This is a genomic window from Agrobacterium sp. 719_389, assembly GCF_900188475.1.
GTDB lineage: Bacteria > Pseudomonadota > Alphaproteobacteria > Rhizobiales > Rhizobiaceae > Agrobacterium > Agrobacterium radiobacter.
In genome coordinates, this window is the sequence record NZ_FYEM01000012.1 from 112374 (window position 1) to 169291 (window position 56918).

General features: G+C 60.0%; 51 protein-coding genes and 1 other RNA gene (1 of these 52 only partly in view). 16 read left to right on the forward strand and 36 right to left on the reverse strand.

All coding sequences use genetic code 11. The features are described 5' to 3' along the window. Positions 1-97: 97 nt before the first annotated feature. Entirely contained in the window at positions 98-1402 is a 1305-nt protein-coding gene (locus CFB10_RS20685) for an MFS transporter (RefSeq protein ID WP_020009298.1), read from the forward strand. A gap of 72 nt (positions 1403-1474) precedes the next feature. On the opposite strand, the gene CFB10_RS20690 is transcribed toward CFB10_RS20685, so the two are convergent. The 15 genes from CFB10_RS20690 to CFB10_RS20760 all read right to left on the reverse strand — a co-directional run bounded on the left by CFB10_RS20690 (position 1475) and on the right by CFB10_RS20760 (position 18875). Continuing rightward, positions 1475-2278, reverse strand: a complete 804-nt coding sequence (locus CFB10_RS20690) for a GGDEF domain-containing protein (protein WP_020009297.1) — start codon at positions 2276-2278, stop codon at positions 1475-1477. A 151-nt stretch (positions 2279-2429) separates the two neighbouring features. After that, positions 2430-3395: a UDP-N-acetylmuramate dehydrogenase gene (gene murB / locus CFB10_RS20695; RefSeq protein WP_026363421.1), complete on the reverse strand. Its 966-nt coding sequence runs from the start codon at positions 3393-3395 to the stop codon at positions 2430-2432. Continuing rightward, positions 3392-4807 (reverse strand): UDP-N-acetylmuramate--L-alanine ligase, encoded by a 1416-nt coding sequence (gene murC, locus CFB10_RS20700; RefSeq protein ID WP_020009295.1) that lies wholly within the window; start codon positions 4805-4807, stop codon positions 3392-3394. Before murC ends, murB begins: the two co-directional genes overlap by 4 nt. Beyond that, the gene (gene murG / locus CFB10_RS20705) at positions 4804-5940 is read right to left on the reverse strand and encodes an undecaprenyldiphospho-muramoylpentapeptide beta-N-acetylglucosaminyltransferase (protein WP_020009294.1); all 1137 of its coding nucleotides are present in this window, start codon (positions 5938-5940) and stop codon (positions 4804-4806) included. The genes murC and murG overlap by 4 nt, the downstream gene beginning before the upstream one ends. A 6-nt stretch (positions 5941-5946) precedes the next feature. Further along, positions 5947-7101, reverse strand: a complete 1155-nt coding sequence (gene ftsW, locus CFB10_RS20710) for a putative lipid II flippase FtsW (RefSeq protein WP_004430748.1) — start codon at positions 7099-7101, stop codon at positions 5947-5949. 5 nt (positions 7102-7106) lie between these two features. Beyond that, positions 7107-8516, reverse strand: a complete 1410-nt coding sequence (gene murD, locus CFB10_RS20715) for a UDP-N-acetylmuramoyl-L-alanine--D-glutamate ligase (protein ID WP_020009293.1) — start codon at positions 8514-8516, stop codon at positions 7107-7109. 3 nt (positions 8517-8519) lie between these two features. Continuing rightward, positions 8520-9620, reverse strand: a complete 1101-nt coding sequence (mraY, locus tag CFB10_RS20720; protein ID WP_004430746.1) for a phospho-N-acetylmuramoyl-pentapeptide-transferase — start codon at positions 9618-9620, stop codon at positions 8520-8522. A gap of 23 nt (positions 9621-9643) precedes the next feature. After that, on the reverse strand, positions 9644-11077 hold the full coding sequence (locus CFB10_RS20725) for a UDP-N-acetylmuramoylalanyl-D-glutamyl-2,6-diaminopimelate--D-alanyl-D-alanine ligase (protein WP_026363420.1): 1434 nt from the start codon (positions 11075-11077) through the stop codon (positions 9644-9646). Beyond that, positions 11074-12543: a UDP-N-acetylmuramoyl-L-alanyl-D-glutamate--2,6-diaminopimelate ligase gene (locus tag CFB10_RS20730; protein WP_020009291.1), complete on the reverse strand. Its 1470-nt coding sequence runs from the start codon at positions 12541-12543 to the stop codon at positions 11074-11076. Before CFB10_RS20730 ends, CFB10_RS20725 begins: the two co-directional genes overlap by 4 nt. Positions 12544-12600: 57 nt before the next feature. Next, entirely contained in the window at positions 12601-14343 is a 1743-nt protein-coding gene (locus CFB10_RS20735) for a penicillin-binding protein 2 (RefSeq protein ID WP_020009290.1), read from the reverse strand. Continuing rightward, positions 14343-14903, reverse strand: coding sequence for a hypothetical protein (locus CFB10_RS20740; protein ID WP_004430738.1), 561 nt, complete (start codon positions 14901-14903; stop codon positions 14343-14345). Before CFB10_RS20740 ends, CFB10_RS20735 begins: the two co-directional genes overlap by 1 nt. 1 nt (position 14904) lies before the next feature. Next, a complete protein-coding gene (rsmH, locus tag CFB10_RS20745) occupies positions 14905-15930 on the reverse strand; it encodes a 16S rRNA (cytosine(1402)-N(4))-methyltransferase RsmH (protein ID WP_020009289.1) in 1026 nt (341 codons plus the stop codon). Positions 15931-15944: 14 nt separating this feature from the next. Beyond that, positions 15945-16385 (reverse strand): division/cell wall cluster transcriptional repressor MraZ, encoded by a 441-nt coding sequence (mraZ, locus tag CFB10_RS20750; RefSeq protein WP_004430734.1) that lies wholly within the window; start codon positions 16383-16385, stop codon positions 15945-15947. Between the two features lie 622 nt (positions 16386-17007). Further along, positions 17008-18009 carry an NADP-dependent oxidoreductase gene (locus CFB10_RS20755; RefSeq protein ID WP_020009288.1) on the reverse strand — a complete coding sequence of 334 codons (1002 nt, stop codon included), beginning with the start codon at positions 18007-18009 and terminating at the stop codon, positions 17008-17010. A gap of 50 nt (positions 18010-18059) precedes the next feature. Continuing rightward, positions 18060-18875, reverse strand: a complete 816-nt coding sequence (locus CFB10_RS20760) for an oxidoreductase (RefSeq protein ID WP_020009287.1) — start codon at positions 18873-18875, stop codon at positions 18060-18062. An 89-nt stretch (positions 18876-18964) separates the two neighbouring features. Between CFB10_RS20760 and CFB10_RS20765 the strand changes: the two genes are divergently transcribed. Beyond that, on the forward strand, positions 18965-19396 hold the full coding sequence (locus CFB10_RS20765) for a helix-turn-helix domain-containing protein (RefSeq protein ID WP_020009286.1): 432 nt from the start codon (positions 18965-18967) through the stop codon (positions 19394-19396). A 58-nt stretch (positions 19397-19454) separates the two neighbouring features. Here the strand turns inward: CFB10_RS20765 and rnpB are convergent. The 6 genes from rnpB to CFB10_RS20795 form a co-directional block, all read right to left on the reverse strand. Further along, an RNA gene (gene rnpB / locus CFB10_RS20770) (RNase P RNA component class A) lies at positions 19455-19856 on the reverse strand. A 56-nt stretch (positions 19857-19912) separates the two neighbouring features. Beyond that, positions 19913-21103 carry an FAD-dependent oxidoreductase gene (locus CFB10_RS20775; protein ID WP_020009285.1) on the reverse strand — a complete coding sequence of 397 codons (1191 nt, stop codon included), beginning with the start codon at positions 21101-21103 and terminating at the stop codon, positions 19913-19915. 59 nt (positions 21104-21162) lie between these two features. Further along, positions 21163-22350 (reverse strand): FAD-dependent oxidoreductase, encoded by a 1188-nt coding sequence (locus tag CFB10_RS20780; protein WP_020009284.1) that lies wholly within the window; start codon positions 22348-22350, stop codon positions 21163-21165. 92 nt (positions 22351-22442) lie between these two features. Beyond that, positions 22443-22982 (reverse strand): lytic transglycosylase domain-containing protein, encoded by a 540-nt coding sequence (locus CFB10_RS20785; protein WP_020009283.1) that lies wholly within the window; start codon positions 22980-22982, stop codon positions 22443-22445. Positions 22983-23229: 247 nt separating this feature from the next. Next, entirely contained in the window at positions 23230-24009 is a 780-nt protein-coding gene (locus CFB10_RS20790) for an N-acetylmuramoyl-L-alanine amidase (RefSeq protein ID WP_020009282.1), read from the reverse strand. After that, positions 24006-24746 carry a DnaJ family molecular chaperone gene (locus CFB10_RS20795; protein WP_004430712.1) on the reverse strand — a complete coding sequence of 247 codons (741 nt, stop codon included), beginning with the start codon at positions 24744-24746 and terminating at the stop codon, positions 24006-24008. The genes CFB10_RS20790 and CFB10_RS20795 overlap by 4 nt, the downstream gene beginning before the upstream one ends. A 319-nt stretch (positions 24747-25065) precedes the next feature. On the opposite strand from CFB10_RS20795, the gene CFB10_RS20800 reads away from it, so the two are divergent. The 7 genes from CFB10_RS20800 (at position 25066) to CFB10_RS20830 (ending at position 32743) form a co-directional block, all read left to right on the forward strand. Next, a complete protein-coding gene (locus CFB10_RS20800; RefSeq protein ID WP_004430709.1) occupies positions 25066-26277 on the forward strand; it encodes a pyrophosphate--fructose-6-phosphate 1-phosphotransferase in 1212 nt (403 codons plus the stop codon). 52 nt (positions 26278-26329) lie between these two features. Next, on the forward strand, positions 26330-26965 hold the full coding sequence (locus CFB10_RS20805) for a LysE family translocator (RefSeq protein WP_004430707.1): 636 nt from the start codon (positions 26330-26332) through the stop codon (positions 26963-26965). A 125-nt stretch (positions 26966-27090) separates the two neighbouring features. Beyond that, positions 27091-28164 (forward strand): lytic transglycosylase domain-containing protein, encoded by a 1074-nt coding sequence (locus CFB10_RS20810; protein WP_020009278.1) that lies wholly within the window; start codon positions 27091-27093, stop codon positions 28162-28164. Positions 28165-28413: 249 nt separating this feature from the next. Then, positions 28414-29664, forward strand: a complete 1251-nt coding sequence (locus CFB10_RS20815; protein ID WP_020009277.1) for a DUF3419 family protein — start codon at positions 28414-28416, stop codon at positions 29662-29664. Next, positions 29661-30380 (forward strand): class I SAM-dependent methyltransferase, encoded by a 720-nt coding sequence (locus CFB10_RS20820; protein WP_020009276.1) that lies wholly within the window; start codon positions 29661-29663, stop codon positions 30378-30380. The genes CFB10_RS20815 and CFB10_RS20820 overlap by 4 nt, the downstream gene beginning before the upstream one ends. Positions 30381-30614: 234 nt before the next feature. Beyond that, on the forward strand, positions 30615-31394 hold the full coding sequence (locus tag CFB10_RS20825; protein WP_026363419.1) for a GH25 family lysozyme: 780 nt from the start codon (positions 30615-30617) through the stop codon (positions 31392-31394). A 122-nt stretch (positions 31395-31516) separates the two neighbouring features. Further along, positions 31517-32743: a lytic murein transglycosylase gene (locus CFB10_RS20830; RefSeq protein ID WP_020009274.1), complete on the forward strand. Its 1227-nt coding sequence runs from the start codon at positions 31517-31519 to the stop codon at positions 32741-32743. Positions 32744-33208: 465 nt separating this feature from the next. On the opposite strand, the gene metF is transcribed toward CFB10_RS20830, so the two are convergent. The 3 genes from metF to ettA form a co-directional block, all read right to left on the reverse strand. Beyond that, positions 33209-34114, reverse strand: a complete 906-nt coding sequence (gene metF / locus CFB10_RS20835) for a methylenetetrahydrofolate reductase [NAD(P)H] (protein ID WP_020009273.1) — start codon at positions 34112-34114, stop codon at positions 33209-33211. A 1-nt stretch (position 34115) separates the two neighbouring features. Next, positions 34116-35129: a metalloregulator ArsR/SmtB family transcription factor gene (locus tag CFB10_RS20840; protein WP_020009272.1), complete on the reverse strand. Its 1014-nt coding sequence runs from the start codon at positions 35127-35129 to the stop codon at positions 34116-34118. 160 nt (positions 35130-35289) lie between these two features. Beyond that, complete coding sequence (gene ettA / locus CFB10_RS20845) at positions 35290-36939, reverse strand: energy-dependent translational throttle protein EttA (protein ID WP_020009271.1); 1650 nt, start codon at positions 36937-36939, stop codon at positions 35290-35292. Between the two features lie 147 nt (positions 36940-37086). Between ettA and CFB10_RS20850 the strand changes: the two genes are divergently transcribed. From CFB10_RS20850 to CFB10_RS20865, 4 genes are all read left to right on the forward strand, one after another. Then, the gene (locus CFB10_RS20850) at positions 37087-38037 is read left to right on the forward strand and encodes an alpha/beta fold hydrolase (RefSeq protein WP_020009270.1); all 951 of its coding nucleotides are present in this window, start codon (positions 37087-37089) and stop codon (positions 38035-38037) included. A 100-nt stretch (positions 38038-38137) separates the two neighbouring features. Continuing rightward, complete coding sequence (locus CFB10_RS20855) at positions 38138-39340, forward strand: CaiB/BaiF CoA-transferase family protein (RefSeq protein ID WP_004430689.1); 1203 nt, start codon at positions 38138-38140, stop codon at positions 39338-39340. After that, complete coding sequence (locus CFB10_RS20860; RefSeq protein WP_026363418.1) at positions 39337-41004, forward strand: thiamine pyrophosphate-binding protein; 1668 nt, start codon at positions 39337-39339, stop codon at positions 41002-41004. The genes CFB10_RS20855 and CFB10_RS20860 overlap by 4 nt, the downstream gene beginning before the upstream one ends. Before the next feature lie 67 nt (positions 41005-41071). Continuing rightward, positions 41072-41824: a HugZ family protein gene (locus CFB10_RS20865; RefSeq protein WP_020009268.1), complete on the forward strand. Its 753-nt coding sequence runs from the start codon at positions 41072-41074 to the stop codon at positions 41822-41824. Positions 41825-42047: 223 nt separating this feature from the next. On the opposite strand, the gene CFB10_RS20870 is transcribed toward CFB10_RS20865, so the two are convergent. The 3 genes from CFB10_RS20870 to CFB10_RS20880 all read right to left on the reverse strand — a co-directional run bounded on the left by CFB10_RS20870 (position 42048) and on the right by CFB10_RS20880 (position 43724). Further along, positions 42048-42389: a RidA family protein gene (locus tag CFB10_RS20870; RefSeq protein WP_003494829.1), complete on the reverse strand. Its 342-nt coding sequence runs from the start codon at positions 42387-42389 to the stop codon at positions 42048-42050. 46 nt (positions 42390-42435) lie between these two features. Next, positions 42436-42774 carry a TIGR01244 family sulfur transferase gene (locus tag CFB10_RS20875; RefSeq protein WP_020009267.1) on the reverse strand — a complete coding sequence of 113 codons (339 nt, stop codon included), beginning with the start codon at positions 42772-42774 and terminating at the stop codon, positions 42436-42438. Positions 42775-42890: 116 nt separating this feature from the next. Beyond that, positions 42891-43724: an aldose 1-epimerase family protein gene (locus CFB10_RS20880; protein ID WP_020009266.1), complete on the reverse strand. Its 834-nt coding sequence runs from the start codon at positions 43722-43724 to the stop codon at positions 42891-42893. A 155-nt stretch (positions 43725-43879) separates the two neighbouring features. Here CFB10_RS20880 and CFB10_RS20885 point away from each other — a divergent pair, with 155 nt between their 5' ends. Further along, positions 43880-45271: a L,D-transpeptidase family protein gene (locus CFB10_RS20885; RefSeq protein WP_020009265.1), complete on the forward strand. Its 1392-nt coding sequence runs from the start codon at positions 43880-43882 to the stop codon at positions 45269-45271. 66 nt (positions 45272-45337) lie between these two features. Here the strand turns inward: CFB10_RS20885 and CFB10_RS20890 are convergent, their stop codons facing one another. The 3 genes from CFB10_RS20890 to CFB10_RS20900 are packed head-to-tail and all read right to left on the reverse strand — an operon-like array spanning position 45338 to position 47829. Beyond that, positions 45338-46543, reverse strand: a complete 1206-nt coding sequence (locus tag CFB10_RS20890; RefSeq protein ID WP_026363417.1) for an MFS transporter — start codon at positions 46541-46543, stop codon at positions 45338-45340. 46 nt (positions 46544-46589) lie between these two features. After that, the gene (locus CFB10_RS20895; protein WP_020009263.1) at positions 46590-47237 is read right to left on the reverse strand and encodes a TetR/AcrR family transcriptional regulator; all 648 of its coding nucleotides are present in this window, start codon (positions 47235-47237) and stop codon (positions 46590-46592) included. A gap of 37 nt (positions 47238-47274) precedes the next feature. Beyond that, complete coding sequence (locus CFB10_RS20900; protein WP_020009262.1) at positions 47275-47829, reverse strand: Crp/Fnr family transcriptional regulator; 555 nt, start codon at positions 47827-47829, stop codon at positions 47275-47277. Positions 47830-47886: 57 nt separating this feature from the next. On the opposite strand from CFB10_RS20900, the gene CFB10_RS20905 reads away from it, so the two are divergent. Next, positions 47887-48405: a Spy/CpxP family protein refolding chaperone gene (locus CFB10_RS20905; RefSeq protein ID WP_020009261.1), complete on the forward strand. Its 519-nt coding sequence runs from the start codon at positions 47887-47889 to the stop codon at positions 48403-48405. Positions 48406-48477: 72 nt separating this feature from the next. On the opposite strand, the gene CFB10_RS20910 is transcribed toward CFB10_RS20905, so the two are convergent. From CFB10_RS20910 to CFB10_RS20935, 6 genes are all read right to left on the reverse strand, one after another. After that, on the reverse strand, positions 48478-49194 hold the full coding sequence (locus CFB10_RS20910) for a ParA family protein (protein ID WP_020009260.1): 717 nt from the start codon (positions 49192-49194) through the stop codon (positions 48478-48480). Between the two features lie 286 nt (positions 49195-49480). Then, positions 49481-50626, reverse strand: coding sequence for an iron-containing alcohol dehydrogenase (locus CFB10_RS20915; protein ID WP_020009259.1), 1146 nt, complete (start codon positions 50624-50626; stop codon positions 49481-49483). Next, positions 50623-52011 carry an aldehyde dehydrogenase family protein gene (locus tag CFB10_RS20920; RefSeq protein ID WP_020009258.1) on the reverse strand — a complete coding sequence of 463 codons (1389 nt, stop codon included), beginning with the start codon at positions 52009-52011 and terminating at the stop codon, positions 50623-50625. The genes CFB10_RS20915 and CFB10_RS20920 overlap by 4 nt, the downstream gene beginning before the upstream one ends. An 18-nt stretch (positions 52012-52029) precedes the next feature. Further along, entirely contained in the window at positions 52030-53397 is a 1368-nt protein-coding gene (locus CFB10_RS20925; RefSeq protein WP_004430664.1) for a glutamine synthetase family protein, read from the reverse strand. 66 nt (positions 53398-53463) lie between these two features. Then, positions 53464-54978 (reverse strand): amino acid permease, encoded by a 1515-nt coding sequence (locus tag CFB10_RS20930; RefSeq protein ID WP_004430663.1) that lies wholly within the window; start codon positions 54976-54978, stop codon positions 53464-53466. 212 nt (positions 54979-55190) lie between these two features. Then, complete coding sequence (locus CFB10_RS20935; RefSeq protein WP_020009256.1) at positions 55191-55964, reverse strand: N-formylglutamate amidohydrolase; 774 nt, start codon at positions 55962-55964, stop codon at positions 55191-55193. A gap of 176 nt (positions 55965-56140) precedes the next feature. Between CFB10_RS20935 and CFB10_RS20940 the strand changes: the two genes are divergently transcribed. Continuing rightward, a protein-coding gene (locus tag CFB10_RS20940; protein WP_026363416.1) for a MurR/RpiR family transcriptional regulator crosses the window boundary here: on the forward strand, positions 56141-56918 show its 5' portion. The gene runs 101 nt beyond the window's last position; the window shows 778 of its 879 coding nt (coding positions 1-778); its start codon is at positions 56141-56143; its stop codon lies off the right edge, out of view.

Genomic DNA, 56918 nt, shown 5'->3' on the forward strand with positions numbered 1-56918 from the left:
TTTCTTTTTTAGCATTCCATAGGAACAAAAATTGCGTTAACGCAGACATCGCCTCCCAAGGCATGACATTGCAATCATCCAAAATGGAACCAATACCATGACCGACGCGATATCTCCGGTATCGCCGACCGCTGACAATTCGAACGTTGTAAAGACAAATTCGCCTGCACGAGTTCTCACTGCCAGCCTGGTCGGCACGACCATCGAGTTTTTCGATTTTTACGTTTACGCCACGGCCGCAGTGCTCGTGTTCCCCGCCTTGTTCTTTCCGAACAATGACCCGATGACGGCGCTTCTGGCGTCCTTCGCCACCTTCTCCATCGCCTTTTTTGCCCGTCCGCTGGGTGCTGTGGTCTTCGGTCACTATGGTGACCGCGTCGGCCGCAAGACGACACTTGTCGCCGCGCTGCTGACCATGGGTGTATCGACCGTCGTGATCGGCCTCCTGCCCTCCTATGAGACCGCCGGCGTCCTTGCACCGCTGTTGCTGGCGCTGTGCCGCTTCGGCCAGGGCTTTGGCCTTGGCGGCGAATGGGGCGGCGCCGTCCTGCTCGCCACGGAAAACGCGCCTCCCGGCAAGCGCAGCTGGTACGGCATGTTCCCGCAGCTCGGCGCGCCTGTCGGCCTGTTCCTCTCCTCCGGCGTGTTCTGGATCCTGCTGCACTTCATGTCGCAGGAAGCGTTGCTCAGCTGGGGCTGGCGCATTCCCTTCGTCGCTTCGATCATTCTGATCGCGGTCGGCATGTGGGTTCGCCTGTCGATCACCGAGACGCCCGACTTCCAGAAGGCGATCGAAAAGGAAGAACGTGTGGCCGTGCCAGTGGCGGAACTGTTCCGCAACCACAAGCGCAGCCTCGTGCTCGGCACCTTCGTGGCGCTGGCCACCTTTGTGCTCTTCTACATCGGCACCGCCTATCTGCTGTCCTATAACGTCAAGGTCCTGAAAATCCCGTTCCTTGACGCGCTGGAAGTGCAGATTCTCGGCTCCATCGTTTTCGGCATCTTCATCCCGATCGCCGGCAAGCTCGCCGAAAAATTCGGCCGTCGTGAAATTCTGATCATTACGACGGTGCTGATCGGCCTGTTCTCCTTCCTGCTGCCCGGCCTGATGACCGGTAGCGAAGGCTCCATCTTCGTCTTCGCGGCCCTTGCCATGATGCTGATGGGCATGACCTACGGCCTGATCGGCACGGCGCTCGCAGCCCCCTTCCCGACCCGGGTGCGTTACACCGGCTCGTCGATCACCTTCAACATGGCCGGCATCTTCGGCGCATCGCTGGCGCCTTACATCGCCACATGGCTGCAGGTGAATTACGGCATGGGTTATGTCGGCTATTACCTGTGCGTATCCGCCCTCATCACGCTGGCCTGCATTCTGCTTTCCCGCAAGGACGAAGTCTGAGCCAAGCGCAGCCCAACAGGAAAAGCCGCGAAACCGGGTTTCGCGGCTTTTTCCATTCTACGATAGCAAATCCTATGCGACGGTCTGGCGGCTGACCTTCTGGCCGGCAAAACAGATGCGATTGCGCCCCGATCGTTTCGCGTCGTAAAGCGCCATATCGGCATTGTGCATGACTTTCTCGAAAATCTCCCAATTCGCCCGGAAAGCCACACCCATCGAGACGGCGGTCCTGATCCGCATGTCCTGGAAATCCACCGGCGTCGCCGCGATCCTCGCACGCGCCTTTTCGCAGAGCTCCAGAAAATCCTGCGGAGCCAGCTCCTGCACAACGACGAATTCTTCTCCACCCAGACGCGCGATATAGGCGGTTTCATCGAAACAATCGCGGATCATGGCGGCTACACTGGAAATAACCATATCGCCAGCCAGATGGCCGTATCTGTCATTCACCGATTTGAAGCGGTCGATATCAACGAAGGCGACGCAATATTGCGTATCGAGACGGGCGCAGTTGGCGTAAAGCCCCAGCCTGTTGTTGAGGCCGGTGAGCGCGTCGGTGTGGCTGAGATGCAGAAACCGCTCATGCGACTGGGCAAGCAGCTTCACTTCGCGCGCATTGATCCAGCCGATGATCAGAGCCAGGGTAAACGCGATCGTTGCCGACAGGGTCGTGCCGAGCATCAGCCCATTCGCAAGGTCGGTCACCAGCCCTAACAGCGAAAGAATGAAGAGCCCAGCCGTATCGATCACGACGGCGATAATGGTGACCAGAACCGCCACACGCAGCGCAAAATCGAGCGGTTCCAGCCGCTGGCGGCCTTCAGGCGTCGCAACTGAAAAACTTATGCTTTGGATCAGTTTATGCCAGAGACCCAACTTAACCCCCAACGGGTTTGGATGTCGCGTGAATTAAAATTGCCTAAAATACCAAAAAGCTGGATAATGAACCCAGCTATTCTTGTCACTTGATAATAAAACATAAGTATTGACCGGGCGTTACCATAAACACCCGGCCGAAAAGGAAGCATCAGCTCCCTAGAAACGGTTCCACCTCACGGCCCGGCATGAAAAGCCCTAGCCGCTTGATTTCCCACTCCAGCCGGATGCCCGACTTCTCGAACACGCGCTTGCGGATGGTCTCACCCAGATATTCCAGATCGTAACCGGTCGCATGGCCGGTATTGATCATGAAATTGCAATGCAGTGATGACATCTGCGCGCCGCCGATAACCAGACCGCGGCCGCCCGCCTCATCGATGAGTTCCCATGCGGAATGACCTTCGGGATTCTTGAAGGTCGAACCACCGGTCTGCTCGCGGATCGGCTGCACGGTTTCGCGGTGATGGCGAACGGCATCCATATCCGCGCGAATTTTCGCCTTGTCTTCCGGATAACCCTCGAACAACGCGCCGGTGAAGATCAGGCCCTTGTCGGCGCCGGAATGGCGGTAGCTGTAGCCCATATCGGCATTGGAAAGCACATGCTGGTTGCCCTGGCGGTCCACCGCATAGACTTCCACAACGCGCTCACGCGTCTCACCGCCGTTTGCGCCCGCATTCATGCGTAGCGCACCGCCTATGGAGCCGGGAATGCCGTAATAAAAATGGAAGCCGCCAATGCCGTTATCCATAGCCATGGCCGCAATATGCTTGTCCGGGCAGATCGCACCGGCCTTGATGCGGTTTTCGCCGGCAAGCTCTACCTGGCCGAAACCCTTGGCCGACAGACGGACGACAACGCCCGGAATGCCGCCATCGCGCACCAGAAGGTTCGAGCCGACGCCGACCACCGTCAGCGGCACGTCTTCCGGCAGAATTTTCAGGAAGGCGACCAGATCATCGGTATCGTGCGGCTGGAACATGACTTCCGCAAGTCCGCCTGCCCTGAACCACGTCACGCGGTCCATGGGCGCATCCGGTGTCAGACGTCCCCTCAGTTCGTTTACCCCGTCGCCGAGCCTCCCCAGCAATTTAACCCCATCGACCTGTCTCATTCAGACTTTCCTGATATGCTCTTCAATTCCGAAGGCAGCGCCGCTGCCCATTGCGTGATATTTCCAGCCCCCAAGAGAACCACGAAATCACCCGGATTCGCAATGGCTGCAACCTGCGACGCAAGGTCTTCCCGCTTTTCGAGAAAACGGGCATCGCGGTGGCCGGCGGCCTTGATGGCCGAAACCAGCGCTTCGGAGCTTGCGCCTTCAATGGGATCTTCGCCCGCAGCATAAACCGGGGCAAGAAGAATCGTATCCGCATCGTTGAAACAATGCGCGAAATCGTCAAACAGGCTGGAAAGGCGGCTGTAGCGGTGTGGCTGGTGCACGGCGATGATGCGGCCCTTGCAGGCCTCCCGCGCCGCCGCCAGCACAGCCTTGATCTCGACCGGATGGTGGCCGTAATCATCGAAGACCTGTACGCCGTTGGCTTCGCCCGTCAGCGTGAAACGCCGCTTGACGCCGCCGAAGGAGGCAAGGCCCTTCTTGATGTCGGCTTCGGAAATGCCAAGACGATTGGCAACCGCGATTGCAGCCGTCGCATTCGACACATTGTGGCGGCCGGGCATCGGCAGGACGAGGTCCTTGAAGGAGAATATCTTGCCGGTACGGCGGCGACGGATTTCCACGTCGAAGACTGAGCGTGTGCCATCGATGCGCACATTCGAAAAACGCACATCGGCCTGCGGGTTTTCACCGTAGGTGATGACCTTGCGGTCCTCGATCCGGCCGACCAGCGCCTGTACTTCCGGATGGTCGAGGCACATGACGCCAAAACCGTAGAACGGCACGTTCTCGACGAACTGGCGGAAAGCGGCGCGCACGGCATCGAAATTGCCGTAGTGATCCAGATGCTCGGGATCGATATTGGTGATGACGGCCACATCGGCCGGCAGTTTCAGGAAGGTGCCGTCGGATTCGTCGGCCTCCACCACCATCCACTCGCCCTCACCCATGCGGGCATTGGTGCCATAGGCATTGATGATGCCGCCATTGATGACAGTCGGGTCGAGATTGCCGGCTTCCAGCAGGGTCGCGACCATGGAGGTCGTCGTGGTCTTGCCGTGGGTGCCGCCGATGGCGATCGCATTGCGGAAGCGCATCAGCTCGGCCAGCATTTCGGCACGGCGAACGATTGGCAGGTGTTTTTCCCGCGCGGCGATGAGTTCCGGATTGCTCTTCTTGATGGCGGTGGAAACCACCACGACCTCGGCGTCACCGATATTGTCCGCCGTATGGCCGACAAAAACCTCGATACCCTTGTCGCGCAGGCGCTGCACATTGGCGCTGTCGGCCTGATCGGAGCCCTGAACGCGGTGGCCGAGATTGTGAAGCACCTCGGCAATGCCGCTCATGCCGATCCCGCCTATGCCGATAAAATGGACAAGGCCTATGGCTTTCGGCATCTTCATGCCCCAACTCCTTCATTCTTCTTCTTGAATTCCTGTACGGACTGGCCGGAGGCAATGGCCTCCACCAGATCGGCCAGCACATCCGCCGCATGCGGTTTACCCGTCGCCTTGGCCGCCGCCGCAGTCGCGGACAAACGATCCGGCTCGGAAAGCGCCGACGACAACAGGCCGGAGAGCTTCTGCGGTGACAGTTCCGCCTGTTTGATGACACTTGCCCCGCCGGCTGCCGAAAGCGCTGCCGCATTGGCGGCCTGATCGTGATCCAGCGCATGCGGATAAGGCACGAGAATGGACGGGCGGCCGATTACCGAAAGCTCCGACACTGTCGAAGCGCCCGAGCGGCTGATCACCAGATCCGCCTCGCCGATACGCGACGCCATATCACCGAAGAAGGGCGAAACGTCAGCCTTCACGCCAAGCTTCTGATAGGACGCGATGACGCTATCCTTGTCTTCCGGACGCGCCTGCTGGGTGACGACGATGCGCTTGCGCTGCTCGTCTTTCAGCAGGCAGATAGCCGCAGGCACCGCACTCGAAAAGAACTGCGCGCCCTGGCTGCCGCCGAACACGACAAGCTGAAAAGTTTCATCCGCCTGCGACGGGGTATAGGGAATATCGGAAGCCGCCAGCACCGCCGGGCGCACGGGATTGCCCGTTGCAACCGTCTTGTCGGAATATTGGCCATTGGCAGGCGGCAGGAAGCCGCCGGCGATCGCCTTCACGCGTGTCGCCAGCGCCTTGTTGGCGCGACCCATCACAGCATTCTGCTCATGAATGATGGAAGGCACACCAAGGCCGGTGGAGGCCAGAAGCGGCGGCACGGTGGGATAACCGCCGAAACCGACAACCGCAACCGGCTTCAGCTTCGCCACCAGACGGCGCGCGGCGCGCAAACCTACCCAGAGCTTCCAGAGCGAACGCGCCACGGAAATCGGGTTTTTCGAGCCGATGGTGGCAGACGGCACCACATGGATTTCATCCGCCGGGAACTTGCCCGCATAACGCTCGGCGCGGCTGTCGGTGACGAGATGCACCTGATAACCGCGCGCCTTCAGCGTATGCGCGAGCGCCTCCGCCGGAAACACATGGCCGCCGGTTCCACCGGCGGCAAGAAGAACAATACCCTTGCTCATGATCGTTTACTCCGCGGGAACGCCGGAACCGACGCGGAAGAAACTCCGCTCCTGCGCCCGCTTTTCGGGTCTGTGGCGCGTCAGCGCCAGAAGGAAACCGGCGGTCACGCATATCGCCATCATCGACGAACCACCGTAAGAAATCAGCGGCAAGGTCATGCCCTTGGCTGGCATCAGCTCCAGATTAACGCCGATATTGATCATCGACTGCATGCCGATCTGCAGCACGAGACCGGCTACGGCAAAACGGCAGAAATCGTCCTTCTCCTTGAAGGCGTGCGACAGGCCGCGCAACACGATGAAGGCGAAGATCGCAACGAGGAACATGCAGAAGACGATGCCGAACTCTTCCGCCGCCACCGAGAAGATGAAGTCGGTATGGCTATCGGGAATGATGCGCTTGACGATACCCTCGCCCGGTCCGCGCCCGAACCAGTCACCGCGAATGATCGCCTCGCGCGCGGTATCCACCTGAAACGTATCGCCCTCTCCCGTCCAGAACCGGTCGATACGGCCCGCGACGTGCGGCAACATGAGATAGGCGGTCACAATGCCGCCGACGCCAAGGCCGCCGAGCATGATGATCCAGAACCACGGCACGCCGGCCATGAAGAACATGCCGCCCCAGACGACCGAGGTCAGGATTGTCTGGCCGAAGTCCGGCTGGGCGATCAGGAGCGCCGCCACGATGCCGAAGGTGATGATGGCGAAGAGATTGCCCGGAATTTCCGGATGACGCGCCCGCTCGGCAAAAAGCCATGCGCAGACGATAACGAAAGCCGGCTTCATGAATTCCGACGGCTGGATCGAGAAGGTGCCGATGGAAATCCAGCGCCGCGCGCCCTTGACCTCGATGCCGAAGAACAGCGCGAAGATCATCATCAGCAGCGAGGCGATCAGCATGATGACCGCCACACGGCGAACCTGGCGCGGTGACAGGAAGGAAAGACCGACCATGATCGCCAGAGACGGCACCATGAACATCGCCTGACGCTCGACGAAAAAGAAGCTGTTGAGACCGATGCGTTCGGCAACCGCAGGCGACGCCGCAAAGGACAGCATCAGACCGATGCCCATCAGCGCGATGAACGCCGCCAGAAAGAAACGGTCGATGGTCCAGAACCATTCCGCGACCGGACCTCGATCAACTCGGCTTACCATGGCCTTCAGCCCCCTTTTCCAGAGTCAACCAGCATCGTCATGCCATCGAGCGCCGCGACCTGCGCGACGAACGAATCACCTCTGATTTCAAAGTTCTTATATTGATCGAAGCTTGCGCAAGCCGGGGATAACATCACGATATTGCCGGCCGTCGCATCTTTTTCCGCATCCGCCGCCGCATGCTGCACCGCTTTGTCCAGCGTGCCGGATATTTCGTAAGGCACGGCTTCGCCGAGCGTTGCGGCAAATTCCGCGGCCGCCTCGCCGATCAGATAGGCCTTGGCGATGCGCGGAAAGAGCGGCGAAAGGCTGGTGATGCCGCCCGCCTTGGGCAGACCGCCGGCGATCCAGTAGATGCGGTCGAAACTCGAAAGCGCCGGTGCCGCGGCATCGGCATTGGTCGCCTTGCTGTCGTTGACGAAGGTGACATTGCCACGTCGGCCAACCGGCTGCATGCGGTGCTTGAGGCCGGGGAAAGACTTCAGGCCAGCGCGAACTTCATCCTCGGAAACACCGACCGCAAGGCAGGCGGCAATCGCCGCCGCCGCATTCTGCGCATTGTGGCTGCCGCGAAGCGTCTGGATGCCATCGAGATCGACCAGCAGCGAAGACGTGCCGCCATGTGCGCGCAGGATGCGGCTGCCGTCGGCATAAAGACCTTCGGAAACGACATTACGCTTGGAAATGCGCTCCACCTTGACGCCGGCGCGTTCGATACGGTCAGCAATCAGCGTCGAATGGCTGTCGTCAACACCGACGATTGCCGTCCCGCTGCCGGCCACCAGCCGTTCCTTGACGTCGGCATAATGCTGCATCGTCCCATGCCGGTCGAGATGGTCAGGCGTCAGGTTGAGCAGGATACCGGCAGTCGGATTGATCGTCGGCGCCAGATCGATCTGATAGGACGAGCACTCGACCACGTAAAAGCGCTGCGCCTTCGGCGGGTCAAGGCTCAGCACCGCCGTGCCGATATTGCCGCCAAGCTGCGTATCGCGGCCCGAAGCCTTGAGAATATGCGCGATCAGCGCCGTTGTCGTCGATTTGCCGTTGGTGCCGGTGATGGCGATGAAAGGGCAATCCGGCGCATGGGCGCGGCGCTCGCGGATGAAAAGCTCGATATCGCCGATGATCTCGACGCCCGTCGCCTTCGCAAGGTCGACCGACCAGTGCGGCTTCGGATGTGTCAATGGCACGCCGGGCGCCAGCACAAAGGAAGAAAACGAGGCCCAGTCAATCGTGTGCAGGTCCGCCGTGGTGATGCCTTCGGCCTCAGCCTTCGCGACACTGTCGGGATTGTCGTCGAAGGCGACGACATCCGCCCCGCCGGCAACCAGCGCCCGGGCGGTAACGAGGCCCGAACCGCCGAGCCCGAAGAGAGCGACTTTCTTACCCCTGAACGACGTGACCGGGATCATCGCTCACCTCAGCTTCAGGGTAGCGAGGCCGAGCAGCGCAAGGCCCACGGAGATGATCCAGAAACGGATGACCACCTGGCTTTCCGTCCAGCCTTTTTTCTCGAAGTGGTGATGGATCGGCGCCATCAGGAAAACGCGCCTGCCGGTACGCTTGAACCAGAAGACCTGGATGATGACCGACAGCGTTTCCATGACGAAAAGACCGCCGACGATGACCATGACGATCTCGTGCTTGGTGGCGACAGCGATGGAACCGATGAGGCCGCCGAGCGCCAGCGACCCCGTGTCGCCCATGAAGATTGCGGCGGGCGGCGCATTGAACCACAGGAAGCCAAGCCCCGCACCGATGACGGCGCCGACGATGACGGCGAGTTCACCCGTGCCGGGCACAAAATTGATCTGCAGGTAATTGGCAAAAACCGCGTTGCCGGCGAGATAGGCGATCACGCCGAAGGTGGCTGCCGCGATCATGACGGGCACAATGGCAAGCCCATCGAGACCATCCGTGAGGTTCACCGCATTGCCCGCGCCGACGATGACGAAAGCACCGAAGAGCACGAAGAAATAGCCGAGATTGATCACGAGTTCCTTGAAGAACGGAAAGGCGATGGAGCTGCCGAGCGTGCCGCCATGCGGTGCGGAAGCAAGCGCCATCTTCATCATGAAGAACACGGCAATCGCCGCAATCAGGAATTCGATGCCAAGACGCGCCTTGCCGGAAAAGCCCTTGTCGCTCTGCTTCGTGACCTTGAGATAATCGTCGTAAAAGCCGATTGCGCCGAAACCGAGCGTCACCATCAAAACGGCAACGACATAGACGTTGGAGAGGTCACCCCAGAGCAGCGAACCGCCGAGGATACCGGCAAGGATCATCAGCCCGCCCATGGTCGGCGTGCCGGCTTTCTTGAAATGCGTCTGCGGCCCGTCGGCGCGGATCGGCTGGCCTTTGCCCTGACGCACGCGCAGCGAATTGATGATGGCCGGTCCAAACAGGAAAACGATCAGCGCAGAGGTGAACATCGCCGCACCCGCCCGGAAGGTGATGTACCGGAAGAGGTTGAAGACTTGAATTTTATCCGACAGTTCGACGAGCCAGATCAGCATAATTGCCCTTTCAAAAGGCTATTTCAGACTTGGCGTTCCGTCTCGGGGAATGCCGGATACTTGTCAAGCAGCGCGGCGACAATCTTGCCGAAACCGAGGCCAAGTGACGATTTTACCATCAGCGCGTCTCCCGGTTGCACCCATTGCAGGGCAAAATCGGTGAGTTCCGCCGTCGTCGGGAACCAGATGACGGTCACGCTATCAGGCAGCGCATCGCGCAGCGCCGCCATCGCCTCGCCCGCAAGCCACACATGCTCGATGCCGGCTGCGAGCAACGGCCCGGCCAGCTCCTCATGCAGCTGCGCCGAAAACTCGCCCATCTCCAGCATGTCGCCGAGAACCGCGACCCGCCGGCCGTGACCCTGCGTTTCCGTTTCCGCCAGCACGGCAATCGCGGCGCGCATGGAGGCCGGATTGGCATTGTAGCTTTCATCGATCAGCAGGAAGGAGCCGCCATTGATGGAAAGATGATGGCGCTGGCCGCGCCCCTTCACCGCTTCGAGCGATCCGAGCGCCTCGAAGGCGCGGTCGAGATTGGCGCCCGTTACGGCAACCGCGCCAAGGACCGCCATGGCGTTGTCTGCGATGTGCCGGCCGGGAATATTGATGTGCAACTCGCTGGTTTCGCCGTTCAGGATCGCCCAGATCGTCGAGCCCGTCGTCGTGCTCTCGAAATCCGCGAGGCGGAAATCCGCTTTCGCGTGCTGCCCGAAGGTAAGGATATGTTCGATGCCCTGTTCCTGCGCCGCTTCTTCAAGCTGTTCGAACTGGGCGTTATCGCGGTTGAGGATGACGGAACCACCCTCCTCCAGACCTTCGAAAATCTCGGCCTTGGCGGCGGCGATCTCTTCGATATTCTTGAAATTGCCGAGATGCGCCGGTGCGATGGTCGTGATGATCGCCACATGCGGGCGGACCATTTTCACCAGCGGCCGGATTTCGCCGGAATGGTTCATGCCGATTTCGAACACGCCGAATTCCGTATCGGCGGGCATGCGCGCGAGCGTCAAAGGCACGCCCCAATGGTTGTTAAAGGAGGCAACCGCCGCATGCACCCGGCCCGAAGGGGCCAAAGCCTGCCGCAACATTTCCTTCGTCGTCGTCTTGCCGACCGACCCCGTGACCGCGATGATGCGCGCCGACGTTCTTTCACGCGCCGCGATGGCGAGTTTGCCAAGCGCGATAAGAACATCTTCCACGACGATCATCGGCACCGTCAGACGGCCAAGAGCCGGCAGCTTGCCTTCGGCCACGACGAGCAGACTGGCCCCGTTGGCGACGGCAAAACTCGCATAGTCATGGCCGTCAACCCGGTCGCCCTTGATGGCGAAAAAGGCCTCGCCGGCTTTGACAGTCCGGCTGTCGATGGAAATGCCGGTGATTCCGGTCGACAGGTTGCCCACGGGGCGTCCTGCCGTAATGGCGATCATGTCGGCGACTGTCCATAACCAGCTCAAATCTTCGATCCTTCCAGCCCTGCCAGCGCAGCGCGCACCTGTTCATGATCGGAAAACGGCAGCGTCACGGAACCGACGATCTGCCCCTCCTCATGCCCCTTGCCCGCAACGATCAGCGTATCGCCATGTGAAAGCATCGACACCGCATGGCGGATTGCCTCCGCCCTGTCGCCGATTTCCAATGCATCGGGAGCCGCCGCCATGACTTCCGAACGGATCGTCGCGGCGTCTTCCGAACGCGGATTGTCGTCGGTGACGATGACGATGTCGGAAAGCCGCGTTGCAACCTCGCCCATGATCGGGCGTTTGCCCTTGTCACGGTCGCCGCCGCAGCCGAAGACGGTGATGATGCGGCCAGAGGTGAAGGGCCGGACCGAAGTCAGCACGTTCTCCAGCGCATCCGGCTTGTGGGCGTAATCCACATAGGCGAGCGCACCGTTCCCCGTCTGGCCGACGAGTTCCAGACGGCCGGCAGCGCCGATCAGCTTTTCAAGCGCCTTGAGCGCCGTTGTCGCGGCAACGCCGGTGGACATGGCGAGACCTGCAGCGACGAGAGCATTCGCAACCTGAAAATCGCCCGCCAGCGGGATGTCGACTTCATGGATCACGCCGTCATGATGCACTTCGATCATCTGCTTGTGACGGAAGTGCTCCACCCGTTTCAAGGTCAAATAATCACCCTTGCGGCCAACGGTGCGCACATCGAGACCCGCTTCGCGCGCCGCGCGGATTGCCTTGTCCGACCACGGATCGTCAGCAAAGATCACTGCGGGAGAGCCCTTCTCCATCAGCGTATCGAAGAGCCGCATCTTCGCGGCCATATAGTCCTCGACGGTCGGATGATAATCCATGTGGTCGCGGCCAAGATTGGTGAAACCGGCGGCTGCCAGCCTCACTCCATCGAGACGGCGCTGGTCAAGACCATGGCTGGACGCCTCCATCGCCGCATGGGTCACGCCTTCGGCCGCAAGTTCGGCGAGAAGCGCATGCAGCGTCACCGGATCGGGCGTGGTGAGCGCGCCATAATCCTCGCGGCCGGGAGCGATGACGCCCGTGGTGCCGATCTGGGCGGCGGCATGGCCGGCGAAAGCCCATATCTGCCGCACAAAGGAGGCGACGGACGTCTTTCCGGCAGTGCCGGTGACGGCGACCATGGTTTCCGGCTGTTTTCCGTAAAAACGGGAAGCGGCAAGGGAGAGATAAAGGCGTGGGTCCGTGACGGAAAGCACCGGCACATCAGCCTCCAGCGCGTGTCCGGAAACGACAGCGACCGCACCCTTGGCAACCGCGTCCTTTACATAGGCCGCGCCATCCGCCCTGGTGCCCGCAACCGCCACGAACAGGCTGCCGGGCGCAGCCTTGCGGCTGTCTGCGGTGATCCCCCCGATTTCGATCGCCCCGATCTCAGACAGGAGCAATTCTTTCAATTCCGGAAAGGCATTTCCGGATATATCTCGCAAATTCATCGACTGTGTCCGTCTTGTCCCCCCGGCGCGAATCGCCGGAACATCATAAGCTAACAATCAATAAGACACGAGCAAGGCCGAGCCATCCTTGCCGAACTTCGGCTTCACGCCCAGCACCGCCGCCGTGCGGGTGATGATATCGTGCACCATCGGCGCCGCAGAGGTGCCGGCAAGCGCTGCGCCGTTGCCCTTGTCCGTCTTTGGCTCATCGATGAAAGACAGCACGACATATTGCGGATCGTCCATCGGAAAGGCCGAGAGGAAGGCGTTGAAGTTCTTGTCGTGCACGTAACGTCCGTTGACGACCTTGTCGGCCGTACCGGTCTTGCCGCCGACGTTGAAACCGTCGACGCGCGCATTGCGGCCCGAACCGTTGACGCCGTTCCACTCGAAGAGGAAACGCATGTCCTTGCTGGCGCCGGGTTTCAGAACCTGCTTCGCCACCTGATCGGCCTGTTCGCGGGTACGCGGCAGGAACGTCGGCTCGATCAGTTTGCCGCCATTGACGAGTGCTGCACCGGCAACCGCCGTCTGCAGCGGTGTCGTGGAAACGCCGTGGCCGAAGGAAATGGTGATGGAGTTGATCTTCTTCCATTCTCGCGGCTGTGACGGCAGCGCCACTTCAGGCAACTCGGTCTGCATGCGGGTCAAAAGGCCAAGCCGCGTCAGGAATTCCTTATGGCCTTCCGTTCCGACGGTGTCGGCGATCTTGGCCGTACCGATATTGGACGAAAACTGGAAGATTTCCGGCACCGAAAGCATTCGGCCCTTGCCGTGGAAGTCCTTGATGGTGAAACCGCCGATGCGGATCGGATAGCGCGCATCGAAAGTGTCGCCGAGACGGACGCGGCCCGAATCGAGACCCATGGCAATCGTGAAGGACTTGAAGGTGGAGCCCATTTCGAACGTGCCGTTCGACATGCGGTTGAGCCAGCCTTCCTTGGCGCCTTCGGCCGGGTTGTTCGGATCGTAATCCGGCACCGAGGCCATCGCGAGAACTTCACCGGTATGCACATCCAGAACCACGGCACCCGCACCGATCGCCTGGAATTTGGCAATCGCCGCGGTCACGACTTCACGCACAATGGACTGCACACGCAGATCGATGGAAAGCTTTACCGGCTCGAGCGGCTGGTCGCTGGTCATGCCGAGCGCCGTCAGATCGGCAAGGCCCTGGCTGTCGACGTAACGTTCCATGCCGGCAACGCCACGGTTGTCGATGTTGACGTGGCCGACGACATGGGCCGCAGTCGGCCCGCCGGGATAAAAGCGGCGCTTTTCCGGGCGGAAGCCGACGCCGGGAATACCGAGCGCCAGAATCTGGCTCTGCTGCTTCGGCGTCAGCTGACGGCGCAGCCACTGGAAGCGCGAATTGGAGGAGAGCTTCTGATAGGTGGTACGCTGGTCGAGGTCAGGCAGGACGGTGCGCAGCTTCTCGATGGCCTCGTCGATATCAACGATGCGATGCGGCTCGGCAAACAGCGAAACGGTGCGGATATCGGTCGCCAGAACCTCACCGTTGCGGTCGAGAAGATCGGGGCGCGACGCCATCAGCCGGTCTGCGGGCGCAATGCTCGAAACGGTTTCCTGCTCCGCCATGCCGTATTGCACGAGACGGCCGCCCACGACGGCATAAAAGGCGACAAAACCGAAGATCAGAAGGCCGACGCGGCTTTTGGCCTGGGCAGCACGCTTCTTGCGCGCGCCTTCAAAGGCCGCATGGTCGGTATAGACACCGGTGGTGCTGGCGGAAAAGTGAGCCTTGCTCTTCAGAACCATGACGCGGGAGAGAAAAGACATCAGCGGTTCACCGATCCTGTTATGGTTTCATCCATATCGCCGGTTTCATCACCAGCGGCGGCGGAAGCGACCGGTACAGGCGCCGGCGCCGGGCGTGAAACACGCGCACGTGGCGTGGGCACCGGAACGCCGTTGACAGCGATCTGGCCCGCAGGCGGCGATTTGGGCTTCGAAGCGCCGCCAAGTGTAGCCCCCGGCTTGGAGCCGTTGACGGCGGCGGCGATGACATCCTCGACGCTCATGCCTTCAGGTTCGGGCGGCTGCGGCAATTGCGAGCGCAGCATCGGCAGTTCACGCGGCTGCGCCAGCTGCGTCGGCAGCGTCGGTGAAAGACCGAGTTCCGTTTGATAGGCATTCACCAGACGGTGCAGACGGTTCGGCTGTGTCAGCAGCGCCCAGTCGGCCCTCAAAAGATCGATCGTGTCCTTTTCAAGCTTGATCTCGGCCTCCAGCTTGCGGACCTCCTCAAGCTTCAGATCGGCCTTGTGCTTGATCGAATAGGTCACGACAGCCGCAGCGACCATGACCCCCATCAAGATGACATCGAAAGTGCGCAGCATATCAGCCTCCCATCTTTTCAAGGCTGGCGAGATCGGGAAGGTCGAAAATCGAGAAATCTGCAGCGCGCGCCGGGGCTGTGGTGCGCAGGCCAGCGCGAAGCTTGGCCGAGCGAGCCCGCGGATTAAGCTCCGCCTCCTCATCGCTGGCGGCGATCATCGGCTTGCCGATGTTCTCGAAAATGGCTGGCTTGTCCTCCACCATCGGCAGATGCCGGGAACCGGCGGCCTTGCCCGAACGGTCGGAGAAGAATTTCTTGACGATACGGTCTTCCAGCGAATGGAACGTGACGACGACGAGCCTTCCGCCGGGCTTCAAAACCTGCTCGGCGGCAAACAAAGCCTGCGCCAGTTCCCCCAGCTCATCATTGACGAAAACGCGCAGCGCCTGGAACACCCGCGTTGCGGGATGGATCTTGTCCTTCGCCTTGCGCGGCGTGACGATCTCGATGAGCCCCGCCAGATCGCGGGTGGTTCGGAACGGCTCTTCCGCCCTCTTCTTCTCGATGGCGCGGGCAATGCGGCCCGGCTGCTTCTCTTCACCGAGAAAGCCGAAGATGCGGATCAGATCGCTGACCTTGGCGCGATTGACGACATCGGCAGCCGAGACGCCGGAAGCGGACATGCGCATGTCGAGGGGGCCGTTTTTCTGGAAGGAAAAACCGCGCTCGGCCTCATCGATCTGCATGGAAGACACGCCGATATCGAGAACGACGCCATCAAGCCCGCCTTCAGGGGCATGCTTCGCGAGATCGGAAAATTGCGCATGAATAAGCGAAAGGCGGCCGCCATTGGCGGCAACCATGGCCTGGCCGCCGGCGATCGCCGTCGGATCGCGATCGAGTGCGATGACATTGGCGCCCTGATCGAGAATGGCCTGGCTATAACCGCCGGCGCCGAAAGTACCATCGAGAATAATCTTGCCGGACGCAGGCTCCAGCGCGGCGATGACTTCGCGAAGCAGGACAGGGATGTGACGCTGAGGTCCGCCATCGGCATCAGAAGATCGTCCGCCAGAATTCGCCGCCATCCCGTGTCCCCGTCCTAGGCGGGGCGAGCAGCCGAAAAACCGCGCCCCGCTCTTGCTTCCGCCTGCGCCGCCAAAAACGCATCCGGTTGCCAAAGCTGAAAATGATCCGCCCGCCCGACGAAGGTGACCTCGGTGGATATGCCGGTGAATTCCCGCACAAAATCCGTCACCATCAATCGACCTTCCTGGTCGAGCTTCATGAAAACGCCGCCGCCGTGAACCAGCAGCGACATTGCGTTTGCCTCTGGCGAGAAAGCATCCATGGACGCAATCTGCCGCTCGTAGCGCTCCAGCAAATCCGGACCGCCGACACTGATTGCCGGAAACGCAAAATCCTGGAGACAATAAAGCTCCTGAATGCCGCGCTTCGCCAGCACCGAACGAAACGGAGACGGAACCGAGACGCGCCCCTTGGCGTCGATCCTGTTCGTCACGTTCGATAAAAAGCGGTCCATTATTCAACTCGCCAAAACCGCATGCCGCAAAGCGATCCATCCGCTCCGCAGCCGACACCGGTACGCACGACACATCGCCAAGCGCCAGGGCGACATGCCCTGCAGCAGCCCCTCGCAGGCTCCTCACTCGTTTCAGCGATTGCGGGTCAAAAACACGACCCAATGTGGTGTGCATTTGGGATATCATGGGACACTGTGGGCGTCAATGGGAGAAGCCGGCACGATACCGACTTCGCATCGGAAATTCATAAGCCGTTAAGTTTAACGAATGGTTTACTTCAGCCGCAAAGACGCTTTTTCACGGCACACAAAGGTGCGGTGAAACCACCGTTTTTCTTTTTTGAAACAAGGAAATGATTTCAGCCGCACCGCTTTTGATCGCGGTCCGGGCGAATGCGCCTCTTCATCCAGCCATGGTCTCAGCCACAATGCGCCGAAGGCGGCGCAAGATGGCGCTCCGCGCCTCAGGTGACGGGAGTACGATGTCATTTTTCATCGGGAGCATTCCAGCTAAAAACGTGACGGCGCACGGGGCCGCCCGACACGTCGAGCATCGGCCCCATATTTGCCCGGCAATTGAACTGCAAATGGCAATTGCTTTCGGCCCTATGGACCGCAAACATTATTTCACCGCGATGACGACCTTGCCCTTCGCACGACCGGTCTGGATATAGTCCAATGCCTCATTGGTCTTTTCGAACGGGAATATCCGATCCATCACCGGACGTATGTGGCCCGCCTCGATCAGAGCGGTAATCTTTTCAAGCTGCCCGCCATTCGCAGTCATGAAGAGAAAAGAATAGCCGATCCCCCGGCGTTTCGATTTCCTCCTGATGCCAAGGCTCAACAGGCGCATTACCTGCCGAAGCGGCCAGCCGGAGCCATTCTGCCGTGCGAAATCCGGATCAGGTGGGCCGGAAATCGAAATCAGCTTGCCACCCGGCTTCAGCACCGCAATGGATTTTTCCAGCGTGTCCTTTCCGAGGCTGTTCATCACGACATCATAACCGTGCAGCACTTTTTCGAAGTCTTCCTTCTTGTAGTCGACCACGACGTCTGCACCGAGACTTTTTACCAGATCCACGTTGGCTGTACTCGTGGTTGTGGCCACATAAGCCCCGAGATGTTTGGCAAGCTGGATCGCGATAGTGCCTACGCCGCCCGAACCGGCATGGATCAGCACCTTCTGTCCCTTCTGCACATTGGCCCGCTCGACAAGCACCTGCCATGCCGTCAGGGCGACAAGCGGTATGGATGCGGCCTTTTCCATGGTCAGATTGTCCGGCTTCATCGCCACATCGGCCTCATCGATGGCGATGTACTCGGCAAATGTCCCGATACGTGCCTGGTCCGGTCGGGCATAGACCTCGTCACCGGGCTTGAATTTGCGGACATTGGCGCCGGCGCGGACCACAACACCCGCCACATCGTTGCCCAGCACCAGCGGAAGGCGGTACGGCAGGATGAGCTTGAACTCTCCGTCTCTGATCTTGTTGTCCAGAAGGTTGACGCTGGCGGCGCGGATTTCGACCAGAACGTCGTTTGCGCGCACCTCCGGCTCGGGGATTTCACCGAGCCGCAATGCGCCGCCTTTCTTGTAGCGATCGATCAGAAATGATTTCATCGGACTAACTTTCGTTTCTGCGGCCGACACCCGGCACCGGCAATAAAAGCTCAATCAGGAAGCCTGCTGAATTTCCGAAAGCTCCTGTCGACGAAGGACTCAGGCAGGAAGCGGCGGATGAAGCGGGCCTGCCCCGCAGCTTTTCCGGCAGTATAGCGTCGTTTGGGCGCTGCCGTATTGGCGGCCTCTACGACAACTTTTGCAACCACCTCCGGGTCATCGCCCTTTTCGATGACGTCACGCATCAGTTTCTCGGCGTCCGCCCGAACCGTATCGTAGAGGGCAAGCGGCCGGTCTGGCCGTGTGATGTTTTCTTCGAAGGAGGTGCGGGTCACACCCGGCTCGACAAGCACGATGCGGATGCCCTGCGTTCGCACTTCATGGTCAAGAGATTCCGAATAGCCTTCAATGGCGTGCTTGGTCGATGCGTAAAGCGCATTATAGGGGGCCGGGATCAGCCCGAGTATGGAACTGAGGTTGACGATACGGCCGCGACGCTGCCGTCTCATGACGGGCAGAACCGCATTTGTCACGCGCATCACGCCGAACACGTTGACGTCGAATACGGCCTTCGCCTGCTCCGCCGTCGATTCTTCCGCACCGCCCAGCAAACCGATCCCGGCATTGTTGACGAGAAGATCGATCCTTCCTGCGCGGCTCAAAACCTCGTCCACCGCGCGCCGCACGGACGCATCGTCGGTAACGTCGCAGATCAGCATCGTGATCCCATCCTCCATGTCTGGCATCGGCTTTCGGCTGGTGCCGAACACACGGTAACCATCGCGCCGGAGCGCCCGCGCCGTCACCAGTCCAATGCCGGAGGATGCGCCCGTCACCAGGGCAATGCCGCGTTCTGTCTTGCTCATCTGCGTCCACTTTCATTTTGTTATGGAACAACAATGAGCATTCAGTTACTATCAAATCGATACAAAGTCACTACTAAAAAGATATCGACATGAAAAATCTCTCGGACCAGCCCTGCCTCATCGCCCGCAGCCTTGCCCTTGTCGGCGATGCCTGGAGCATGCTGATCATGCGCGATGCCCATGCGGGCCTCGCCCGCTTCGATGATTTTCGCAAGAGCCTCGGCATCGCGCCGACGATGCTGACGGCGCGGCTTTCATCGCTGACCGAAGAGGGATTACTGATGAAACGCCGTTATTCCGATCGTCCGCCACGCTACGAATATATGTTGACGGAAGCCGGCCGCGATTTTCTGCCGGTGCTGTTTGCAATTGGCGCATGGGGAAACAAGCATCGCGGCGGCGGTGAGGTAACCCGTTTTTTCGACGCCGAGACCGGAACGGAAATCGATCCCGTCACCATAGACCGCGTGACCGGCGCTCCGGTCGGAACCCGTCCGATTCGTATCGCTAAACCCGAATAAGCACCTTCACCGCAAGTGCGCCGGATTAACAGCGGCGCACCGCACACAGGTAGGAAAATTCGCCAGTTGGCCTGTAAGCCGGGTTCTGTATGGCCCCGGTTTGACCCGGAACGTGGCAGCCATTCATCTGGGACGGCATTTGCATGCCGCCTCGCGCAACCCACCCGGATGACGGGCCTGGAAACCGGCTGTGAACGGGCTTTCGCCCATCCCGTGTCATCCCTATTCGGTCTTGCTCCCGGTGGGGTTTACCTTGCCGCCGCTGTCACCAGCGGCGCGGTGGGCTCTTACCCCACCCTTTCACCCTTACCATGCAAGGCATGGCGGTTTGCTCTCTGTGGCACTTTCCCTGGGGTCACCCCCGCCGGACGTTATCCGGCACCGTATTTCCGTGGAGCCCGGACTTTCCTCACCTTACCGTCTTTCGACATTGGTAAAGCGCGGCTGCCCGGCCAACTGGCATGGGCTCCATAACCATGTTCCGAGGCGAAAGCCACTGAAAAGCGCAGGCGAGGATCAAAGAAATGCCGGTTTGAAATCCGTCGAAAAGGCCCCGTCAACGATTTCTCCGTCCCGCAGCAGCCCGGCGCCAAGCCGGCCGATCTCGTCAGAGCTCTTGGCCGCCGTGCCGTTGCCGCCGGTCAGAACCGCGATGCGCGGCGAGGCGGTGAAACCGATGGCCGGATAGCTGCTCCCCGTTTTGGAGACGACGCAGGCGGCCATCGAGACACGCGAGAGATCAATGGAAGGCACCAGCGTTCCGACGATGTCAGAGAGATGATCCCGCACGCTTTCACGTCCGCCGGAGCGGAACCATTCCCGGATTTCCGGATCGCTGCCGAGCCTCTTGTCATCTGGATCGCCGCCGATCTTCAGGTAGAATTTGCCATCGGGATAACGCACTGGCGGCAGCAGATAGATATGTTTGGTCGGCTGACGCGGCTCATAGATCAGCGATGGCATGTCCGCATATTGCGCAAGGTCACCCTCGTCTATCTCGAAGAAAGCGACGGTGCGTGCATAGACATTAAGCGCCACCGGCTGCGGCAGCAGATCTTTCATGATCGAGAAGCCGCCGGCCGCCACCAACACCCGGTCTGCAGTATAAACCGCGCCCGAGGCCGTCTGAACCGATGCCCGGCCACCCTCTTCCCGCGTCGAAACGACGATATCGTCGATAAGCGTGACACCCGCCATTTCAGCGAGAATAGTTTGCGCCTTCACCAGCGCCCGTGGATTGACGTATCCGGCATTGTTCCTCTCGAACACTCCCTCGCAACCCGGCTCGAAGGTGAAATAGGGAAAGCGGTTTTCGAGGCTTTGACCGTCCAGCAGTTCCGTCGAAACGTCGAGCCGCGCCGCCGCCTTGCGGACATCGTCAACAAAGGAATTGTCACCGCCCCGCTGAGGCCCCACCATCAGGCAGCCGACCGGAGCATAAAATTCAACGCCGCTTCTGGCCGCAATATCGGCATAACGCGCGATCGAGCGGTTGGCGAGCAGCGCCCAGTCTGCGTCACCATCAATGGTGCGGGTAATCCGCGCTTCGTCATAGTGGCTGGCGAAAACACCCTGATGCGATTTAATGTCGGCAGGTTCACCGGGACCGATCAGCGCGACGTCATCCACCGTTTCCGCCAGATGGCGGGCGGCGGCCGCACCCATCATGCCGCGACCCACGACGATATATTTGAAATGTCCCGACATGCCGCCCTCTTTACCCGCTCACTTCCGTCGCAACCTTTTAGCCGCTTCGCCCGTGAATGTCAGACGAAAACCGGCGACATTTCAGCGGCGAATTCATCCTCGGTCAGCTGGCCGTTCAAAAGCAGCGCAGCACCCAGTCGTCCGATCTCGTCCGAAGACTTGGCGGAGACGAAATTGCCGCCGGTCAGAACCGCGATATTGGAGGATTGCGTATAGCCGATATAGGGATAGCCGCTACGGGTGATGGAGGCAACACAGGAGCCGGAGGTCACGGGGCAGCCGGCAAGCGCCGGCATCAGGGACAGCGCCCGCTTTTTCAAAAATTCTACCTCATCCGGCGTACCGTCCGAGTGGAACCAGTCTACCGCTTCGGTGAGCGTTTCAAGCCTGCCCTTCTCGCTTTCGCCGCCGATCTTCAGATAGACCTTGCCATCGGGATAACGCACCGGCGGCAGGATATAGACGATGTCGTCCTCGTTCTCCGCGAGCACGATGGTGGACGGCATAGCGCCGAACAGGGCCTGCCTCGCCTCATCCAGCTCGAAAAACACGATGGTGCGGCCCGTTGCCGCCATATCGACCGGCGATGGAAGAAGTTCCGCCATGTTGGTAAAGCCGCCCGCCGCAACGATGACCTTTTCGGCGGTATGGACGGCCCCGTCGCGGGTCGAAACCTCCACGCCATGGGAGGTGTCGCGAATATGGGCCGCCGTCTCACGCAGCAGTTTCGCGCCCTGCACCTCGGCAATGGCGCACTGCGCCTTCACCAGGGCGCGCGGATTGACGTGACCGGCATTCTGCGCCTCGAAATAACCGTCGTGATCGGCCGGCAGGGAGAACATCGGAAACCGGTCAACGAGGACATCGCCGCCGAGTGTCTCTACACCAAGACCGAGACGGTCGACCGAGGAAAGGGCGCGCGAGACATAATCTCCCGCAAGACCCTTACCGTTGCCGGTGAACAGGCAGCCTGCTTCGGTAAAAAAGCGGATGCCGCTTTTGGCCTCGATCTCCGCATAACGGCGGATGGAGCGTTGCGCCAGCTCCGCCCAGACCGGATCGCCGTCAAACCCGCGGGTGATGCGCGCCTCATCGTAATGACTTGAAAACACACCCTGATGGGTCTTGCGATCAGCAGGTTCGCCCGGTCCGATCAGCGCCACGCCATCCATTTGCACTGAGAGATGCCGCGCCGCGGCCGCTCCCATCATTCCGGCCCCGACGACGATATATTTGAAATCCGGCATGTCATGCTCCGTATCAGCTTTGCTTCTGACTACAGCATGCCGGGCCGAACCGGAATCGCTTTTCGCAATTTAACAAGCAATACAAACCGGCCTCAACCGGCCAGCAGCGCCTGCACCTTGCCGCAATAACGCTTGGAGACCGGGTTCATGCGGGTGGCGCCATGACCGGCGTTGTAGCGCAGGATCGTGCTGCAGACCTGGCCGCCGCCCAGCTGATGCGCCGTCGCCAGATATTGCATGCCCCAGCGAATATTGGTCTCGGGATCGTAGAGCGCCTTGGTGGTGCCGCGATAGCCCATCATCCGCGCCGTTGCCGGCTTGATCTGCATCAGCCCGACTTCACCTGCGCTGCCGCGGGCCTTCGGATTAAACTTGCTTTCCACCGAAACCACGGCATGCGCCAGATTGGTGGGAACGCCGTAACGCTTGGCATATTTGACGATCAGATCGGAATAATCGTTCCTGAGCGAGGAAGGCAGGCTTTTTTCGGGAATGGGATAACCGGGCTTGCGGAAGAATGTCTCCAGCGTCACGGTTTTGGTCTTGACGTCCTCGTCTTTGGCAAAAGCAATCCCCGCCTGCGAAGCGAGCATAACAACGCTCGCCACGACAGCAACAACAACCCTGTTCATATGTAGAAAAATTCTCCAGATCGGATGACCGGAACAATGAAGCGACACAAATAGTCTGCGCCCGGAAAGTCGATCTCGACCTTCCGCTGTCCGGTCTCCTTGATTGATATTGACGGTAAGTTCCCCTGAAGAACGACACCGCATGCAGTGACGTTCTTAAACTTCCTCAATGCGGATTAACTGTGGCACAAGAAAAAAGCGACTTGAACACGCTGGAAAAGCGGGAATGCTTTTCCAGAATCGGCGGTTAAGCGCCCGAAAATCTCGGCAGGCTGGCGATCAGCCGGTGCAGCGTGTCGATGGTGGAGAAATCCGCGATACCATCCACCAGGGCGGGGCGGAAGTGCCGCTGGAAAGCCGCCACGGCGCCTTCGGTTTTTTCGCAATAAGCGCCTGTTATTTCAACGCCATAACCATAAATAGACAGCATCGACTGCAGCGCTTCTACCGGCTGGCCATGGTCTCCGCGCTGAAAAAAGCGCCCGCCACGGATCGGCGCAGGCTCCACCCAATGGCCGACACCCTGCTGCGACAGGATGTCCCACGGGAATTTTTCACCCGGATCGACCTTGCGGATCGGGGCGACATCAGAATGCGCCAGCACCCTTTCAGGTGCGATATTCCAGCGCTGGCCGCAATCGCGACACAATTCGATGACGGCTTCGATCTGCTTTTTCGGAAATTCCGGCAGGCCGCCTGGATGGCCCTGATTGGCGATCTCGATACCGATGGAGCGGGAATTGATGTCTTCATCCCCCGTCCAGGTGCTTTTGCCCGCATGCCAGGCACGGCGTGTTTCCGGCACGAGCTGGATGACGCGCCCGTCCTCGAAGACGAAATAATGGCTTGAGACCTGGCTTTCGCGATTGCAGAGCCACGACAACGCGCCGTCGGCCGTCGTCATGCCGGTATAGTGCAGAAGAATGATGTCAGGACCGGCGACACCGAGCCTTTCGCCATGGTTAGGCGAAGGCGCAACGGTTGCGCCCCCGAAATCCGGGGTAAAATCCGGCAGACATTCACTCATGCGACGCGGCGTTCTTTCTCGATGGCCGCATAAGCGGCGTTGAGAGCCGCCATACGCTCATTCGCGGCCGCATGCAATTCCATGGGAACGCCGCGGGCGATGAGCTTGTCGGGATGGTGTTCGGCAACCAGCGTTCGGTACCGCTTGCGGATATCCAGAAAATCGTCCGAAGGTGAAACGCCGAGCACGCGGTAAGGATCGCGCCCGTCCATGTGGACGTGCCGCGCCATGATCGTTTCGAAATGATCTTCGGTGATACGGAAGATTTCCGCGATCCGGCCAAGGAAGGCCAGCTCCCGCTCGTGGATCAGCCCGTCAGCCTTGGCGATGTGGAACAGGCCGTCGATGACGCTTTCCAGCATCTCGCAATTGGCGTGCCCGGAACCGCAAAGACCAGCCAGCCGCTCCGCATAGGCTTCGTAACCGGCAACGTCCTGCCGCGCGAGGTTATAAAGACGGGCGACGTTCTTGGCTTCTTCTTCCGGAAAATCGAAAATCTGCCGGAAAGCGCGAACCTCGGCATCGTTGACGACCCCGTCGGCCTTCGCCATCTTGGCGGAAAGTGCAATGATGGCCACGGAAAAGGAAACCTTGCGGCGGGTTTCCGGATCACCTTCGAAAAGGGTGCGGATGGCTTCCACCACGCGCCCGAGTGCACCGCCTGCCGCGTCGCCGATTGCGCCGAGCAGCCGTTCCCACAGGGATGAAATTTGCAGACACGCGAAATCGAACATCATGCGACAAGCATGACGGGATATTGCCGCGAATGCAATATGTCCAGCGGTCCGGCGGCATTAACTTTTATTCATCTTTGCGACAGTTTTGCTTCAGGAACAAGAGTGCGGCGGACGATGCGACCACGGTTTTCCACAGACGGCGGATAGCCGGCCACCGGCTATGCCGATTGAAACGATTATATTCCACCACTTTGCTCAAGCCGCTGAAAAACCGCGAGAAATCCGCGTTTTTCTTCATAAATTCACTTTACACCTACACGCGGCTGTCGCATCCATTTGCCAGACATGTCTTTGGGTATATGTGAAAAGGAGAGCCATGATGGCCAAACAGAAAGTCGCAATGCTGACCGCGGGTGGCCTTGCGCCCTGTCTCTCTTCGGCCGTGGGCGGCCTGATCGAGCGTTACAGCGACATTGCGCCCGAGATCGACATCATCGCTTACCGCTCGGGTTATCAGGGCGTGCTTCTGGGTGACCGTATCGAAATCAACAAAGACATGCGGGAAAAAGCGCATCTGCTGCACCGTTACGGCGGCTCGCCGATCGGCAACAGCCGCGTCAAGCTCACCAATGCCGCCGATTGCGCCAAGCGCGGTCTGGTCAAGGAAGGCGACAATCCGCTGCGCGTCGCCGCTGACCGGCTGGCGGCCGACGGCATCACCATTCTCCACACCATCGGCGGTGACGACACCAACACGACGGCTGCGGACCTTGCCGCCTATCTCGGCGCGAACGGCTATAACCTCACCGTCGTCGGCCTGCCGAAGACGGTGGATAATGACGTGGTGCCGATCAAGCAGTCGCTCGGCGCCTGGACGGCCGCCGAAGTCGGCGCCTCCTTTTTCGACAATGTCAGCAACGAGCAGAGCGCTGCACCGAAGACCTTCGTCATCCACGAAGTCATGGGCCGCCATTGCGGCTGGCTGACGGCCGCCACCGCCCGCGCCTATATCCAGAAGACCAGCGGCAATGAATATGTCGAAGGCCTGATGATGAACACGCAGATGAAGAACATCGACGGCATCTACCTGCCGGAAATGGCCTTCGACATCGAGGCGGAAGCCGAGCGCCTGAAGGAAATCATGGACAAAAACGGCTATGTCACGCTGTTCGTGTCGGAAGGCGCCGGCCTTGATTCGATCGTTGCCGAACGCGAAGCGTCCGGAGAGGCCGTCAAGCGCGACGCCTTCGGCCACGTCAAGATCGACACGATCAATGTTGGCGGCTGGTTCCAGAAGCAGTTCGCCAGCCTCATCGGTGCTGAACGCTCCATGGTGCAGAAATCAGGCTATTTCGCCCGCTCCGCCGCCGCCAATGGGGACGATCTGCGCCTCATCCAGGGCATGGTCGATCTCGCCGTCGAAAGCGCGCTCAACAAGGTCTCTGGCGTCACCGGCCATGACGAAGACCAGAATGGCAAATTGCGGACGATCGAGTTTCCGCGTATCAAGGGCGGAAAGCATTTCGACCTCTCTGCAAAATGGTTTACCGAAGTGATGGAACACGTCGGTCAGCCGTTCACAGCGGCCTGATTTTACGATAGTCTAAAATAAGACGGCGACAGGGAGGGCAAGGAGGAAGAGAATGTCTGGACAGGCCTGGCTGATTTTTTGTGCAGCATGTGCCGTTGTGTTCGCACTCCCCTCTCCCCTTGTATTCTCTGTTGCCTCCTATGCCGCCATCCGCGGCAAAAAGACGGTCTTCGCCTCCGCTGTCGGCGGCGCGCTCGGCATCGTCACGGCCATGACGATTTCGGCCATTCCGGTGGCCGGTCTCGCCTACCTGCCGCAATCCTTCGTGGAAATCGTGCAATGGGCCGGCATCGGCTGGCTGATGCTGTTTCTGTTGTGGACCTTCGCCACGCCGGCCGCCCAGGCGGCCAATGCCGACAATGACAATCTGCCGGGCAAATCCTGGAGCGGCATTTTCCGCGATTGTTACGCCATTGCCGCTTTGCGCCCGCGCTACTTCACTTTCTTTCTGGCGTTGCTGCCACAATTCGTTTCCACGTCAGGCAACACAATTGAAACGCTCGCCATGGCGCAGGCCGCCATCCTGCTTCTGGCGCTTGTGATTCTGACCGCGCAGGCGCTGTTTGCCGGCCCGACGCTCGCGCTGGTGCGCCGCATGTCGGGCGACAAGAAAATCCGGCCGAAATACCGCACTCACTTCATTTCCGGCCGCGCTGTCAGCGCCGGATACAGGCGCATCGCAGCCTGAAAAACCGGGCCGCCACGTCCCGGCTTGCCGCTATCCTTACAATAGGTTAATGAAGGCTCGACGGGACACTGCCTGCTTCGCTCGACGCGGGGGTATCGAAAGACAGGCATAACGAAGGCGGCAACATGCGAAATTCGGGCAAATTCCGCGGAAGAAGTGCACTTCTTCTGTCTTCCACCGTGGGTCTGGCACTGGCATTGAGCGCATGCACAAGCGTCGAATATACCGCGAAGGAAGGGCCTAACGGCCCGAAGATCGCGACGGTCAATCCCGCTACCACTCCTGCGCAAACATCGACGCAGCCGGCAACGGCCGAAGCCGCAGCGGGCGCAACCTCGGCAGCATCAGCGGTGCAGACCGCCGAAACCGCAACCTCTTCCCAGCCAGCAGCACTTCCCACTGCCGTCGCCGTCAAGGGCGGACGCGTGGCCCTGCCGCCGGCGTCCGAAATCGCAGCCGCCGCAGCCATCACCGCCCAGATGCAGCCGCACCAGACGGAAGTGGCTCAGGCCGCAGGGGCGACATCCGCACCCACCGCCGTTGCAGCACTCGCGCCGACAGGTGCCGCTCCCGCGGCAGCAGCCATCGAAACGGCGGCCAAGCCGGCTGCCCACAATGCCGCCGCCGATCTGCCGCAGGTGGTTGCCATCAAGGGCAGCTTCCCTCCCGCACCGCCGCCGCCCGGCTCGCCCTCCATCGGCACCGAACTGACGGCGGAACGCAAAGTCATTCCGCTACCGAAGCCGGACAGCACGGTTCTGGCCTATGCCGCCGGCCCCACCAATGCCGCACTTGCCGCCATCCGGCAGAACGAATCAATGACGGCGCCGCTCAATTCCGCGCCGGCTGGACGCGAAAAGCTGAGCGGCCTTATTACCAAATACGCCACCATGTATGATGTGCCGGAAGATCTGGTTCACCGCGTGGTGCAGCGCGAGAGCCGATACAATCCCGGCGCCTATAGCAGCGGCAATTTCGGCCTGATGCAGATCAGGCACGCCACGGCCCGCTCCATGGGCTTCGATGGCCCCGCCTCCGGCCTCTTCGATGCCGAAACCAATCTCAAATACGCCGTCAAATATCTGCGCGGCGCATGGGTTGTGGCTGGTAACGACCGCGACAATGCCGTCCGGCTTTACGCACGCGGTTATTATTACGATGCCAAGCGCAAGGGCATGCTGCACGTCCTGCGCAAGTGATGGCCTCTGGCGGCGCTGGGAGCGCCGTGCAGCTAAGCAGCCTTTCCAAATAAACGCCGCGACGTTTTTTTCGTCATCCTCGGGACCAGCCCGAGGATGACGTCGTGTCCAATGGAAGCTTATCGGCAATCCGAGATACGGGCTGGTTTTCCACCGTCTCCTTTATTCCCCGACTTTGCCCACAGCCCCTGTCATCAAATTGTAGTGTCCCGGCTGTAGACGCCTCTCAATCGACTGAGAGGTGAACATATGACGAGTGCGGCACCCAAGACCGGCTTCAGCAAGAACACAAAACTGAAGTCCGCATTGCTCCAGCACAAGGCACTCTCCAAAAGCGGATTGTCCGAGCGCTTTTTCGGCGTCCTCTTTTCCGGCCTCGTCTATCCGCAGATCTGGGAAGACCCTGAGATCGACATGGAAGCGATGGAGCTTGGCGAAGGCCACCGCATCGTCACCATCGGCTCGGGCGGCTGCAACATGCTGGCCTATCTCTCCCGCAACCCTGCCAGCATCGATGTGGTTGATCTCAACCCGCATCACATTGCGCTGAACAAGCTGAAGCTTGCCGCGTTCCGCCATCTGCCGGCCCATCAGGATGTGGTGCGCCATTTCGGCCGCGCCAACACCCGCAGCAACAGCCACGGGTACGACCGCTTCATCGCAGAGCACCTTGACGCCACGACCAAGGCTTACTGGTCGAAGCGCACCCTTTCCGGCCGCCGCCGCATCTCGGTGTTCGACAGGAACATCTACCGCACCGGCCTGCTCGGCCGCTTCATCGGCGCTGGCCATCTCATGGCCCGGCTGCACGGCGTGAAACTCACCGAAATGGCCAAGACCCGGACGCTGGACGAACAGCGCCAGTTCTTCGACAGCAAGGTCGCACCGCTATTCGACAAGCCGGTGGTGCGCTGGCTGACGAAGCGCAAAAGCTCGCTTTTCGGCCTCGGTATTCCGCCACGCCAATATGACGAGCTGGCCAGCCTTTCCGATAACGGCACGGTTGCCTCGGTTCTCAAGCAGCGCCTGGAAAAGCTCGCCTGCAACTTCCCGCTCAGCGACAATTATTTCGCCTGGCAGGCCTTCGCGCGCCGTTATCCCGAACCGCATGAGGGCGCCCTGCCCGCCTATCTCAAGCCGGAATATTACGAGACGATCCGCAACAACACGGCGCGCGTCGCGGTGCATCACGCCACCTATACCGAGCTTCTCTCGCGCAAGCCTGCAAGCGCCGTCGACCGCTACATCCTCCTCGACGCACAGGACTGGATGACGGACGTGCAGCTCAACGAATTGTGGTCGCAGATCAGCCGCACCGCCGCCTCGGACGCACGCATCATATTTCGCACCGCCGCCGAAAAGAGCGTCATCGAAGGTCGGCTTTCCCCTGATATCCGCAACCAGTGGGTCTATCTCGAAGAGCGCTCCAACGAGCTCAACGCCATGGACCGCTCGGCCATCTACGGCGGCTTCCATATTTACGAGAGGGCTATGGCATGAAAACCATCGGCGAGAATGTGGGCCTTGCAGACAGCGCGCATGCGAGCCTGATGGACCGCATGTATCGCCACCAGCGGCATATCTACGATATCACCCGCAAATATTACCTTCTCGGCCGCGACAGGACCATTTCCAGCCTCAACGTGCCGAAGGGCGGCACGTTGCTGGAAGTGGGCTGCGGCACCGGTCGCAACCTGCTGCTGGCCAGCCGCAAGTTTCCGGACGCGAAACTGTTTGGCCTCGACATTTCCGCCGAAATGCTGCTGACCGCATCCGAGAATTTCGCCGGCAAGGCGGAACGCCCCATTCTGCGCGTGGCCGATGCCACCGCCTTCCGTGCTTCGGAATTCGGCCAGTCCGAGGGCTTCGATCGCGTCATGATCCCCTATGCGCTGTCGATGATACCGGACTGGGAAAAGGCGATCGAACAGGCGCTCACGGCGGTAAAACCAGGCGGTTCGCTGCATATTGTCGATTTCGGCCAGCAGGAACAGTTGCCGAATTGGTTCCGCACGCTTCTGCAAGCCTGGCTCACCCGCTTTCACGTTACGCCCCGCGCCAATCTCCGCTATGTTCTGGCCAATATGGCCGGCCGTTTTGACGGTAATCTCGAATTCGAGGAAATCGCCCGGGGTTATGCGTGGCGGGCTGTCATCACACTTCCGGTCGTTGAAGCGCAGCAGCCGAAAATCCACCGCATATTGGCCGACGCCTGATTCCCGGGGGCGGTGCGAATCTTTGGGGGCCAAAGGGGTGTCGCCTTCAAGGCTCCTGCCGAGCCAGATCTCGGCGTTAAAACCGCAAACCGCTTCAAATCCAGCGACTTGCGGGGTGCAAAAAACACGTTGCCCCTTGCCATATCAGTTTGTTTACCATGTTATGCGTAAATCGGGAGATACGGCGCGCTGTTTTGCGGCCGTGGGATGGGCAACATTTTCATCAGGATTCCAATGCGGCTGCGTTTATGGGCACTATTGTCGGCTTTGCTGTTGATCGGCGGCTGCACCTCCACCAGCTATGACCTGCTGGAAACCGCATCCGTTTCCAAGCCGAAATTTTCCGATACCGACCCGCAGGATTTCGGCATGAACAATCCGCACCGCCATGAGGTGCACGGCATCGACGTGTCCAAATGGAATGGTGATGTCGACTGGCAGACCGTCCGCAAATCAGGTGTCTCCTTCGTTTTCATCAAGGCGACGGAGGGATCGGACCGCATCGATCCGAAGTTCGGTGACCATTGGCGCAGCGCGGCAGCCGCGGATATTCTGCATGCGCCCTACCATTTCTATTATTTCTGCTCGACAGCGGATGCCCAGGCCGACTGGTTCATTCGCAACGTGCCAAAGGACGCCGTCACCCTGCCGCCGGTTCTCGACGTGGAGTGGAACTCCTCCTCGCCCACCTGCAAGACGCGCCCGGCGCCCGGCGTTGTTCGCGTCGAAATGCAGCGTTTCCTCGACCGCATCGAAGCCCATTATGGCAAGCGCCCGATCATCTATACCTCTGTTGATTTCCACCGCGACAACCTCGTTGGCCAGTTCAAGGATTACCATTTCTGGGTGCGTTCCGTCGCCGCCCATCCGGCCAAGATCTACGAAGATCGCAAATGGGCCTTCTGGCAATATACGGCAACCGGCGTCGTGCCCGGCGTAAACGGCCCAACCGACATCAATGTCTTTGCCGGTACGGAGAAAAACTGGCGAAAATGGATTGCTTCGGCCAAATAAGACGGCCAAGAAGCAACACTTTCGAAAAATCGGCGTTGTTCTGCAACGTCAGATCGCGCGGTCCGTTTTTTTGTCGCAAACATATGGGTAAAGCGGGCTAACAACCTATCGAGGAAATTCCCATGCCCACGTTCCGGTCGCGCAGCATCGTTTTTGCCGCCGCTTTGTCGCTTCTTTCCACCACCTGCGCCTTCGCCACCCCGCCCGTTGCCTCGCCTGAGGATCCCAAGCAGGTTTCCTGCGGCGGCGATCTCGGCGCGTTTCTTGAAGGCGTGAAAGCCGATGCGCTCGCCAAGGGCATTCCGGCCGATGCCATTCAGAAGGCGCTTGCAGGCGCGCAGATCGATCCGAAAGTGCTCTCGCGTGACCGCGCCCAGGGCGTCTTCCGTCAAACCTTCCTGGAGTTCTCCCAGCGCACCGTCAGCCAGGCGCGTCTGGATATCGGCCGCAAGAAGCTTCAGGAACTGTCCTCCACCTTCGCCCGCGCCGAAAGTGAATACGGTGTACCGGCCGGCGTCATCGCCGCCTTCTGGGCCATGGAAACCGATTTTGGCGCCGTTCAGGGTGATTTCAACACCCGTAACGCGCTGGTGACCCTTTCGCATGATTGCCGCCGCCCGGAACTCTTCCGCCCGCAATTGCTAGCGCTCATCGAAATGGTCCAGCATGGTGATCTCGACCCCACCACCAATAGCGGCGCGTGGGCCGGTGAAATCGGCCAGGTGCAGATGCTGCCCAAGGACATCATCGCCTTCGGCGTCGATGGTGATGGCGACGGCCACATCAACGTCAAGAGCAGCGCCCCGGATGCGATCCTGACGGCTGCGAAGTTCATCCAGCATCTCGGTTTCAAGAAGGGCGAACCCTGGATTCAGGAAGTTTCCCTGCCGGAAAACCTGCCCTGGGAAAAATCCGGCCTCGGCGGCCCGCTGACAGCCGGCGAATGGTTCGCGCTTGGCGTGACGCCACGAGACGGCAACAAGAACTTCGCCGCCCTGCCCGCAGCGCTCATCATGCCGCAGGGGCGCAAGGGACCGACCTTCATCACCTATCCCAACTTCAACATCTATCTGGAATGGAACCAGTCGTTCATCTACACGACTTCGGCCGCCTATTTCGCCACCCGCCTGATGGGCTCCCCCGTCTACAACAAGGGCAATCCGGAGCCCGGTTTCGATGACGCGACCATGAAGGAGCTTCAGACCAAGCTCGAAGCGCGCGGACACAATGTCGGCAAGGTGGATGGCATTCTCGGTTCCGGCACCCGCGTCGCCATCCAGAAGGAGCAGCAGCGTCTCGGACTGCCCGCTGATGGCTGGCCGTCTGCCGCACTTCTGCAGGCGCTTTAAGCAATCTTAACGACGCCTTCCGGACTTTAATCTATCGGCCGGAATCAAGGCATAAAGTGTTAATCTCGACCTGATGACTGGGGATAACACCCCGGTCATTTACTTTTTTTAAAGATATGAAGCACTGCGTGATAAGAAAATAATCATTTAATTTCAGCATGTTACATGAATTGATTTTTTGCGCCCCGCCAAAGCGTGCTGCACTGCGTCACAGAAACCGCTTTTCAACTGCCACAAAACGGTCATATTATCGAACCTGTCAACAACAGGAGGCACCCATGGGACTTACAAAATCTCTCAATGCCTTGGCAGTCGGTTTGGCGTTTTTGTTCGTAGCGATGATGCTTTTCATCTGACACGACGTGAAGACCAAACGCAGATAAGAACCGTAGATGACACGAGTTTAAAAAGCGCAGGCCCCGAGGGACCTGCGCTTTTTTCATGTCGGTGCTCTGCTGCTTTAAGTCAGGCGGCGCTGCGGCGCAGACGCTCCAGCCCGAGATTTTCAAGCACAGCGTCGACCAGGGGCGCGCGGTTCATGGTGTAGAGGTGGAACTCATTGACACCGCGACGCTGAAGATCGGCGATCTGTTCGGCGGCAACCTCCGCAGCCACGCGGGCACGACCTTCCAGATCGTCGTCATAGCCTTCAAAACGCTCATCCAGGAAACCGGGAACGCTGGTGCCGCAACGGCCGGCGAAACGCTTGAGCTGGGTGAGATTCTGGATCGGCATGATGCCCGGAACCACCGGAATGGTGATGCCTGCAGCCGTCACCCGCTCCATATAGCGCTCGAACACGTCGTTATCGAAGAAGAACTGCGTCAGCGCACGCGTCGCGCCATTGTCCGCCTTGCGCTTCAGCATATCGATATCAACAGCATCGCTGGCGCTCTCGGGATGTTTTTCCGGATAGGCGGAAACGGAAATCTCGAAATCGCCTATCTCGCGCAGTCCCTTCACCAGGGCTGCAGCATTCTCATAACCTTCCGGATGCGGCTGATAAGCCGTGCCGATGCCGGTGGAGGGATCGCCACGCAGCGCCACGAAATGGCGAACGCCGGCGTTACGGAATTCTTCGATGACCTGATGCACGTCCTCACGGCTGGCATCCACGCAGGTCAGATGTGCGGCGGTCGACAGATGGCTGTCACCGATCATGCGGCGCACCGCATCCAGTGTCGGCGCTTTGGTGGATCCACCGGCGCCATAGGTGACGGACACGAAATCCGGATCCCACTTCTTCAGCTCGGCAACCGTTTCCCAGAGCTGGGTTTCCATCTCGGCATTCTTGGGCGGGAAAAATTCGAAAGACAACCGGATATCGCCCCGGATATCGCCATTGTGGCGTGCGGTTTCCGACCTCAACATATCATGCCCTCCCGGCAGCGAGTAAAACGGCCTCTTGCACCACATCGTCTGCCATCAGCAGCCGCTGGTCGCGGGCAACCCAGATCGTCACGTCCAGAGATTCATCGGACGCCTTTTCAGAATGAAGATCGACGGCGCGGTCCGGAGCAAGTCCGGCCTTTTTCAGCCATTCTTCCATCAGCGGATGGGAAAAACCGAGCCGCACATGCGCATGTTCATCGCGCAGATATTCGAAGGAATGCGGCGCAAGGTCGATGACGATCAGCCGCCCACCGGGACGCAGCATGCGCGCGGCTTCCGAAAGCGCGATTTCCGGCTGGTCGAGGAAATGCAGGACTTGATGGATAACGATCAGATCGAAATCCTGTCCCTCCAGCGGCAGATTGAGAATATCGCCATGACGGACCGAGGCGTTGACCACCCCTGCCTTGTCGAGATTGGCACGCGCCACCGACAGCATGTCACGGCTGGCATCGACGCCGATCGCGCGACGATAGATGCCGCTCAGAAGCTGCAGGATACGGCCGGTGCCGGTGCCCAGATCGAGAAGCGAATCGACAGGCGTGGTGCCCACCAGCTTCAGGAGCGCACCCTCCACGGCCTCGTCACTGACATGCAGGCGACGCAGTTCGTCCCAGGCGGAAGCATTGCGGCTGAAATAATCCTGCGCCCGCTCCGCCCGCACCCGCTTGACGGTGGCAAGCCGTTCACTGTCACGCTGAAGAACGGCATCAGACGGCGACGCGGCGTCAAGCAGCTGCCGAACGACGCCCGCGGGCTCACCATCCTGCCGCAGACGGAAATAGGCCCATGCGCCTTCCTGATAACGCTCGATCAGCCCCTCTTCCGTCAAAAGTTTGAGGTGACGGGAGATACGCGGCTGCGACTGGCCGAGGATTTCGGTAAGATCGGTAACCGTCAGATCGCCGGCAGCCAGAAGCGCAAGCAAGCGAAAGCGCGTCGTCTCACCCGCCGCTTTCAACAGATCCACCAATTTGTCCAGACCGAACGTCACTCTGCCGCGCCTCGCAAGCTAATCAAGATATAAAGATATCTTTATGTCGATGTAGCGTTCGATGCAAGCGTAAAGTGTCGTGCGAGACGATGATGTCCACTTATTGCACGGAAAAAGGCCCGCTTTACGGCGGGCCTTTTTGAAGAAATGACGAAAGCGATCAGCGCGTCAGGCGCTTGTAGCTCACGCGGCCGGGCTTGATGCTTTCCGGGCCGAGACGGCGGACCTTGTCCTTTTCGTAGTCTTCGAAGTTGCCTTCGAACCATTCCACGTGGCTGTCACCCTCGAAAGCGAGGATGTGGGTGGCCAGGCGGTCGAGGAACATGCGGTCGTGGCTGATGATAACGGCGCAACCGGCGAAGGCTTCCAGCGCTTCTTCGAGCGCTGCCAGCGTTTCCGTATCAAGGTCGTTGGTCGGTTCGTCGAGCAGCAGCACGTTGCCGCCGGCCTTCAGCATCTTGGCAAGGTGCACGCGGTTACGCTGACCACCCGAGAGATTGCCGACCTTCTGCTGCTGATCGCCGCCCTTGAAGTTGAAGGCGCCACAATAGGCGCGCGAGTTCACTTCGAACTTGCCGAGCTTGATGATGTCGTTGCCGCCGGAGATTTCCTCCCAGACAGTCTTGTCACCCGCCAGCGTATCGCGGCTCTGGTCGACATAACCGAGCTGAACCGTCTCGCCGACAGTCACCGAGCCGCTATCGGGCTGTTCCTGACCGGTGATCATGCGAAACAGGGTGGTCTTACCCGCGCCGTTCGGACCGATGACGCCGACAATGCCGCCCGGAGGCAGCTTGAAGGTGAGGTTCTCGATCAGAACCCGATCGCCGTAGGATTTGGTGAGGTTTTCCGCCTCGATAACGACACGGCCAAGACGCTCGGCAACCGGAATAACGATCTGCGCGTCGCCGGGACGGCGGTTTTCAGCTGCTTCCACCAGCTCGTCATAGGCCTTGATACGCGCCTTGGATTTCGTCTGGCGTGCCTTGGGGCTGGAGGCGATCCACTCGCTTTCGCGGCTGATGGCCTTCTGGCGCGAGGCGTCTTCGCGGGCTTCCTGCTGCATGCGCTTGGCTTTCGCCTGCAGGTAAGCGGAATAGTTGCCTTCGTATGGAATGCCGCGACCACGGTCGAGCTCGAGAATCCAGCCCGTCACGTTGTCGAGGAAGTAGCGGTCGTGGGTGATCATCATCACGGCGCCGGGATAGTCGCGCAGGTGCTTTTCGAGCCAGGCGATGGTTTCCGCATCAAGATGGTTGGTCGGTTCGTCGAGCAGCAGCAAGTCCGGCTGCGACAGCAGCAGGCGGCAGAGCGCCACACGGCGGCGTTCACCACCCGAAAGGCCGGTTACGGCCGAGTCGCCGGGCGGGCAACGCAGGGCGTCCATGGCCATTTCAACCTGGTTTTCCAGATCCCACAGGTTCTGGCTGTCGATGATGTCCTGAAGCTTCGCGCCCTCATCCGCCGTTTCGTCGGAATAATTCATCATCAATTCGTTGTAGCGGTCAACGATGGCCGTCTTGCTCGCCACGCCTTCCATGACGTTTTCCATCACGGTCTTGTTTTCGTCGAGCTTCGGCTCCTGCTCGAGATAACCGAGCGTAGCACCTTCGGCCAGCCATGCCTCGCCGGTATATTCCTTGTCGAGACCGGCCATGATCTTCAAAACAGTCGACTTACCGGCGCCGTTGGGGCCGAGGATACCGATCTTGGCGTCTGGGTAGAAGGAGAGATGAACGTTCTCCAGAACCTTCTTCGCGCCATAGGCCTTGTTCAGCCCGGCCATGTGATAGATGAATTGACGTGCCATTGTAGCGAATGCTCCACATCGGATTTTAAAGAGTACGTATCGGGAAATTTGCCGCTATGTAGGGTAAATAGGACCTTGGGGCAACCTCTGGCACGATTATGACCCCATGATTATGACAAGAGATGTTATGGCAGGACAGGCGCGATCATGAATGAAACGACCGACGACTTGGCCTTCAGCCGTATTGAGAGACTGGAAGCCCCCTCCGGCGCATCCATCGCCTTTCGCCACCAGCCCTCCGCCCTTTCCCCGGCGCGCGGCGTGCTGATGATCTGCCATGGCCTTGTCGACTATGCCGGACGTTATCGCCGGTTCGCGGATGTGATGTCGAAGCAGGGTTTCGAAGTCTATGCCCACGACCATCGCGGCCATGGCCGCACGAGAGCGGCAGATGCGCCTCTTGGCCGTTTTGGCTGGAAGGACGGCGCGGAAAAGGTCATCGCCGACGTCATGGCGATGCGCCGGATGGTCGGCGAAAGGCACCCCGGCCTGCCGGTGATCCTGTTCGGCCATTCCATGGGCGGCCTCGTGGCGCTTAACACCGCCGTCAGCCATCCGGATGCCTTCGACGGCCTGTCGATCTGGAATTCCAATCTCAACCCCGGCCTCATGGGCCGCGTCGCGCAGGTGCTGTTGCGGCTGGAAAAAATGCTGAAAGGCTCTGATGTGCCGAGCGCCATTCTGCCGAAGGCAACCTTCCGCGTATGGAATGCCCGAATGCCGGAAAAGCGCACCCATGCGGACTGGCTTAGCCATGACAAGGCGGCAGTGGATGCCTATGTGGAAGATCCGCTCTGCCAGTTCGAGGCAAGTGTTTCCCTGTGGCAGGATGTTTTCCAAATGTCCTTTCGTGCACCGAAACTCATTGAGCGCCTTCCGAAAACCTTGCCGCTTCTGCTTGTCAGCGGCGATCAGGATTCAGCCACCAATGACGGCCAAGAGATCGTCTGGCTGGCGGAGCGTTTCCGGGAGGCCGGCTTCAGCCATGTCGAGCACACGATCTACAAGGGCATGCGGCACGAGACCTTGAACGAGATCGGCTGGCAGGCCGTGGCGGCGGATTTCGCCGCCTGGTGCGGGCGCGTCGTCGGCGATTGAGGCAGCCTTTGCCGAAACGGAATAAGTCCATGAGATAAAATCACATGCGACGCGGCAAGCAGCGGTCTATAAACCGGCAGACACAAATACCGGGGGACAGATGACCGACATGCCGAACAGGAAACCGCCGCTATCAGGCATTCGCGTCATCGAGCTGGCGCGTGTTCTGGCCGGTCCCTGGGCGGGGCAGATGCTGGCAGACATGGGCGCCGACGTCATCAAGGTGGAAAACCCCGAAGGCGGCGACGATACCCGCGCATGGGGGCCGCCCTTTGTCGAGGATGCCGATGGAGAAAACCTCTCCGCCGCCTATTATCACGCCACCAATCGCGGCAAACGCTCGATCGTCGCCGATCTGAAGACGCCTGAGGGTTGCGAGCTGGTGCGCCGGCTGGTGCGCACCGCCGATGTCGTCATCGAGAATTTCAAGCGCGGCGGGCTTGCCAAATATGGCCTCGACTACGAGAGCCTGCGGGCGCTCAATCCGAAGCTGATCTATTGCTCCATCACCGGCTTCGGCCAGACCGGGCCTTATGCCGATCTCGCCGGATACGACTATATCGTGCAGGGCATGTCCGGTTTCATGTCGATCACGGGCGAAGCGGACGGACAGCCGATGAAGGCGGGTGTTGCGGTTGCCGATATCTTTACCGGCATCTATTCCGTGTCAGCCATTCAGGCGGCCCTGATCCACGCCATTCGATCAGGCGAAGGCCAGCACATCGACATGGCGCTTCTCGATGTGCAGTCGGCCGTGCTGGCGAACCAGAACATGAATTACCTGATTTCCGGCAAGCCTCCCGTCCGGCTCGGCAACGCCCACCCGAATATTTCCCCCTATGAGGTGGTGCCGACTGCCGACGGTTTCCTGATCCTCGCGGTCGGCAATGACGGCCAGTTCCGCCGTCTCTGCAATATTCTCGGCATCGGCGCGATTGCCGACGACGAGCGTTACGCGACGAACAAGGCCCGCGTGGCCCATAAGGTCGAGGTGCGACAGATCGTGTCCACGGAAACCTTGAAATGGCAGAAGCGCGATCTTCTGACCGCCTGCGAAAAGAACGCCGTCCCGGCCGGGCCGATCAACTCCATCGAGGAAATGTTCGCCGATCCACAGGTTCAGGCACGTGGCCTTCGCATCGATCTGGAAGCGGAAGACGGCACCGTCATCCCCGGTGTCCGCACACCCATTATCATGTCGCAAACGCCGCTGCGCTATGAACGCCCGAGCCCGAAGCTCGGCGAACATCAGGCGCAGGTGCTGGCCGAACTGGAAAACATCGAAAGGACCACGACGCCATGACTGCAGCCGGAATGAAAAGAACAGGCGGGCAATTGATCGTCGAAGCGCTGAAGGCCAATGGCGTCTCCCGCGTTTCCTGCGTTCCGGGCGAAAGCTATCTCGCCGTGCTGGATGCGCTTTATGAAAGCGGCATCGAAACCGTGGTCTGCCGCCAGGAAGGCGGCGCCGCCATGATGGCCGACACCTGGGGCCGGCTGACCGGCGAACCCGGCATCTGCATGGTGACCCGTGGTCCGGGCGCAACCAACGCCTCGGCCGGCCTGCATATCGCACGGCAGGATTCCATTCCGATGATCCTCTTCATCGGCCAGGTGCAGCGCGAAGCGCGTGAGCGCGAGGCGTTTCAGGAAGTGGAATATCGCCGCGCTTTCACCGAATTCGCCAAATGGGTGGGCGAGATCGACGATGCCCGCCGCATTCCCGAATTCGTCACCCGCGCCTTTGCCGTCGCCACCTCCGGCCGCCCCGGCCCGGTTGTGCTGACCCTGCCCGAAGACATGCTGGTGGAAGAGGTCGAAGCGCCCCAGGCGAAGCCCTACACACCCGTCGAGGCACATCCTGGCCCGTCGCAGATGGCCGCCTTCGCGAAAATGCTTGATGAGGCAAAGCGCCCGGTCTTCATCATCGGCGGCACGCGCTGGTCCGAGGAAAGCGTCGCAGGCTTCAAGGCTTTTGCGGAAAAGCACAAACTTCCCGTCGGCTGTTCCTTCCGCCGTCAGATGCTGTTCGATCATCTGAGCCCCTCCTATGCGGGCGATGTCGGTATCGGCATCAATCCGGCGCTGACCAAGGAGATCAAGGAGGCCGATCTCGTCGTTCTGCTCGGCGGCCGCCTCTCCGAAATGCCGTCTTCCGGCTATACGCTGCTCGACATCCCCTACCCCTCGCAGAAACTCGTCCACATCTATCCCGAAGCCGAAGAGCTTGGCCGCGTTTACCGTCCTGATCTTGCGATCTGCGCCGCGCCGGATGATTTCGTTGCCGCCCTCTCCTCGCTCACCCTTACCGCGAATGCCGCATGGGCGGACCGCACCGCCGCCATGCATTCGGCCTATCTGAATTGGTCCACCCCACCGCAGACTGGCCCCGGCGCGGTGCAGATGGGGCCGATCATGGACTGGATCGAGGCGAATGTGCCCGAGGATGCGATCTTCACCAATGGCGCGGGCAACTATGCCACCTGGGTGCATCGCTTCCATCGTTTCCGTCGCTACAACACGCAATCGGCGCCGACATCAGGCTCGATGGGTTACGGCCTGCCGGCGGCGGTTGCCGCGAAGCACCTTTTCCCGGAGCGTGAGGTGATCTGTTTTGCCGGTGACGGCTGTTTCATGATGCATGGTCAGGAATTCATCACTGCCGTGCGTTACGGCCTGCCGATCATCACCGTGCTGGTCAATAACGGCACCTACGGCACGATCCGCATGCATCAGGAGCGGGAATATCCCGGCCGTGTCAGCGGCACGGATCTCGTCAACCCGGATTTCAACGCCTTTGCCAAGGCCTATGGCGGCCACGGCGAAACGGTGGAAAGGACCGAAGACTTCGCCGCCGCCTTCGAACGGGCCCGTGCAAGCGGCAAGCCGGCCATCATCGAGGCGAAGCTGGACGCTGAAGCCATCACGCCGACACGGACCCTGACGCAGATCAGAACCCGCGCGTGACATTGCGCATGGACATGGTTCCGGCATGGTGTAAATCCTGACTGCGACTCACAGCTTAGGATACGACATGCCGGACACCGCCCCTCCCGTCATCACTCCACGCGGCGCAAAGATCGAACCCTCGGCCGGCGCGCCTTTCGAGGCCGTGCGCGTGGCCCGCGACGTGCTGCACACATCCCGCACGGCAGCGCTCGCCACTCTCGATCCCGTCAGCGGTTATCCCTATACGACCGCGACCAATATCGGCATCGAGCCGGATGGCACGCCGTTCTTCTTCGCCGCCGGGCTGACGCTGCATGCCCGCAACATGGAGGCGGACCCGCGCATCTCGCTGACGCTCGCCCCCTTCGGCAAGGGCGATGCGCTGACGCTGCCGCGGCTGACACTGGTGGGCAAGGCGGAACAAATCGGCCCGGATAAAGGGCCACTCGCCATCGCGCGCTACATTGCCCGCTACCCCAAAGCGAAGCTTTATCTCTCCCTTCCCGATACGCGGCTTTACCGGCTGCGGACGGAAGGTGTGCAGATCAATGGCGGCCCGGCCCGCAATGCCAGCAACATCACCCCGGCCGATCTGCGCACCGATCTGTCAGGCGCAGACGAACTGATGGCGGCGGCGGAAAGCGAAGCCATCCGCCTTAACGCCATCAAGGGCGAAGCATCCCGGCTTGCCGTTCTGGCCGGCGCAAAAAGCGGCCGCTGGACGATCACCTCCATCGACCCTGAAGGCATCGATCTCGCCTCGGCGAGCGATCTGGCCAGGCTGTGGTTTGCGGAGCGGGTGACGACGTTGAAGCTGTTTGAGAAGGCGCTTGCTTAGCTTTTGAAGTGACGTTTCCAAGCGATTCACAAACCTGGGACAATCCCCTCTCCTCCGTCATGCTCGGGCCTGTCCCGAGCATCTGCAACCTATCAAATTGCGATAGGTGATTGGATCCTCGGGACAAGCCCGAGGATGACGAAACGAAGGTTTCGAATTTTCTCATCAAAAAAGGCCGGGCCGCTTTCCGCGACCCGGCCTTTCTCAAAAATCAGACGGATGCTCAGAGAGCAGCGGTCACGATGAACTCAACCTTGTAATCCGGCGTTGCCAATGGTGCACCGCTGGTGGCGCGGGCCGGCGGGTTTGCCGGGTCGATCCAGCCTTCCCAGACGGCGTTCATTTCGCCGAAGGTGGACATGTCGGAGAGGTAGATGATCGTCTGCAGGATCTTCGACTTGTCCGAACCGGCAGCGGCCAGCAGGCGGTCGACTTCAGCGAGAGCAGACTTGCTCTGTTCCGTAACGCTCGTACCTTCGCCAACCTGGCCGGCCAGGTAAACGGTGTTGCCGTGAACGACGGCGCCGCTCATGCGCTTGCCCGGCTCGATACGCTTGATGGTCATGAAAAACTCCTGTTGATTGGCATTAAAAGTCGGGATGTGCGGAAAATCAGCCGCGCAGGTGATGGGTCTTTTCGTAGATGGCCGTCGAGCGCGCGCCGGAGCGGCAATAACCGAGCATCGGACGCTGCAATTCGTCCAGCGCATCCACCATGCCGGCAGCGGCATCGGCGTCGACGCCATATCGGCCAACAGGCACATGCATGATGGTGAGGCCAAGCTGTTCCGCACGCTCGGCAATATCGGCAAAAAGCGGCTGGCCGTCTTCTTCGCCGTCGGGGCGGTGGCAGACGATCGACTTGAAGCCGAGCGCCTTGATCTCGTCCAGATCGGCGACGCTGATCTGTCCCGTTACCGAATATTCGTCGTCTATGCGCCTGATATCCATGTCATACCTCCGCTGAAACCGGCGTCCGCGCCGCTGGCTGTCATCCTTAAATCCGCATCCGATGTAAGCGGTCAAACCCCATGCGTCAATGATGCGCGGCCTTCATTCGGTACAGCTCAGAGGATGGAAAAGCGCAGGCCGAAGGAACGGCTTTCGCCCGGCTGAAGAATATTGAACTCGCCCGCCGCCTCAAGCTCGCCACGCCCCACCCAGCGATGCGAAACCGGCTCGATGCCGAGCACATTGGCGGGCTCCTGCTGGTTACGCCACATTTGCAGATAGGGCAGCGTCTCCGTGCGAAAACGCACGGTCAGTGTCTTCCCGCCAATGGCCGCAATCGGGCCAAGCTTCAATTCCGCCCATTCGTCCTTGCCGGCGGAAACACAGAAAACATTGCCCGGCTCCTCGCCAAAACGCCAGCCGTGGCCGCCGCCATCCAGCATCGCGCCTTCAAGCCGCACGGCATCATCAAACAGGCGGGCGCCGACATTCATGTGATACATCAGGAATACCGGGATCGGCCGGTCTGACGTATTGACGATCCTGTCATCAAGGCTGACTTCGCCGCTTTCGCCATGGATGCTCCATGTCCGTTCCAGCAGTGCTGTGCCACCATCGGCGAGCTTTACGGGAACCTCGACGCGCGCCAGCGCATTGGACTCCTGAACATCGAAGACGATGATCGTCGCGGGATGCGAGGAGAAGGAGCCATGCAGCGGATATCGACGCCCCTCACCGTCGCCATCGATCGGTTCGGGATGGCGGATATGGTCGGGACCGCAGGTGAACAGAAAGCCTTCCAGCGAATGGTCGATACGCGCATCGCCATCATCGGGAATGGCGCGGCCGGGCGCGATATCGATGCCATCGACGACGCAAGCGCCGATATCGAAAACGGAGGTTTCATCGAGGAAAATGCGTGGCGACCTGCCAGCCTGAAACGAACGCAAGACAACCTCCCTGTGGCACTAAAAACGCATGGTTCACGGAAACGCTACTAACCGTGACGGAAATTAAGATTGCATTAACCGCGAATTCACCTTTTTCACAATAGGGTCAAGATTGCGGTGTGTTTATCGGTGAACAAGCAAGGGATAGCAGAATCGTGAAACAGTTTCTTAACGCAGCTCTGGGTCTGACAGTCGCGCTGGTGGCGGTTATCGCCCCGCTCCAGGCTGGCGCGCAGCAGCGTTATGGCGACCAGCAGCAGACAATGCTGGTCACTCCGGACGGTCGTGTGCTCGACTTCATGCCGGAGCGCGGTGATATCGTCATCAGCCGTGATGCGATGGGTCGCACGGTGTTTTACGACCAGTACGGCAATCTCCTGGCCACCGAAATGCCCTCCGGTTATCAGCAGCGTCAGCAGGCACGCCAGCGCGACACCACCTATTATCCGCCCGCCCCCGGCGGCCAGTATCGCGAGCCGCAGCGCGACTATGGCTATCAGGACAATGGCAGCGTGCGCGATTACCGCGAATATCGCGGCGACGGCTCCGACGACAATTTCTATACCGGTTCCGTTCCCGCGCCCGGCGCGGTTGAAAGCGGCCCACTCGGTCAACCGATGCCCGGCGAGAGCACCACGGCCGCCGTTCCGCAGCCGGATCACCTGATTGAGCGGCATACGCCGGTGACCACACCTGTCAACCGCTCGCGTCAGGAGATCGTCGCGCTGCAGACCTTCCTCGATCGCGAGGGCATCTCGCCCGGCGTTATCGACGGCAAGATGGGCGACAACGTCAACAAGGCGATTGCCGCCTGGCAGGACATGACCGGCGAAAAGCTCGATCCGAACAATTCCGATGATATTCTGGAGCGGCTGCGCGCCTCCGGCGGCATGCCGATCGTGGATTATACGATCACTGCTGCCGATGCCGCAGGCCCCTATGTCGCCTCCATTCCGGACGACTATGCCGCAAAATCACAATTGCCGGCGCTCTCCTTCACCTCCACGTCCGAGGCGCTGGCCGAACGCTTCCATATGGATGAGAACTACCTGAAGGAACTGAACCCCGGCATCGATTTCTCCGTGCCCGGTACGATCATCAAGGTCGTTAATCCGGGCGAGACGAAGAAGGGGCAGGTCGCCCGTATCGTTGCGCACAAGGGCATCAAGCAGGTCTTCGCTTATGGTCAGGACGGCAACCTGATCGCAGCCTATCCCGCCACTATCGGTTCCACGGATACGCCCTCGCCGAGCGGCACGCATACGGTGGAGCGCATCGCGCTCAATCCGGGTTACACCTATAATCCGAAGATCAACTTCAAGCAGGGCCAGAACGACAAGATCCTGCAGATCCCGCCGGGTCCGAACGGCCCGGTCGGCACGGTATGGATCGCCCTGTCGAAGCCGACTTACGGCATTCACGGCACGCCGGAACCGTCCAAGATCGGCAAGACCAACAGCCACGGCTGTATCCGCCTGACCAACTGGGATGCGACCGAGCTGGCGAAAATGGTCCGTCCCGGCGTGGTGGTCGAATTCGCGGAATAAATCGGCTGGAAGAAAAAGAAAAAGCCCGGCGGTTTGGTCCGCCGGGCTTTTTTCGTTGATGGCGTTTCAGTCGCGCTTTTCCGTCAGGAAATATAGAAGGGCTGCCACCGGCAAGGCAAAGCCGATCCACGAGGCGGCTTGCCATTCGCCAACGGCATAAGCCCAGCCGCCCACGGCGGAACCGATCGCGCCGCCCATGAAAAACGTCGCCATGTAGATACCGTTCAGGCGGCTGCGGAATTCCGCTCCGAGCGTAAAGATCGCCCGCTGGCCGAGCACCAGATTGGTGGTGACGCCGAAATCCAGAACGATGGCTGCGACGACCAGAATGGCGAGCGCCAGATGTGAACCTTCAGGCGCCAGATGCGTGACGGCGAAGGAGAGCGCCACCGCCACCAGTGCAAAGAAGGTGGCCGCACGCGTCCAGCCGCGATCGGCCATCCGCCCGGCAATCGGCGCGGCCACGGTGCCGGCCGCACCGGCCAGTGCAAAGAGCGCAATCTCACCCTGACTCAGATTGAAATGCGGTCCGCTCAGATAAAGCGGCGTCGTGGTCCAGAACAGGCTGAAAGCCGCAAACAGGAAGGCGTGATAGATCGCCCGCCGCCGCAGGATCGGCGTGTGCAGCGCCAGCCGGCCCATCGAGGCCATCAAGGCCCCATAGCTCAGCCGCGCATCGGGCATACGGGCGGGCAGAAGCCGGAAAAGCACCACGGCAAGAGGCGCCATGACTGCCGCAGACGTCAGAAACACACCGCGCCAGGACACCACTTCCGACAACAGGCTGGAAACCGGCCTCGCCAGCATGATGCCGGCCATCAGCCCGCTCATGACATTACCGACCACCCGCCCGCGAATGGCGTGCGGCGCCATATGGGCGGCATAGGGAACGATGACCTGTACCGCCACCGAACTGACGCCGACGAGAAAGGCCGCAATCAGAAACGGGGCCGCATGCGGCGCGAATGCCGCTCCCACGAGGGAAAGCACCGCCATCGCGACGGAACTGACGACCAGCTTGCGGTTTTCAACGAGATCGCCAAGCGGCACGACAAACAGCAGACCGATACCGTAACCGATCTGAGTCAGGGTTACGATAAGGCCGGTAGCGCCGGCGGAAAGACCAAGTTCCGCCCCGATGATGCCGGCAAGCGGCTGGCCATAATAAAGGTTGGCGGCAATCAGTCCGCAGGCTGTCGCCAGGAGGAAAGTCAAGGCCGGGGAAATGGATGTTGCCTCAACATCATCCCCTTCAATTACACGCGTCGTCATCATTCTCTCCAATATGGAAACAATCGTTTCCTAAATAGTCATAAAATCACTCGGCAAGCTTCATGGCGATATCCACCACGGCCACCATGTCTTTGAGGCTGCGCCCCGTCTTTCCCACCACGCGCATGCCGTACATCATGCACAACATCGCCCGGGCGAGATCATCGGGATCAGCCTTTGAACCTACGGAACCATCCTTCTGCCCTTCGGCAACGAGACGGGCGACGATGCGCTCCCTCGCCTTCACGGCCCGCTCGACCACAACTGCAATGTCGTCATCCAGGGCGGCCAGATCGGCAGCAGCACCAACCACCAGACATCCGTCAGAGCCGACACCACCATGCGACCGTTCCGCATAGAACATCAGGCCTGCCCTAAGGCGCTCATAACCGGTATCGAAGCCGGCCACCGCTGCCTCGAAACGCCCGGTCTGTACGATCCTGTAGCGCTCCATCGTGGCGATGAACACGGCCTTCTTGTCCTTGAAGGCCTTGTAAAGACTGCCCTGCGCCAGTTCCATCGCATCGGTGAGATCACCAACGGAGGTAGCGTGGTAACCTCGTCTGGAAAAAACGCGGATCGCGCCATCAAGTGCACGGTCGAGATCGAACTCGCGTGGCCTGCCGCGATGGCGCTGCTCCTGAGAATTGGGTTGGGCGATATTGGTCATGGCCGCAATATAGGAAACGATCATTTCCAAATCAAGCGAATAATTTTCTGCCTGCGCCCGGTTAGTCGGATGAAGCCGGGCGTCTGGCTATTTCCCGATATAAAGCCTCGGCAGAAACGCCTATTTCAGCCGCGAGGCTCTTCCATTGCCCCTTGGGCGGAAGCCTGCCTTCGTTGACGGTGATCCATGCTTCAAGCCGCGCGCTGACCGAGCGTAGCGCCAATATTTCCGCCCGCGTCCTGACCTTTTTTAGCTCGCCGGAGATATGATTTATCCATTCGAGTGCGAATGCGGGTTCGCGTTCCAGCAATTGCCGCAGCGTGCTGATGGACACGAACAATGCGCGCCCTGCCGTCATCGCGATGGCGTCGCAGTGATATTGCTTCGAGAAGACCGAGGCTTCGGCAAGAATCGTCAGGGGCCCCGCGCGCTGCAACACTGCACTATGTCCATCCGCCTGAAACCGCATCAGGTGGACGCAGCCCTCGGCGACCAGCGCCAGCATGTGAATGGGATCGCCCTGATGAAAAAGGTATTCACCTTTTTCAAAGGATCGGGAGATGGACGCCCTCGGGCGAAGCTGGTCAAAAATCGAACTCGACATGATTTCTATCATGTCCGGCAAACCGGCCGGCTGGCAAGCTCAGGGGATCGCAACAACCCGAGTAGCCTCATGAAATCCACGGTTCTTGTCTTCCTAACCGCTCTTCTCCCCCTCTCAGCCGCCGGGGAAGAGCGGCATCTCCACCAATCGCCCTATGCGGGCCAGCAGAGCCGAACCATCAAGAGCCTGTCGGCTGAAGATATTGCCGAATTGGAACAGGGAGGCGGATGGGGCTTTGCGAAAGCCGCCGATCTCAACGGTATGCCGGGTCCCTCACATGTCAGCAAGATGGCGACCGAACTGGCGCTGACGGCGGAGCAGACCGCCGCCGTCCAGCAGCTGTTTCAAACCATGCGGAAAGATGCCGCGACAGAGGGCAGGCAAATGATCGCCGGCGAAGCGGCGCTGGATGCCAGCTTCCGTACCGGCGCGATCAATGCGGATCAACTGCGCGCGCAGCTCGACCGTATTGAAGAAAGCCGCGCCAGGCTGAGATACATCCACCTTGCCGCTCATCTCGAAACGGTGAAGCTGCTGACCAAGGAGCAGGTCACACGTTACAACAAGCTGCGCGGCTATGCGCCTTGACGGCCCGGAAATGTCCTCTGGCCTTAAGCAGGCGGACGGAACCTGTCCCTGCGCTTCAGGCAGCTCCGGCTCTCAGGCGGCTTTGCGGGTGAAGAGGCGCGCAGGTTGCGTGCCGAGCCGCAGAAGCCGTTGCGGCAGAAGGCCGACGACCTCAGTCGCGAAGGCTTTCGCATTCTCCACGGCCTTGTCGATATTGCTGACCTTGTCCTTGTCGAGACAGAGAAGCGTGCCGCCATAATCGAAAATATCGCGATAGGCTGCTCTCTCGACAATCGGCGTATTGAGAACCGAGACGTTCTTCTCAGCCAGCAGCATTTTGACGAGAAGCAGGGAGCGCGTCGCCACCATGGCATTGACCCGCGTCAGCACGATGGAATGGGCGATCGCCTTGCCCATCTTGCGGTTCAGGAATTCGATATGATCGAGAACCTCGGCAGCGCCGCGCGCATCCATGGCTGAACCCTGTACCGGGATAAGCACATGATCGGAAATACCGAGCGCCATCGTCAGAAGCGGCGTTTTCGCTCCCGGAAGGTCGATGATGAAACAGTCGGTGTTGGCCTTGTTTTCGCGAATATGACCCTCGAGCGAGGCCATCGTCACATGCGAAATCACCGAGAGATTTTCGATGTCGCCTGATAATTCGCGCCAGCGGGAAATCCACAATTGCGGATCGGCGTCCAGAACCGTCACGCGGTGGCCGCTGCTGGCCAGTTCGGTCGCGAGAAGCAGCACAGCCGTGGTTTTTCCAGCGCCGCCCTTGGTATTGGCGAAAGTGATGACTGACATGATACCCCCTGTTGGTCAGAGCCGTTTCATGCTCATTCACGCACCGAACCAATCATGGTGCTTTCCATAACCTTAACGAAGATGGTTAAGAAAAGGCTAAGATCGTTTTTGGGGACAACAAAAAGCCCGCGACTGGATCATCGCGGGCTTCATGGATTACAGATCGTATCTCAGCCCTGTCCTGATGCAGGGCACGACGGTGCGGCTTGTTTCTTCTCCCCGCCGGCGAGAAGACGAAAATCGCACCCACTCGGCCTCTCATAAACCTAGCGAATGGCAGGGCTCATCAGAAGCAGTCCTCGAACAGCTTCTTTGTATTCTCGAGCGTCATCGGCACCGGATTGCCGCCGCAGCTCGGATCCTTGATCGCCTCCGCCGTAAGCTCATCGATACGGTCAGGCTTGATGCCCATGGCGGTCAGGTTTTCCGGCACGCCGAGTTCCTTGCGAAGCTCGAGCACATAGTCATAGAAGCCGTCGAAACCGCCGGAAATGCCGAGATAGGCGGCCGCGCGGGCGATCTTGTCTTCGATGGCCGGGCGATTGAAGCGCAGCACCGCAGGCATCACGACGGCATTGGTCATGCCGTGATGGGTATTGTAGACCGCACCGATCGGATGCGAGAGCGAGTGAATGGCGCCGAGGCCCTTCTGGAACGCAACCGCCCCCATCGCCGCCGCCGCCATCATATTGGTGCGCGCTTCGATGTCCGTGCCGTCCTTATAGGCGCGCGGCAGGAATTCCTTGACGAGACGCAGGCCCTCCAGCGCCACACCGGCGCTCATAGGATGGAAGAACGGCGATGAATAGGCTTCGAGGCAATGGGCAAAGGCATCCATGCCCGTGCCGGCCGTAATGACCTTCGGCATGCCGACTGTAAGCTCCGGATCGCAGATGACGACGCCGGGCAACAGCTTCGGATGGAAGATGATCTTCTTCACATGGGTCTGCGAATTGGTGATGACGCTGGCGCGGCCGACTTCCGAACCGGTGCCCGCCGTGGTCGGCACCGCGACGATCGGGGCGATCTTGGCGGCATCCGCCCGCGTCCACCAGTCGCCAATATCCTCGAAATCCCAGACCGGGCGCGTCTGCCCGGCCATGAAGGCGATTGTTTTGCCGAGATCGAGGCCCGAACCGCCGCCGAAGGCGACGACGCCGTCATGGCCGCCATCGCGGTAGGCTTTGACGCCGGCTTCCATGTTGATCTCGTTGGGGTTCGGATCGACCTCGGCGAAAATTGCACGGCCAAGGCCAGCCTCTTCCAGCACATCGAGCGCATGTGCGGTGATCGCCATGTTGGCAAGGCCGCGATCGGTCACGAGAAGCGGCTTTTTGATGCCGAGCGTCTTGCAGGCTTCCGCCAGTTCCTTGATCCGGCCACGGCCAAGCTTGACGGCGGTGGGATAGCTCCAGTTGGCGACGATATTCATTTCGTGACTTTCTTCAGATGGTAGGATTTCGGTCGGGTCAGGTTCTGGAAACCAAGAATGGAGAGCGAGCCGCCGCGGCCCGTTTCCTTCACGCCGGTCCAGCAAAGGGCGGGATCGAGATAATCGGCGCGGTTCATGAACACGGTTCCGGTTTCGATCTCACGGCCGATGCGCCCGGCACGCGCTGCATCCTGCGTCCAGAGCGAGGCGGTCAGGCCGTATTTGCTGTCATTCATCAGCGCGATGGCTTCGTCGTCATGTCTGACCTTCATGATGCCAAGAGCAGGGCCGAAGGTTTCTTCGGTCATGAACTCCATGGAATGATCGACATTGACGAGGATTTGCGGCGCGACATAGGCGCCTTCACCGTCGTCGGCAGGGAAGAGCTTCGGATCGACCAGCGCCTTCGCACCCTTTGAGACGGCATCGGCGATCTGCGCGCGCACCACCTTGGCGAAACGCTTGTTGGCCATCGGCCCAAGAGTGGTTTCCTGCTCCAGCGGATTGCCGAGCTTGTAGTTGGACACCCAGGCGACGGACTTCTCGACGAATTCGTCGTAGAGGTTTTCGTTGACGTAGATGCGCTCGATGCCGCAGCAGCATTGCCCGGAATTATAGGTGGCGCCATCCATCAGCGTATCGACGGCGGCGTCGAGATCGGCGTCCTCCATCACATAACCGGGGTCCTTGCCACCGAGCTCAAGCCCGAGACCGGTGAAGGTGCCGGCTGCGGCGCGCTCGATGGCGCGGCCGCCTTCCACCGAACCGGTGAAGTTGACGAAATTGAATAGGCCTTCGGAAATCAGCGCCGAGGTCGTGGCGTGGTCGAGGAAGACGTTGATGAAGACATCTTCCGGCACGCCGGCCTCTAGGAAAGCCCGCACCATGCGCTCGCCGACCAGCAGCGTCTGCGCCGCATGCTTGATAACAACCGTATTGCCGGCCATCAGGGCGGGCGCAACGGTATTGATCGCCGTCATGTAAGGATAGTTCCAGGGAGCAATGACGAAGACCACGCCATGCGCTTCGCGCTCGATGCGGCGTTCGAAATTGCCGCTTTCCTCGATGACGAGCGGCGCCAGCGCATCGGCCGCGATGGAGGCGACATAGTTGGAGCGCTCGTTGAAACCCTTGAACTCGCCGCCGTAACGAACCGGACGGCCCATCATATGCGCCAGTTCCGGCACGACTTCCGCCACCATTTCATTGAGGCGCGCAACACCCTTCAGAACCAGCTGAACGCGGTCCTCAAGCGGACGTCGCGCCCAATCCTTTTGCGCCTTGCGCGCCTTCGAAACGGCGGCGCGCGCCGCTTCCAGCGACATCGCCTCCCGCTCGGCATAAACCGAGCCGTCGATGGGCGAGATATTCTGGATCATGGTCATGATGTTTTCCCGTAATGATTAGGCTCGTTCGAAACCGCGCGCCACTTCCCAGTCGGTCACGCGGCGGTCGTATTCTTCCTGTTCCCACCGTCCGGCATGGACATAATGGTCGATCACATCGTCGCCGAAGGCCTTTCGCAGCATTTTCGATCCGTCCAGAAACGCGGTGGCGTCACGCAGGGTCTTGGGTATCTCGCGCACGTCCTTGCCGCCATAGGCATCGCCGACAAAAGCGGGCTCAAGTTCAAGTTTATTTTCGATGCCGTCAATGCCTGCCGCAAGCAAAGCCGCCATGGCGAGATAGGGATTGAGATCGGAGCCGCCGACGCGGCATTCGATGCGGATGCCCTTGGTGCCTTCGCCGCAGAGGCGATATCCCGCCGTGCGGTTGTCGAGGCTCCAGATCGCCTTGGTGGGCGCAAACGTGCCAGCCATGAACCGCTTGTAGGAATTGATATAGGGGGCGAGAAAATAGGTGATCTCGCTGGCATGAGCGAGAAGCCCGGCAACATAATGCCGCATCAGCTCCGACATGCCGTGCTTGGCGTCCTTGTCGAGGAAAGCAGGCGTCTTGCCGTCGACGCTCCACAGCGACTGATGAATATGCGAGGAACTGCCGGCGGCATTGTAGTTCCACTTCGCAAGGAAGGTCACAGCCTTGCCCTTCGACCAGGCGATCTCCTTGGTGGCGTTCTTGATGATGGCGTGTCGGTCGGCCATGGTCAGCGCATCGGCGTAACGAACGTTGATTTCCGCCTGGCCGGCGGATGCCTCACCCTTGGAATTTTCGACCGGAATGCCGGCGCCCTGCAAGCCCTTGCGCAGCGCCCGCATGACATCCTCTTCCTTGGTCGTCTGGAAGATGTGGTAATCCTCATTATAACCGCTGGCGAGGTTCAACCCCTTGTAACCGTTGGCGCGCGCCGCATCGAAGGTCTGGTCGAACAGGAAGAATTCCAGCTCAGTCGCCATATAGGCCTTCAGCCCCATGGCCTCCAGCCGCGCCACCTGCTTTTTGAGAAGCGCGCGCGGCGAATGCGGCACTTCCTCATGGGTGTGATGGTCAAGCACGTCGCAAAGCACCAGCGCCGTGCCTTCCAGCCATGGCACGCGCCGCAGCGTCGAAAGGTCTGGCTTCAGCACATAATCGCCATAGCCCTTTTCCCAGCTGGAGGATTTGTAACCGGGAACGGTTTCCATCTCCATGTCGGTGGCAAGCACATAGTTGCAGCTATGGGTTTCCTCAAAGGCGCTTTCGACGAAGAATTCCGCCTGGAACCGTTTGCCCATCAGACGCCCCTGCATGTCGACAAGGCAGGCCAGAACCGTGTCGATGCGCCCCTCGGCGACATCCATTTTAAGCGCGTCGAATGTGTAGCTCGTCATTTTTGTCCGTTCCCTTTTATTGTGGCGACCGGGCGGCCGGGATGCGGCCGCCCGTTTGTTTGTGCATCAGGCCTTTGCAGCCGCTGCGGTAACCGCAGCCTGCTTGTGCTCCATCGCGAATTCCTCTTCCGGCGACAGGATGAGGCGATGGCGTCCGACAAAGGCAAAATAGGCGATCGCCACGGCAAACCAGACGGCGACCCAGAGCACGCCCTTGGTGAAGTTTGGATCTTGGATCTGGTAAAGCAGCGTGACGATGGCGATGATAACAGTCAGCACCGCGCCCGGAATGCCGAAGGGCGAGCGGAACGGCCGCTCGATATGCGGCAGGTTCTTCCGCAGCAGAATGAAGGAAATCGCCTGCATGATGTAGGAGAACATGGCACCGAACACTGCCATGTTCAAAAGCACGCTGCCGATGATGCTGCCGCCCTGTTCCGCACCCAGCGAGAACCAGATGACAAGCATGACAGCGAGGCCGACAATCGCGCCGGAGATATTGGCGACATAGGGTGTGCGGTATTTCGAGTGGGTGATCGACAGCACGGTCGGGAAATAACCCGCACGCGACAGCGAATAGATCTGCCGGCCCTGCGCATAAAGGATCGTATGGAAGCTGGCGATCAGGCCGGTCAAGGCAACAAGACCCAGCACCACCACGCCGCCATCGCCGTAGATCGCCTTGAAGCCATCAAGCAGCGGCTCGAGCGAGGAGCTGAGATGGAAGGCGCCAACGCCCGGCAGGGATGGGTTGAGCAGCACGATCATGAAGGCCGAGACCATCAGCGTCACCATGCCGAGAATGATGCCCTTGGGCATGTCTCGTTTGGGATCGACTGATTCTTCAGCCGCCAGCGGCAGCTGCTCGATGGCGAGGAACAGCCAGACCGCGAAAGGCAGCGTGGCGAGAACGCCCGAGAAACCGAAGGGGAAGAAGGAACCGCCACCTTCCGGCAGCTCCACCGCCTTGCCATCAGGTCCGACACCGATATTGAGCGCGAAACGCGAAAAATCGATATTGGGAATGGCGCTGATCCAGAAGAACACCAGAACGGCGAGCGAAATCAGTGTGATAACAAGTGTGACCTTGAAGGAAAGCTCAAGTCCGAAGACATTGAGCGCAAGAAAGATCAGATAGAACGCTATCCACACGAAGGGTGAATAGGCCGGATCAAGGCCGAGAATGGAGTTCACATAGGCCGTGATGAAGGTGACGACGACCGCCGGCGTCAGCACATATTCGACATTCTCGCAAAGTCCGGTGATGAACCCGCCCCATGGACCCATGGCCGTGCGGGCGAAGGAATAGGCCGCACCCGTATGCGGCAAGGCCGGGCTCATTTCCGCGATCGAAAATGTCAGCCCGAGATACATGATGGCGATGATGATGCCCGCCACCAGCATGCCGCCCCAGCCGCCGGTGGAAAAGCCGAAATTCCATCCGGAAAAATGCCCGGATATGACCGCGCCGACGCCGAGTGACCACAGCGACCACACGCCCGCATAACGGGATAGTCCGCGTTTTTCGAAATAGGATGCATCAGCCTTCTTGTAGCTGACGCCTGATGATGAACTGTCCATGCCCTTCTCTCCTGATAAGAAAAAAACAAGCCAGTCAGCCGTTATTGGCCGATTGTGCCCCAGTTTCCGGCTTCACGCGGGTGCTTCCCTCGCTCTGCCGCACGCACTTGCTGTTCCCTTGCCGCTTCGCGCCTTTCCGGCTTTATTGAATGGCGGCAGTCTCGTTTTGATGGCGGCCCCGGTGCTTTCACCATCGGCCAGCCCTTGCTCCCTCACCCGTCAAGCGACGAGAGCGCCTTCTCCATGAGCTCATGGAGAAAACCGGCAATAGTCGCCTGATCTCCTTCATTGGCGATGAGATCGTTGCGGATTTCGATCATGACGTTCAAAAGCCCGTCCGGCAGCGCATGCAGGCGAAGCGTATGTGTCACGCCGTCTTCCGGACCATAGGGATCATTGCGATTGACCGTGAGCGAAGACCCTTCGGCGCCCGCCAGCATCGCATCCGCCAGGCGGCTGTCGCTATCGTGCAGGATGCCGATCTCAACCTTTCGGAACCGGCCGTGATAAACGGGCGTGAAACTGTGAATGGTTACCACCACCGCCTTGCGGCCATCCGCCTGCCGTTTGGCGATAATCTCGCTCACCCGGTCATGAAACGGCACATAAAGCGCTGACGTGCGGGCGAACCGCTCCGCTTCGCTAAGCTCGAAATTGCCGGGAATATCGTAAATCTCGCTTTTCACCGGCATGGCGGAAGGCGATTCGGGCGGCCGGTTACAATCATAGACGAGACGTGAAAAGCGCTGATAGACGAGCGTGGCGTCAAATTTTTCAGAAAGCAGCCGGGCAACGGCCAGAGCGCCCGGATCCCAGGCCGCATGGCTCGAAAGCACATCCGGCGAAAGACCCAACGTGCCATATTTCTGCGGTATGGTGGCGGAGGCATGCTCGCAGACGAGAAGGACATCGCCTTTCGCCGCCGCATTCTCAACGCCGACGGCCTGCCCTTCCGCTTCTGTGAAAAACCGTGAACGCACCGTCATGCACGAACCCCACCCGGAAACCCCGTGTTCCGCCAATGACGAAAAGAATTCTTCACATTATTGCGAGTGTCAAATGGAATTTTGAAATTTTCTCTTCATTTTCCCCATTGACTCGATAGCTGGCACAGATGTTTATTTTAGCCATGCACCGGCAGAAGACCGGAAAGGGGAAAAATTTGCGCAGCACGACGGCGACCGTGTCGGATGTCATCCATGCCCATTACGGCGCGCTGACCCGTTCGGAAAAACGGCTGGCGGAAAGCCTGCTCGGCAACTACCCCGTCTCCGGCCTCGGCAGCATCACCACGATCGCGGAAAATGCCGGCGTTTCGACGCCAACGGTGGCGCGCATGGTGCAAAAACTCGGTTATAAGGGCTATCCGGAATTTCAGGCGCATCTGCATCAGGAACTGGAAGCAACGATCTCCGGCCCCGTCGCCAAACACGACCGCTGGGCCACCAATGCGCCCGGCCTGCACATTCTCAACCGCTTCGCCGACGCCATTACCGGCAATCTGCGCGATACGCTGAGTGACCTCGACACCGCTGTCTTCGACAATGCCGCCGCGCTGCTTTCCGACCGCAAGCGCAGCATCTATTTTGTCGGCGGGCGCATCACCGGCGCGATTGCCGAATATTTCTTCACCCATATGCAGGTGATCCGCCCGAAAACGACGCTGATGTCGTCCAATTCCAGCGCCTGGCCGCAATATATGCTCAATATGAGCGCCGGCGATGTGCTCGTCATCTTCGATATCCGCCGCTACGAACATGATATGACGACGCTTGCCGAAGTGGCCAAGGCCAACGGCGTGCAGATCATTCTCTTCACCGATCAATGGACATCGCCGGTGGCGCGCCATGCGCTGCACATTTTCCGCGTCAGGATCGAGGCTCCCTCGGCATGGGATTCCTCCGTTGTCACCCTGTTCGTGGTCGAAGCCCTGATCGAGG

What these genes read in the sequence shown, in the direction of transcription:
- CFB10_RS20685 (WP_020009298.1), top strand. Translation starts at nt 98, where the DNA reads ATGACCGACGCGATATCTCCGGTATCGCCGACCGCTGACAATTCGAAC.
- murB (WP_026363421.1), bottom strand. Translation starts at nt 3,395, where the DNA reads ATGAGACAGGTCGATGGGGTTAAATTGCTGGGGAGGCTCGGCGACGGG.
- murC (WP_020009295.1), bottom strand. Translation starts at nt 4,807, where the DNA reads ATGAAGATGCCGAAAGCCATAGGCCTTGTCCATTTTATCGGCATAGGC.
- murG (WP_020009294.1), bottom strand. Translation starts at nt 5,940, where the DNA reads ATGAGCAAGGGTATTGTTCTTCTTGCCGCCGGTGGAACCGGCGGCCAT.
- ftsW (WP_004430748.1), bottom strand. Translation starts at nt 7,101, where the DNA reads ATGGTAAGCCGAGTTGATCGAGGTCCGGTCGCGGAATGGTTCTGGACC.
- murD (WP_020009293.1), bottom strand. Translation starts at nt 8,516, where the DNA reads ATGATCCCGGTCACGTCGTTCAGGGGTAAGAAAGTCGCTCTCTTCGGG.
- mraY (WP_004430746.1), bottom strand. Translation starts at nt 9,620, where the DNA reads ATGCTGATCTGGCTCGTCGAACTGTCGGATAAAATTCAAGTCTTCAAC.
- CFB10_RS20730 (WP_020009291.1), bottom strand. Translation starts at nt 12,543, where the DNA reads ATGAATTTGCGAGATATATCCGGAAATGCCTTTCCGGAATTGAAAGAA.
- CFB10_RS20735 (WP_020009290.1), bottom strand. Translation starts at nt 14,343, where the DNA reads ATGTCTTTTCTCTCCCGCGTCATGGTTCTGAAGAGCAAGGCTCACTTT.
- CFB10_RS20740 (WP_004430738.1), bottom strand. Translation starts at nt 14,903, where the DNA reads ATGCTGCGCACTTTCGATGTCATCTTGATGGGGGTCATGGTCGCTGCG.
- rsmH (WP_020009289.1), bottom strand. Translation starts at nt 15,930, where the DNA reads ATGGCGGCGAATTCTGGCGGACGATCTTCTGATGCCGATGGCGGACCT.
- mraZ (WP_004430734.1), bottom strand. Translation starts at nt 16,385, where the DNA reads ATGGACCGCTTTTTATCGAACGTGACGAACAGGATCGACGCCAAGGGG.
- CFB10_RS20755 (WP_020009288.1), bottom strand. Translation starts at nt 18,009, where the DNA reads ATGAAATCATTTCTGATCGATCGCTACAAGAAAGGCGGCGCATTGCGG.
- CFB10_RS20760 (WP_020009287.1), bottom strand. Translation starts at nt 18,875, where the DNA reads ATGAGCAAGACAGAACGCGGCATTGCCCTGGTGACGGGCGCATCCTCC.
- CFB10_RS20765 (WP_020009286.1), top strand. Translation starts at nt 18,965, where the DNA reads ATGAAAAATCTCTCGGACCAGCCCTGCCTCATCGCCCGCAGCCTTGCC.
- CFB10_RS20775 (WP_020009285.1), bottom strand. Translation starts at nt 21,103, where the DNA reads ATGTCGGGACATTTCAAATATATCGTCGTGGGTCGCGGCATGATGGGT.
- CFB10_RS20780 (WP_020009284.1), bottom strand. Translation starts at nt 22,350, where the DNA reads ATGCCGGATTTCAAATATATCGTCGTCGGGGCCGGAATGATGGGAGCG.
- CFB10_RS20785 (WP_020009283.1), bottom strand. Translation starts at nt 22,982, where the DNA reads ATGAACAGGGTTGTTGTTGCTGTCGTGGCGAGCGTTGTTATGCTCGCT.
- CFB10_RS20790 (WP_020009282.1), bottom strand. Translation starts at nt 24,009, where the DNA reads ATGAGTGAATGTCTGCCGGATTTTACCCCGGATTTCGGGGGCGCAACC.
- CFB10_RS20795 (WP_004430712.1), bottom strand. Translation starts at nt 24,746, where the DNA reads ATGATGTTCGATTTCGCGTGTCTGCAAATTTCATCCCTGTGGGAACGG.
- CFB10_RS20800 (WP_004430709.1), top strand. Translation starts at nt 25,066, where the DNA reads ATGGCCAAACAGAAAGTCGCAATGCTGACCGCGGGTGGCCTTGCGCCC.
- CFB10_RS20805 (WP_004430707.1), top strand. Translation starts at nt 26,330, where the DNA reads ATGTCTGGACAGGCCTGGCTGATTTTTTGTGCAGCATGTGCCGTTGTG.
- CFB10_RS20810 (WP_020009278.1), top strand. Translation starts at nt 27,091, where the DNA reads ATGCGAAATTCGGGCAAATTCCGCGGAAGAAGTGCACTTCTTCTGTCT.
- CFB10_RS20815 (WP_020009277.1), top strand. Translation starts at nt 28,414, where the DNA reads ATGACGAGTGCGGCACCCAAGACCGGCTTCAGCAAGAACACAAAACTG.
- CFB10_RS20820 (WP_020009276.1), top strand. Translation starts at nt 29,661, where the DNA reads ATGAAAACCATCGGCGAGAATGTGGGCCTTGCAGACAGCGCGCATGCG.
- CFB10_RS20825 (WP_026363419.1), top strand. Translation starts at nt 30,615, where the DNA reads ATGCGGCTGCGTTTATGGGCACTATTGTCGGCTTTGCTGTTGATCGGC.
- CFB10_RS20830 (WP_020009274.1), top strand. Translation starts at nt 31,517, where the DNA reads ATGCCCACGTTCCGGTCGCGCAGCATCGTTTTTGCCGCCGCTTTGTCG.
- metF (WP_020009273.1), bottom strand. Translation starts at nt 34,114, where the DNA reads ATGTTGAGGTCGGAAACCGCACGCCACAATGGCGATATCCGGGGCGAT.
- ettA (WP_020009271.1), bottom strand. Translation starts at nt 36,939, where the DNA reads ATGGCACGTCAATTCATCTATCACATGGCCGGGCTGAACAAGGCCTAT.
- CFB10_RS20850 (WP_020009270.1), top strand. Translation starts at nt 37,087, where the DNA reads ATGAATGAAACGACCGACGACTTGGCCTTCAGCCGTATTGAGAGACTG.
- CFB10_RS20855 (WP_004430689.1), top strand. Translation starts at nt 38,138, where the DNA reads ATGACCGACATGCCGAACAGGAAACCGCCGCTATCAGGCATTCGCGTC.
- CFB10_RS20860 (WP_026363418.1), top strand. Translation starts at nt 39,337, where the DNA reads ATGACTGCAGCCGGAATGAAAAGAACAGGCGGGCAATTGATCGTCGAA.
- CFB10_RS20865 (WP_020009268.1), top strand. Translation starts at nt 41,072, where the DNA reads ATGCCGGACACCGCCCCTCCCGTCATCACTCCACGCGGCGCAAAGATC.
- CFB10_RS20870 (WP_003494829.1), bottom strand. Translation starts at nt 42,389, where the DNA reads ATGACCATCAAGCGTATCGAGCCGGGCAAGCGCATGAGCGGCGCCGTC.
- CFB10_RS20875 (WP_020009267.1), bottom strand. Translation starts at nt 42,774, where the DNA reads ATGGATATCAGGCGCATAGACGACGAATATTCGGTAACGGGACAGATC.
- CFB10_RS20890 (WP_026363417.1), bottom strand. Translation starts at nt 46,543, where the DNA reads ATGACGACGCGTGTAATTGAAGGGGATGATGTTGAGGCAACATCCATT.
- CFB10_RS20895 (WP_020009263.1), bottom strand. Translation starts at nt 47,237, where the DNA reads ATGATCGTTTCCTATATTGCGGCCATGACCAATATCGCCCAACCCAAT.
- CFB10_RS20900 (WP_020009262.1), bottom strand. Translation starts at nt 47,829, where the DNA reads ATGATAGAAATCATGTCGAGTTCGATTTTTGACCAGCTTCGCCCGAGG.
- CFB10_RS20905 (WP_020009261.1), top strand. Translation starts at nt 47,887, where the DNA reads ATGAAATCCACGGTTCTTGTCTTCCTAACCGCTCTTCTCCCCCTCTCA.
- CFB10_RS20910 (WP_020009260.1), bottom strand. Translation starts at nt 49,194, where the DNA reads ATGTCAGTCATCACTTTCGCCAATACCAAGGGCGGCGCTGGAAAAACC.
- CFB10_RS20915 (WP_020009259.1), bottom strand. Translation starts at nt 50,626, where the DNA reads ATGAATATCGTCGCCAACTGGAGCTATCCCACCGCCGTCAAGCTTGGC.
- CFB10_RS20920 (WP_020009258.1), bottom strand. Translation starts at nt 52,011, where the DNA reads ATGACCATGATCCAGAATATCTCGCCCATCGACGGCTCGGTTTATGCC.
- CFB10_RS20925 (WP_004430664.1), bottom strand. Translation starts at nt 53,397, where the DNA reads ATGACGAGCTACACATTCGACGCGCTTAAAATGGATGTCGCCGAGGGG.
- CFB10_RS20930 (WP_004430663.1), bottom strand. Translation starts at nt 54,978, where the DNA reads ATGGACAGTTCATCATCAGGCGTCAGCTACAAGAAGGCTGATGCATCC.
- CFB10_RS20935 (WP_020009256.1), bottom strand. Translation starts at nt 55,964, where the DNA reads ATGACGGTGCGTTCACGGTTTTTCACAGAAGCGGAAGGGCAGGCCGTC.